A 57671-nucleotide genomic window follows, 5' to 3' on the forward strand; every position below is an offset into this window, starting at 1 on the left:
CATTCCTGGCTTTGTCTTGGCTGGTACAATTATAGCTAAGGGGGGAATAGCCAAATATTTAATTGATTCATTAAGAGCTTGGATTGGTCATATATCTGGCGGATTATCAGTGGTTACGATTGTTGCCTGTGCATTCTTTGCTGCCATAAGCGGGTCAAGTCCTGCAACTGCTGCTGCTATTGGATCCATCATGGTTCCTGCGATGGTTAACGCTGGATATAGTAAGCGATATGCGATGGGATTAGTTGCAGCTTCCGGTACATTGGGCATTCTAATTCCACCAAGTATCCCATTAATTGTATACGGTGTTGTAACAGAACAATCCATTGGGGCGTTGTTTATGGCAGGTGTGATTCCGGGAGTTGGATTAACATTATGTCTTGTTATTTATTCGATTATTTATGCTCGTATTAAAGGCTATGGAAAATTAGAAAAAGCAAGTTGGCGGGAAAGAATTCAAGCATCAAGGAAAGCCATATGGGGTGCTTTTTTACCTGTTTTGATATTAGGATGTATTTATACTGGTACAACTACACCGACTGAAGCATCAATTGTATCAGCCGTATATGCTGTAATTGTTTCACTTCTGATGTATAAAGAGACATCGCTTCAGAAATGGAAGGAAATCATTAATGAAAGTATTGGCATAACAGCCATGATTATGCTAATTATTGCAGGCGCAATGACGTTTTCGCTGTTTATGACACAGGAACAAATTCCACAAGCACTTGCTGCAAAAATGATGGCTTTAGAGTCTTTAGATGTCTTATTATTCTTTGTCTTAACAGCAATCCTATTCTTTATTTTAGGTATGTTCTTAGAGTCTTCTTCTATTATGCTCATCACACTCCCGTTATTATTGCCAATCATGTTATCATTAGGAATTAATCCAATACATTTTGCAATTGTTATGATCATCAATATGGAAATTGCACAAATTACTCCGCCAGTTGGTTTGAACTTATTCGTAATTGGCGGCATAGCAAAATCAAAATTAGGTGAAGTATTTAGGGGCTGTGTTCCGTTCATAGTTCTCATGATCATTTATATGGTTATCGTTATGGCGTGGCCAGAGCTTTCTCTTTGGTTACCAAAACAACAAACGTAATTTATTTTGAGCAAAATAGATAACTATTTTAATCAGTGTGCAGTGGAAGTGAGTGGCTAGAAAAAAGCATTTTCCGTGGAACTTTTGTCAAAAAAAATATCGGTTGAGTATGTTTTAAAAAGGAAACAAGGGGACGGTTCTCGTGCATCATGCAATAATGCACGAGAACCGTCCCTCCGTCTATTTAGGGATTTTTAAGGTTTGTCCTACATAATGGTATTTGATGTTAGAAATAATTCGGTGTGGGTATCGACATACTTTTTCACCAATAATCTCCTATTTACACTCCAATATTCCTACGTTTATTTGATATAATAATTTCGACATTATTTTTAGTTTTCTCCAGATTTTACAAATGTCATTTTATTTAATGTAATAATACTTGAATTCTCACCTATTATTTTTAATAACGTTTCTACGTCAAAGGGAAGAAGGTAACTTATGAAAGACAAGCTAATACATATGAGGGATAAGCTTAATGATATTAGTCGGCGCAATCGTTCTATCCGATTGTTAAAGATTTATAATAAGTGGAGTTTTGATTTAACAGAACTGGACAGGCTTTCTATATTATCAAAGGAAAAAGTTAGTTCTACCATTGTCGAGCAAGTGATTAAACAATCTAAGCGCGAAATCACGTTATTAAAACCGTCATTAGATAATGAAGCTTCTATGGTGATTGCTAAAAAACTTACTGATTTATATAGAAATATTAAGGGAATTGAAGAAGAAACGGGGATACACGACTTCTATTTGGGTTTTCCTTTTATCACTGGAACACTTTCTGACGGAACGTTTTTTCAGGCCCCTTTATTTCTTTATCCGGTAAGATTAGAAAAAAACAATGTTAATTCACAAAAATGGGTCTTAAAATCTGATGAGGGTGAACCTCAGATTAATCGTACATTATTTCTAGCTTTTAAAAAAATGAATAACCTTAACTTTTCAGAAGAATTTTTTGATCAAGCAGCCGAAATGGCAGCAGAATATGACTTCGAAAAATGGCTTTCGTTTTTAAAACAATATGAAATGAATGTTTCGTTTACTTCAAAGGGAATCACCAAACTAAAAGAATATAAAAAAGACGAGGTTCCTCCTGTTGTAAATTTAACTTTATTGGAAAATGCTATCATTGGAAACTTTCCTCAAGGCGGATCGTCTTTGGTAAAGGATTATGAGGAACTTATTGAACTCTCAGAAGATAGTGACTTGTCATTGGCAGGTGATTTGATCGATCCAAAGGATATAGATCATGATAATAAACAAGATGATTTTACCGATGAAGCAGTAAATGATAGTGAAAATCCGGAAATTCTAAACCTTCTTCAAACTGATGGTTCACAAGAAGAAATTTTAAAGGAAGCGCGGTATAAAAAAGGGCTGGTTGTTCATGGACCTCCAGGAACAGGAAAGTCCCAAGTCATTGTAAACCTTGTAACGGATGCTCTTTATCAAGAAAAGAAGGTTTTAATTGTTTGCCAAAAACGTGCAGCATTGGATGTTGTTTTTCAACGGCTTGATAGCTTGGGGCTTAGCCGTTATGTGGCCCTTGTTCATGATGAAAAAAATGATCGAAAAAATCTTTATCCTAAGGTAGGATCAGTTCTTGAACAAAATCAAGTTTATTTTGAAAATGCAGTAAATGAGCTATCTTCTACATCTAAGAAACTATCTGCACAAGAAGAACTTTTAAACAAAATAGCGAATTCATTATACGAGTATCAGGATTTTGGATTAAGATTGTATGATTTATATGGAATAGCTAAACCGGTTGAAGATACCACTCAAATTATCGATTTAACTGAGGTATTGCCTTCCTTAAATAAAGACCTTTTAGAAGATATTTCGGAAAAAGTATATACCTATGCTGAATGGTACGATCGCTTTGGAAAAGAAGATTATCCTTTAAAAGACCGAAAATCATTTGCGGATTTTAATATGAAGGAAAAGCTTCAAGCCATTGAAATGCTGAATGATCTGATTGATAAAGCAAGAAAATCAGTCGAATATCTAAACTCGTTAGACCATAAGAAGATTACTCCCGCTTATACATGGATCATTGAGAATAAACTCGATAAGATTTATCCTGACTTAGATGATGGAAATAAACGAACATTACACGGTCTGAGGTTATGGTGGTGGACGTCAGTCTCAGGTAAAGCAATCATTGAGGAGCTGCTTGATGGCGCCAAATTCAAAGGAACGAGTTCTACAGAATGGATCAAAGTCAAAAAGTCTCTCGTTATTATGCATGAGTTAGCCAAAGTAACGAAAGCCATGGCAGATGAAACGGAGAAATTAAAGAAATACCTTGATGATGCGATGGTGGAAGCTTTTAAAAACAGAATTTCCGAAGGAGATATCCCATTCGGCGAACTGGATAAAATCGTCGAGTATTTCCATCGTGATTTTGACGAACTTCAGCAAATGGATGATTACTGGAAAAAATGTTCTGATTTAGAGAAAAAAGTGATTCAGCTGCTGAAACAGAAAACTTCAATGAATGAGTTGACTCCGCCGGAATATTGGGTCGAATTATTTAAGAACTCAGCTTATGTCCATTGGATTGATCTAACTGAGAAGAAACACCCAGAGGTACAAAAAATATCAACCAATGAGTTTTCAAGGATTCGAGAATCGTTTGCAACCCTAATTCAAGAGAAAAGAAAAGTTGCCACAGAATTTTTAATTCATAAGCAAACCAAAAAGGTTGAAACCGTTCAAACGACCCATTCGAGAAGTATGAGGGAATTGAAGCATCAGGTAAACAAAAAAAGACAGGTTTGGCCGCTTAGGAAGCTTGTTAACGAATTTGCTGGAGAGGGACTGGTTGACATCATGCCGATATGGCTGGCTTCACCAGAAATTGTTTCGTCAATCTTTCCATTAAAAGAGGGGCTTTTCGACATCGTTATTTTTGACGAAGCTTCCCAATGTACAGTAGAGAGTGGTATACCTGCGGTTTATCGTGCCAAACAGGTGATTATAGCGGGAGACGAAAAGCAGCTGCCTCCATTTAATATGTTCCAGTCTTCCTTTATTAATGAGGATGATGAGGAAGAAGAATACGATACTGACGAATCCGTTAGCTTGTTAAATTTGGCAAAGAGACGTTTCCCGGAAAAGCTGCTGCAATGGCACTATCGTTCTAAGTATGAAGAGTTAATCAATTTTTCCAATCATGCCTTCTATAATGGCCATGTTCAAATTGCGCCCAATGTTGTTCCGTTTAAGAAACCACCGGCCATGAAATGGTTAAAAGTTGAGGGAAGATGGATTAACCAATCCAATGAAGTTGAGGCAATTGAAGTGGTAAATATACTGAAAGACATCTTGATTAAACAACAAGGTAAAACTGTAGGAATTATCACCTTCAATGCAAAGCAGCAATCAAAGATACAGGATATAATCGATAAAAAGTTAAATGAAGATAAGGAATTTAACTCGGTATATAATCAAATGATGTCTAAGGACCTTGACGAAAGAGTATTTATTAAAAATATAGAAAACGTTCAAGGGGATGAAAGGGATATTATTCTTTTCTCGATTGGGTATGCAAAAAATGAGGAAGGAAAGATATATAACCGCTTTGGCTTATTGAATTCAAAAGGCGGAGAAAACCGGCTTAACGTTGCTGTCACTCGGGCAAAGGAAGGCATTATCGTTGTTTCAAGTATCGAGCCAGAAGAGTTAAATGTAGCGAACACCTCGCATATGGGTCCAAAGTTACTAAAATCATATTTAAAGTATGTAAGGGCAGTAGCTCAAGCTGAAATGGACCAAATTAAGGCTGTCGTTCAGGAAATAAATGAAAATGTAAATACCCATATTCAAGACAAAGAGCTCCACTTTGATTCTCCGTTTGAAGAGCAGGTGTACAAGCAGTTGAGAAACCTTGGATATGAAGTGACCACTCAAGTTGGAATGTCGGGATACCGGATTGACCTTGGAGTCGTGCATCCGCATGATTCATCCCGTTATATATTAGGAATTGAATGCGATGGGGCGATGTACCATAGTTCGGCCAATGCTAAGGAAAGAGATGTTTACCGTCAGAAATTCCTTGAGAGCAGAGGGTGGACCATTGAACGGATTTGGAGTCGGAATTGGTGGAAGAATCCTTCTGCAGAAATAGAGAGAATTGACCAGAGGATAAAAGAAATCTTGAAAAGGGAAAATGTCCGGGAAAAAGTCTTGAATTAATGTTGAAACAAGATTGCCAGTATAACTTATGCAATTGGTTATACTGGCCATTTTTTGTTTTGTATAATTATTTTCGGGTTTAGCAGAATTAGGTGAATTAGCTCATTTCCGATTTTGTGCAGATTTGGGGTAGGAAATTCACATTTTGTCTACAAATTGGAATTCAGAAGAGGGTTTTCTGAAATTCGTGCCAATTTTAAGAAATAACAGAATTTCCACCTTTTTTAATTATATATCTGTTCATTTTGATCCTTTAATAAATGTTAAAAGGTCATTATTTATCCGCTCTGAATGTGTGATGTATAATCCATGCGGGGCATCTTTATACAAAATAAACCGGTTCTTGGGTAACAACATTGCTGACTTTTGGCCGGAGATTTCTACCGGGATTGATCGATCTTTATCACCGTGGATAATGAGTACAGGTACAGTGATGGACTGCATCTCCTCGCGAAAATCCGTTTCGATGATAACTTTATTACACTCAACCACTGCTTTAAGCGATGTCTGCAACATATCCCACCGAGTCCATTCACCAATTGCGCTGGTATCAGAACGATTGAAGTATGGCAGCTCATTTTGAATTAACCAATTTGGAAAGTCTCGTTTCCACATTTCACGCACCATTTCTGCGACATCCTTTGGTACTCCGTAAGGATTATCCTCTGTTTTCATCAAAAATGGCACAATGGCTGCGACAAGCACAGCACGGTCCACCCGATCGTTGCCATGACGTGTTAGATATCGAATTACTTCACCACCACCCATAGAATGACCTACAAGCGTGACATTTCGAAGATTCAGGTATTCAAGCAGTTCAGCGAGATCGTCAGCCAGGGTGTCGAAGTCGTATCCGTTCCCCGAATCATCTGAACGCCCATGACCGCGTCTGTCATATGCGATACACCTCAAGCCCTGATCTGCTAAAAAAATTCTCTGATAATCCCACATTCTAGAACTTAGTGACCATCCAGAAACAAAAACTACCGGATTGCCTGTTCCCCAATCTTGGTAAAACAGTTGCAAACCTTCTTTGGTTTTGAAAAATGGCATCGCCAATCCCTCACTCATTTTTAGATTTTTTTAAGATCAAAAAAATCAGGACAGTCATTATCTCGTACTTCTAGTAGGAATTAAGAAATCGAAAGCATTCGAAAACTCATGAAAAAAGAAACCTTTTTACGGCAGCCAAGAAGGCTGGTAAATTATCATCATGCACAAAGTGCCCGGCATGATCGATCGTCACCAACTCGCAATTTGGAATAAGTTCAGAAACCTCCTTCAATTTATTTTGGGGAATATGACTAGACCCGCCGCCTATAATAAGAGTCGGCTTGATAATGTCCTTAAGACGGGCCCACCATTCGGGATTAGGGTCATTAAGTTGCCTTAGAATCGAAGGCACAACCAGCCAATCAAACGGAAGGGGACCAGGGGGGTTAGAAGGAATCTCGATTGGCTTATCGGGAAAAGGAGGTGGGGTGTCTACAACAATCAACTTTTCTATCCTTGACGGAAATCTTTCCGAGAAAAGATAGGATACAGTTCCTCCCATGGAATGACCAAGTAGCGTAAATTGTTCTAAATTCATCGCATTCGCAAAATGAAGCAAATCATCGCACATCAACTCAAAGGTGTAAGTTCCAGCTCTTGCACTCCCAGCGTGACCCCGCTGATCTAAAGCTAATACGCGGTATTTTTCTCCTAATGCAACTGCCGCCTGATCCCATGATTCTGCACTTTTTCCCAGTGCATGAAGTGCAACAAGCGGTGCTGCAGAAGGGTCCCCATTCTCTCGATATTGAAAAGTGAGTCCATTCAATTCAATTTGATTTACCCGTGTTTCCATCTCGCTCATCTCCTAAGGGGCTTCGCCATTTGAAACCCGATATTTAATTTCCATACCTACATATTTCAACGAATGTGTGAGTATTGCCTGGAAACTGCATCCAACCTGGCATGATAAAAGAAGGCCTGTAATTTAAGAGTGCTCTGCTATTTTAATGGTTTACATTTTCACTTACGTTTTTATGCGGTACAAAATTCTTGAATGATCTGATTTTTTATTTCTTCAATCGGAAACTCTTTTGGATAGGTAGATATCATCAACATAATACCTTGAAGGACGGATGAAAAATATAACGACCGTTTCCTTGGCTGCTTTACTCCCAGCCTTTCAAATATTTCACATTGTACCTCAAACATTCTTGCGTTCTCTTTAATAATTAATTTACTGTATTTAATCAACTCTTCGTCTGCCTCTGGCTGAGTTTGCAGGTGCAGATAGAATCGATGGACTTCTGGACTTTGATGGATATTATCAATCGCTCCTTCGATAATGTGTTTAAGTTGCTCACTGGGTTTCTCGAGAGCAGTTGCTCCTTCCATTACTTCAATGACTTCCCTGATTCTAGCCTCGACCATTTCAGCCAGCAGTTCTTCTTTTCCTTTATAGTAATTGTATAGTAACCCTTTAGAAATGCCCGCTTGTTTAGCTAAATCGTTTATAGAGGTAGCATAATATCCTTGTTTAATAAATAATTCCATAGCGGCAGCACGAATATTTTGTTTTGAAAGTTGGCGAATACGATCATTCTCTTCAGGTGTTCGCGGCATTTTAATTCCAATCCTCCATAAAAGCAGTGATTTCTTCATATAAATGTTCAAATAAGTAAGTGTCAACATAAGTTCAGCAAAATCTATTTCACTTGAATACCCAGAAACTTTTTACTGTTAATGTCTTAATGAATACACATCAAACCTTCCATTATTTAACATAATTCACAGTATTATTTTATTATTGAATGAACGGTTAGTCAATGATAAGATTTATTTTTTTTGAAAATTTATACAAATTCCTTTTTATCAAAAAAAAACACCTACTCGATACTTGTGAGTAGGTGTGCGATTTACGATGTGTGATTTGCCTATTATGCCCCCCTGAAGAGAACCCGTTTACATGAAGGACGGTCTTTTTTATGCTGTTTTCGTAAATTTGTTGTTTTTGTTCCTATGCGACCGAGCCGGTAATTTTTTCAAGAGTTGGGGGTGCAAAGAAAGGCTCTATACGACCGATCCGGTGATTTTTTCAAAAGTTGGGGTGCAAAGAAAGGCTCTATACGACCGATCCGGTGATTTTTTCAAGAGTTGGGGTGCATAGAAAGGCTCTATGCGACGGAACCGATGATTTTTTCAAGAGTTGGGGTGCATAGAAAGGCTCTATGCGACCGAGTCGGTGATTTTTTCAAGAGTTGAGGTGCATAGAAAGGCTCTATGCGACGGAACCGCTGATTTTTTCAAGAGTTGGGGTGCATAGAAAGGCTCTATGCGACCGAACCGCTAATTTTACCAAGAGTTGGGGTGCATAGAAAGGCTCTATGCGACCGAACCGCTAATTTTACCAAGAGTTGGGGTGCAAAGAAAGGCTCTATGCGACCGAGTCGCTAATTTTACCAAGAGAAGGGGTGCATAGAAAGGTTTTATGCGACTGAACAAGTTATTTTTCCAAGTGTTTGGTCACTTACAGGGAGGCAAAAGTTATTCCGACTTACTTGGAGCAGTTTTTATATTCAGAAAGCAACAATCTATTAGAAAAGCACGTTTTTTTTATCCACCTTATTAGTAAAAGGGAGTATAGTCTATAACAAAAATTATGAAAAATGGCTCTTGTTACATTATGCAGCCTATTATATTGTTAAAACAAATTTAACATGACAATTTACCATTTGCTTTGTTTATAAAGTTTATTCCAATTGTAAGACTATTAAGAGTTGCCAATGTTTTTTTAGGAAGGGAAAAATTATATGCTTTATATGTGGGATATTGAGAAGATCATTACAAAAATATTAAAAGAGCTTAAACTAAAAATAAATGTTGAATTCAGCAATAAAATCACTGCACCAATGAGTTATAACGTATCGACAAATACGATAAAGTTTAACTACATACAAATTAACGGATATAACGCTAAAATTAACTTTAAAGTTAAAGAATCAGATGAAAATTTTACGAAAATTATTCTTTATCATCAGCTAGGATATTATTTAGAATTCAGGAAAAATCCACGAGTTTTAAAGACTCTCTATTATGGCAAAGAAGAAGAAAAGAAACAGCTTTTAGCAGAAGTAGAAGAGAATGCTTGGGAACATGGAAGAACACTCGTACCGGTACATCTATTAAAAGCATACGATCAAGTACGTGAATTGGATAAACTTTTGTTAAAATTGTAATTAAATGAGTCTATTGTCTTACATATTATTAATTTTTAAAGGCCGATAATATACAAGTGTTTTACACCACCTGTATATTATCGGCCTATTTTCATTCAAAACATATACTTTAACCTATTAAGCTGCTTGCTTTTTATTTCTTTTTATTCGTTCTTCTTTTTTATTTGATTTAGGCACTCTAAATAATAATATCAATCCGGCAGTAAACAGAAGAGTCCATACAAGTGCGAATTTATTACCACTAAAATATATACCTAAAATAGGTATCACCAGTAACAAGATGTTTTTTACATAATAATTTATTTTTGGATTTATGACTATTAATAACGAAATAATAACAAGCACTGAAGCTATGATGTTAACACCTAAAAAGGTAAGATTCGTATAATTTACATAGGAGTAATACCCAAATGATCCTACTATTGCAAATAGGGAGAGATAAAACCGTATCAATGGATTTTTATAAAACAGAACCCAAATGGCAATAAAATTAATTCCTGCGCACATTCCAACTACAAATAATGTATGCGGAAAATTACTAATAGGATCTTTCATAAAGTTCAGGATGAATTTGATGTCGAAAAAAACAGCCCCTACAACAAAAATCTTAAAGATTAGTTTTATCCAGAACATTTTTACTGTCTTTTTCTTATTTGAGGAAAAGAACCTAAATATCGACGATACTCCCGCAAAGCCATTATCATCGGCTTTGTTTTTCCCCATAAACAAATTATTATATTCCTTTTTTTCTCGCTCCCTTTTGACAGCTTGCCTCGTCGGGTAATCTCTTTCTATATTTTCTTCTTCGTTCTCTTTTTCTACTTGTTGGTCTGACTGTGAATAATAATCCAATGTAAAATCACCTCAAGTATTTTTTATCATATCATTATATCTTATTTCGATATAATTAGTAATTTCGAAGCTCTTTTTAAGCAGAGGAGCTGAGAATTACTGCAATTGGTTTAAATGGGGGGAGGAGGCTCGCATTAGGATTGGATTTAAAGTCAGGAAACAAAAAAAGTTGAAATGAAATGTAACTGGACATAAAAAAGGGGCACATTAGTTGCTTTCCAAAATAGTTAAAATGCTTCATGAAAGGCATTAAAAAATAGATAAAAGGTACCAAAATGTGGAATATGGTGATGAAATACTTCATGTTATTCTCCACACATGGTAGAATGTTGAGAGTCTCAGTTTTGGGAGAGTGGTTATTTTGAATAAATTTCTAGACAATTCACGGGCAACGCACAGAGCAAAAAGAAAAAAAATCAATATCATTTTAAACGGAGCAATTGTTATCGTCCTTATACTTATTGCATTTGTTTCTTATTCGGTGTTTTCGTCGGGAGATAACAAGTCAGCATCTCAAAAAAGTGTTCAAGCTTCAGACGAAAAACAATCTGTTAAAAATATAAAGAAGGATAAGCCAGCTGAGAAAGAAAGTTCAACAAGTAATCAAAAAAATGACGACTTATCGTCCGAAGATCAAACTCAAAGTGATCAAACGAATAGCGGTCAAACTCAAAAAGATCAAACGAAAAGTGATGCTACAGCAGGCAATGCATCCTCAGCTTCTTCGGATAGCTCACAGGTAAATTCAACAACATCACCTGCACCGGAAACACCGGCACAAACGGATCAGCAGCATGTTACAAACTATGATTCAAGTTCTCAAGATTGGCAGCAGATGCTGCAGACAATCTCTTCTGCTACTGGATTAGATCAAAGCAATATGACTGTATGGTTTTTAGGGAGCGACAAAAGCAACCCGGGCGGTTCAGTCGGGACGATATCAGCAAAACAACAAGGGTCGCCAAAATATCGTGTGTATCTACAATGGAACGGCTCAGGCTATACAGCAACAAAAGTTGAACCAGCTTCATAAAGGAAAATAGGATGTACCTAAGGAACATCCTAAGGCTGTCTAGAAACGCTAGACAGCCTTTTATTTCGCTTGGATTCTTTAATAGTTTAAAGTGCTAATTTGTTTTAATATACGTTAGATTCCAGCAGTTATGCCGGCTTAAAAGACTTCACTACAAAATCACACTTGGAGCAGCAAATCCAATTACAGGATTACTCTGTATCGGCGGCCGAACTTAGTAGGAACACCTGAGCAAATTGCAGATCGGATTTTACAATATGAAGAAGCTGGCTTAGAATTATTGTTGTTGCAAATTTCACCTCAATTAGAGGAAATGGAACACTTTGCAAAGCAGGTTAGGCCATTAGTTGAACAAAAACGTAGTTTAATAATGAACTAAAAAGGGGTCATCAAGATGAGCAAGGTATATGTGATACACGAAAATAGTGAGTGGACCATCCATTTAACAAAAAGGTTAGAGGAGCTTGGTGTTCCTTATGAAGAATGGCATTTAGATGAGGGAACGCTAGACTTATCAACTGAGCCGCCCGAAGGAATCTTCTATAGCCGAATGAGTGCATCTTCTCATACACGAGATCATCGTTTTGCAGCAGAATTTACTGGACAAGTATTGGCTTGGCTTGAAGCACATGGCCGGACGGTGTTAAATGGAACGAGCGCTCTAAAACTAGAAGTTAGCAAGGTTATACAATACTTAGAGTTAAACAAGTATGGTGTGAAGACGCCAAAAACAATTGCAGCGGTTGGAAAACAAAACATTATTAAGGCAGCCAAAAGCTTTGCAGGACAGTCCTTTATTACGAAGCATAACCGTGCCGGTAAAGGTTTAGGTGTTCAATTATTCCATAGTGTTGAAGCTTTAAAAGCTTATGTGGAAGGGCCTGCTTTCGAAGAACCGGTCGATGGCATTACCCTTATTCAAGAATACATTCAATCTCCTGAAAGCTCCATCACCCGTTGTGAGTTTGTAGGAGGAAACTTTGTATATGCCGTTAAGGTTGATACTTCGGAAGGATTTGAACTTTGCCCCGCAGACGCATGCAAAATTGGCGATTTATTCTGCCCGGTAGGAGAAGAGGTAGAAGAGAAGCCTAAGTTTCAAATCATTGAAGGTTTTGAGGACGAAATTTTAGAAAAATATAAAAAGGTTCTAGCTGGTAATAATATTCATGTTGCTGGCATTGAGTTCATCAGAAATGCTGAAGGTGAAATTTTTACTTACGATATCAATACAAACACAAACTATAATTCTGACGCAGAAGCTAAAGCAGAAAAATACGGAATGCTCGAATTGGCTTTATTTTTAAAGAAGACATTAGAAGAAAAATACGTAACAACAGCAACAGCTTAATTTGGTGACGTAACGAAAATTCCCATGGTACCTGATAAGGGCCATAGGGTCAGACCCGTGTTATACGGCAGTTTTCCGAGCGGGGCGGAACGCTTTACTCCAATGAAAAGAGGCGATTCCGGGTTTCCGTTCGCCTCTTTTCTTGTTGTTAATTCACAGTTGCTTTATGGTTATCAACGGCGGCATTTTTCTTGATGAATTTTCTGATGAATTTTCTGATGAATGGAATTACCCAGCGGTCTAAACCGATTCTGCCGGCGTTGTAGCCTGCTGTTAAGATGATGAAGCCCAAAATAATGTCTCTAGGGTTGTGAGATACGGTTCCTGCCAAGAAGAACGCGAAGTTCATAATCAATCCGAAGAATGCTGCTGCTGTTGTCAAGCAGCCCAACAACAATCCCAAACCGATGAGCGTTTCACCCCAAGGAACAACAAAGTTGAAAATATCAACGTTTGGCAGGGCAAAGCCTTTTAAGAAGTCAGCATACCAGCCGAACACAAGCGCTCCGTCCGGTCCTTTAACCGGATTGGCAATGGCTCCTTTTAAATATCCTGCGGCGTCAAATCCTCCGGTTAATTTTCCCAAGCCTGCAGTAAACCAAGAATAGCCAAGATATAAACGAATCACCGTAAGAATGACGGCAGAGATTTTGTTTTCGCGTAAGAATTTGTTAAACATAAGGCTTTCCACCTTTCTTGATTAATTTGTTTCTTTCTACTACCAATATACGGGATAGTTACCATTAACAACATGACAATAGTGATATGTTCATAGTTTGTTCGAAATGTTTTGGCAAATTTTTGAACAAGATGCTCCTCTGCTAAATGATACGATCTATAAACCAGTACAAACCTATTCCGCTGATCACAGTGGAAAAACTATTAACAAACTGCCTTTGCCAGCGGGCTTTTTGCAGATACCAAATGAATGGAATAAAGATGATAAGGACGACAATTTGTCCAAATTCGACCCCTAGATTAAAAGAAAAGAGTGGGAGAACGAAATGGCTTCCTAATTTTCCAATTAATAATTCGGCAAAGCCAAACCCATGTATCAGCCCAAATCCTAAACCGACTAGCCAACGCCATTTGAAGGATTTTGACCAAATGTTTTGGATGGCTACATAAACAATACTCAGGGCAATTAACGGTTCAATGTTGGTACTCGGAATAAAGACAGTTTCTGTTGCTGCCAAGGCTAATGTCAAGCAATGTCCAATCGTAAAAGCTGTTAAGGTTTTTACATAATCCCGAAAGTTTCCTTTTGCCAGGAGCAGTCCAAATAAAAAGAGTAAATGGTCGATTCCTGACCAAATATGTTCCATCCCCATAAGGACGTATTGCCAAAAACCGATTACTTTATTTTGATTGTTACTTGTTTCCACTGTTTCTCCCGTTGTTTTCTCTTTTTTCAAATAGGTATTTCCTTGAAGAACGGTATGATCCTTCGTAAATATATTTTCAATGACTTGATCACCATTATGGATGGTCGCAAAATTTTGATGGTTCATGTCTACTCCGTTGAAAAAAATAAAATAATCAATCTCGTATTCCTGAACCGGCTCCTTAAACACGAACTCTATTTTTATGCGAAACATCGAAAGATTAGAGCGCTTCACAAGCGAAATGTCATTGATGGTTGCCTTACCCTGGAGTCCATTGTTGTTGACAGTAAGATTTTTTAAAACAAACTGCTCAATGGAAGTTTTTGATTGGGCTATTTCGTCTTCTTTCATATAACCGTCCTGATTTGCATCGATGTTCAGAAGCCCGCCAAGGAGATCCGCAAGCAAGTATAAGTCATAGCTGACTTTATTACCTTCAATCTTGACTTCTGAATATCCTATTGATCCTGAATGTGCCTCCGCTCCATTTGGTTGAAGCAGAAAAACGGCCATCATAAAAATCAAACAAATGCTGGCCATAAGTTTGTTATTTTTCTGCATAAACATGTCTCCCTTTTTCTAAAAAGCAATAGATGTTCTGGTACATGTTTAGTCTATTAAACAATCTTTAAACCAGTATGAAGAACATGTTAAGAAAAGAATAAGAATTTTTTGTTTTTACAGAAAAATAACAATTTTTTTAAAATATTAACAATTACTTAAAATCCCCTTATCAATACCTAGGTAAAATGGAATATGGTTGTAATGTAAATGAGAAGAGGGGGAGCCCATGAAAAAGGTAAAAGTACATAGGAAAGTGCGGAAGCTGCTGTTGCTTGCATGTATGTTAGCAATGATTCTATCAAACTTAAGTTTGGCAGCTTCACCGAATAGGATTTATGCAGAGGAACTGGCATCTGACAAACAATCAGTAGATGCTGCTCATTTTGAAATTAGTCAAAGCGAAGCGGCGGATCCGAACCAGTTGGGCGAAAGCCAAGGTAAACCAGGAGATCAAAATCAATCTGGTACTGGTCAATTTGAACAGATTGACCCGAATCAACAAGGTAAAAGTCAGGTAGATTCTAGTTCATTGGATACCATACAAAATCCAAAACTAGATAACAGTCAGCTAATCGAACAAACGGCGGATACCCCGGCTGTTAATGCTGCACCTGAATCCAGCCCGCAGCAGGAAGATCTGCCGAATCCATCAGCGGCAAATCAAATTGATAGTGTGATTCAAGAAGGGGAAGATTTTAATCAATTTCCTCAAATATTGATTACCGAGCTTTCTCCAAATTCTAAAGGGGCAGGAACGGATTATTACGAGTATATTGAACTCTATAACAATACCAATAAACCACTTTCACTAGAGAAATATTCATTTGTTTATAAATATACTGACACAGGAAAGGAATTGCCTTTCCATGTCCCTTCCGTTACGTTGGAACCACAGCAATCGATTGTCTATTGGTTCAATAATGGAAACTATACATTAGCAGACTTTAATGGAAATTTTGGCTCGAATTTAACTGCTGATCAAGTTGTCGAGTTTAAAGATGTGTTCCCCGGTTTTGCAAACGGCGGGTTGCGTGCCCTTGTGATTAAAGACATGGCTGGGACGGAAATTGTATCTGCGAGCTATTTAGGGAATGAAAATGATAACAATGGAGCAGGGATTGAATACAAATATCCGATATCGGGAACTGAGATGGAAAAATACCGTGTCCTCGCTCCACCGACACCTGGAACCATTGAAAGCGTGCAGGTTCCAGTTCAGCCCGTAAATATCGATGAAACTCCTGTGGATATGGAAGCACCTGTCATTACGCATACACCCGTAACCGGGAGTGATGCTTATACACCTATAAAAATTGAAGCAACGGTAACAGACAACATCGCCAAGCCATTTGTCACTCTCTATTATAAAACAATGGGAGAACAAACCTTTACATCGATTTCGATGAATGCAAGTAAGGATGATTCCACTAAATACTCCGCGGAAATCCCGGGTGTAAATATAGAGTCCAATCTTACATACTATATCGAAGCTTCCGACGGGACAAATAGTTCAAAGACGGAAGAAAATCTCATTACGGTGAAGAAACCCAACGTAGATTTTCAAAAGCTTCCCGACTTTTTAGTAACTGAAGTTGTACCGGATTCCACGAATGTTGGATCAGCGGATGGCTATGAATTTATTGAAATCTATAATAATACGGATAAAGATGTAAACTTTAAGGATTACAAGATTCAGTATAGGTACGGCACCGATCCATCAACAGACGTTATTTGGGCATCCATCCCGGATGATGTGGTGGTTCCTTCTCAAAAAACGCTCGTCTTCTGGATTATTAATGAACAAAACACGCAAAAAACAGTTGCTGACTTTAATGCAAACTATGGTTCAAGCTTAGTAGAAAACAAAGATCTCGTTAAGATTTATAGTGCAGGGATGGCTAATGCATCGACAAGAGGCCTCGTTGTGGCAACCAATACGAAAAAGGAAATCGCCGTTGCTTACTATAATGAGGAATCCAATGTCCTTGATACCAAGCCGGACAAAGGGATTTTCTATAAGTACCCGCTTGATGGATCGACGAAAATGGTTAAAATAAGCGCTGGTGTCAAAAATGCCACACCGGGAGCGGTTGAATCATCCCAAGTCCCGGCAAAGCCTGTCCACATAAGTGATGATACGATCAAGCCTGTAATTGAAAACATGACAAAAGAAACAAAAGTGAATCAAAAGGAAAACATTAAAATTGTTGCCGATGCTTCTGATGATAGGGAAGTAAAAACAGTCCGATTATTTTATCGTCCCAACCATCAACAGGAATTCACCCAGGTACTGTTAGTAGAAGATTTCGATGATATGATGTATCATCATACGATCTACTCTCCTGAAATCATTGGGAATCAATACGTGGAATATTACTTTCTTGTTTCAGATGGTGCCAATGAAGTGGCAAGTGAGACGTTTAAAATCAACGTAACAAGTGATCTTGACGATTCAAGCTTGCGACTAAATGTGAATTCGAATGAAATTGTTTCAAAACAAAAGATACTTAAAGGAACATCCAAGACGGAGTCACCGGACAAAGTGAAGTTTTTTATCGATGGAACTGAGGTAGCCGAAGATACCTACCAATCCCTAGAACATGATGCCTATTTCGCTTTTGAAGCAAGCGGTGTGGATCTCTTTTTCCAAAATGGCGTCACCATGGGGGATGACATTATCCGGATTTTTGATGATACCATTACAAATTGGGATACGATCACAGTACCTATTGATGCCGATCGCCTTGGAATTGGAGATAATGTGATTACCATTCGTTCCGGCAATAAGGCATCACCATTTCAATTGGAAGAATCCGAAGAAAATCGTGATGATTTTGATATTAGAAATGTAAGGTTAGTTTTGGCAGATGGTACAATTTTACGAGACCCTGTGAAAAATAATCCTACAAAGGTTTATGATATGGGGGATGACGGAACTTACAGGCCGTTTGAAGATTTTACGTTTACGATTACAGCGGATCATGCATCTTCCAAATCATACAAATGGGATACCACGAAGATTGCCGACGGTGAGCATATTGTAAAAGTGCAAGACTCTGATGGGGAAGTAACCGCCTCAGTAAACGTGGATAATACCGCACCGGTGCTGTCTACCAACCTTGAGGACGGAAAGGATTACAAAGGCAAGTTTACCATCGAAGCCGATGCAGCTGATGCTATTGCCGGGGTGCAAACACTTCAAGTCATGCTGGATGATCAGGAAATTACAGTACCATATGAAACAGCCTCATCCAAGCTGGCTCCTGGAGAACATAAGCTGACTATTACAGCCTTTGATAAAGTAGGAAACAAAGCAGAGAAGCTCATTCGTTTTTCGGTTGTGAATGAAAATCCAAACAAACCTGAGCTTGTTTCACCAACGGACGGGAGTTCTACTCCGGTTAATGGCAATCCTTCTTTAAAGGTTAAAGTAACCGATCCAACGGACGATGATTTGGACGTTACTTTCTATAAAGGGTTTAAATATGATGTCAGCCAGTCCGACCGTGTTAAGGCATTTAAAAATGCAGCAGATACGGAACCGCCAAAAACAATGGTTCCAGCGGGCGAGCAAGCCTTTACGGCAGATGATATTTCGCTCGTTTCGAGGCAGGATCAGCAATATTTAGTGACGGACTCAGCAACGCAATTTCCATATCAGCGGTTTGAGGTAAATGTGGATGCTTCTATTGACGAAACGGACCTTGTCGAACTGGAATGGAAAGGAAAGTCGTTGCTGGGCAGAAAGGTAGCCATGTATGCATGGAATCATAAGCTTGGCGATTGGACGACGATTCAATATAAAATCGCCGGGGATGAAGACTTTGAATTGAAAGGCAATGTGGCGGTCAGCGATTTTGTTAAGGATCATAAGATTAATGTGTTAATCCAGGACGAAATTCCAGCGTCACCAGACCAGTATGATTATACATTTGTATGGATGTCAGACACACAATATTATGCACAAAGCTATCCGCATATTTATGAACGAATGACAAATTGGATTGCCGAGAAGCAGGATGAGATGAAAATCAAATATGTCTTCCATACCGGTGATATTGTTGACAAAGCCCACATGGAAGACGAATGGCAAAATGCCGACCGGTCTATGAAAGTGCTTGATGACAATCATATTCCGTATGGTGTCTTGGCGGGAAATCATGATGTCGATCATAAGACAGGTGATTATACCCAATATTATAAATGGTTTGGCGAGGACCGATTTAAGGACAAGCCGTACTATGGTGAATCGTATAAAAATAACCGCGGCCACTATGATTTAATCTCTGCTAATGGAAATGACTATATCATGCTGTACATGGGCTGGGGAGTGGAAGATGAAGATATTCAATGGATGAGTGATGTCTTGAAACAGTATCCACATCGTAAAGCAATCCTGAGCTTCCATGAATATCTGCTTGTTTCAGGCAACCGCAGTCCATTAGGTAGTCGGATTTATAATCAACTCGTGCTGCCAAATGAAAATGTTATCGCCGTCCTTAGCGGTCATTATCATGATTCGGAAACATTGGTTGATGCCATCGACGATAATGGCGATGGCATACCGGACCGCCAAGTATATCAAATGCTTGGAGACTACCAGGGCGGACCTGAGGGCGGCCAAGGATACATGAAGCTGCTTCATTTTGACCAAAAAAATAATAAAATAATGGTCAATACGTATTCACCGTATTTAGACAATTATAATTTCTATGATCCAACTCAATTCCCCGAAAAGGATGAGCGAAATTTAGAGGTAGACCTGCAGCCGCAGCTAAAACGCGTTGCTACTGACTATTTTACAGTCAATGTGTATACCGATACTGAAATCGGCAAGGTTGAAAATATCCCGAGCAGCTCGATTGTCCAAACCGAGTGGAAAGGATTAACGGAAAATCAGTCCTATTCTTGGTATGCCGTGGCAGAAGATGGCTATACCGGAAAAGCTGTTTCAGATATCTGGACCTTTACAAAAGGAAAGGATGAAAGTGCCGCACCGGCAGAACCATCCGTTCCAGGAGATAATCCGGGAGATGATCAGGGAAATATTCCAGGAGGTAACGATGGCACTTCCCCTGTTACATCTAAGCCAGATGACTTAGGAAAAGGAAAAAGTCCAGCAGCAAAGGACCCTGACAAGAAACCGGCAGCACATGGCAGTCAGTTGCCTTCAACAGCTACCAATACTTTTAACATCATTCTTATCGGAATTTTGATCATCACCATTGGTGGTATAACCTGGTTAGTCAGAAGAAAAACAAATGAAGTTTAATTTAGAGAAGTAAAAGGCGATGCGGGAGTCCGCATCGCCTTTTGTCTTGTTGTTATAGGATAAACTCTTATCTAGTCATACATTATGGAAGGGAAGACTCGAAATACTTTCTTTTATGTATATCCAACATACTATGAAGCCGATGGTAAGAGATTAGCGGTTTATGTATATAAGAATGTTAACATCTGCCGACCAATGAAAATGGGTAGCAAAAAGTTAACATCCGCACAACGATTAGGTATCCTTTTACTTTAAATAAAAAGGATGTTCTGTTAACCAATAATTATACAATAAAAAACAATATTAATTTATTGTAAGACGATAAATCATGTGCTAAAATCATGTTATTATTAAATAAGTGAGGTGTTTTAAATGAATGGTGAACGAGGTTCAACCACTTTCTTAAAGGTAATTATTTTTCTGGCTGGAATTGCAGTGCTTGCTTTATGTATATTTTTAGTGCCCCGTTTGGCGAATTTTGCAGCAGCATTGTATCCAAATATTGCCCCAATGAAATATCTCATTTTCATCGTGATGTATGGAGCGGCTGTGCCTTATTACTTTGCTCTCTATCAGGCTTTCACCCTTTTACGGTACATTGACGTGAACACAGCGTTCTCGGAAATATCTGTAAAGGCGTTAAAGAACATAAAGTGGTGTGCGATTACAATCAGTGGTTTGTATGTATTAGGTATGCCACTCTTTCATTTTATAGCGAAGAAAGTTGACCCTCCTATTGGATTAGTGGGACTCATCATCATTTTTGCATCGTTGGTTATCGCCGTTTTTGCTGCTATCCTCCAACGGCTTCTACAAGAAGCGATTAACATAAAATCAGAAAATGATTTGACGGTCTGAGGTGGAGGATATGGCAATTATTATTAATATTGATGTGATGTTAGCAAAACGAAAAATGAGCGTAACCGAGCTTTCGGAGAGGGTTGGAATTACTATGGCGAATCTTTCTATTCTGAAGAATGGGAAAGCAAAAGCGGTTCGGTTTTCAACATTAGAAGCGATATGTAAGGCTTTGGATTGTCAGCCAGGTGATATTTTGGAGTACAAAAGCGACGAAGACACTCAATAAAAACAGACAACAAATTGATTTAACGGGAGTCAATGGAGAATTTAAGGGATAGTCATTAAGCTATCCTTTCTTTGCGTTTATTCATTTTATAATATTTTTAAAAACTTATCGAAATATCAGCAATTATCAATAGGCCGAAGAATACGCAAGTTTTTATTCATTCTTGCATATTTTCGGCTTTTTACATTCAAAAGTATAAGACATAAATACCGTATATTAATTCCAATTACATATTAGCGAACAGACAAGGACGTGAGTTCAGTTTGTGATTAACTCCCTCAATCTCTTACGCGCACCTTCCCGCCATTGCTTCACTGCTGATACAGTAACACCTTCCTTATCAGCAATTTCTCTGATTGATAGGTCGGAATGGATGGTGTACAGAAGCCATTTCCGTTGATTCGGTGTCAGCCTTTGCGCGTAGGTTAATAGAATCTCTTTTTCTGAAGATAGGTCTTGCTGGCAATCGGCAACCATTACCCAGAATTCTTCGGCTGGACAAATACTTATTTCCTTAAACTTCGCCATTTTATTGAGTTCCGTAAGCAGGCTGCCTCTAATAAACGTATAAGCATAGTTAGTAAAATTCCCTTTTTCCGGATTGAATCTTTGGCTTGCCTCCCAAAGAGCAATAAGGCCCTGCTGGTAAAACTCCTCCAGGTCTGTATAAAGACGAAGAGAGTGGATGATCTTGTGGATCATCGGCTTATATTGTTCTGCTAACTGTTCGAAGCTTTCCAACGGTGTACCCTTTCAGGAAAGCGCGCATTTCCATTGTATTCCCGGGTATCTCTACCATAGCGGGAATTCTCTAATTCAGCGAATCGACTCATTTCTAATTTGGTGCTGAATTAGCCCCCGAAAACTGCAAATTATCCTCTCTTATTTCCAATTTGGAGCTGATTTTTGAAAGTTTCGACCGATTGTATAGAAAATGAGGCATGGGACGGTTCGAGACCGCTGAAAATCACATCCTAAGAAGAAGCTGGAGCGCTATTTTCTTTGGCTTACAGGATGAATAAGAAGGCCTTATTTTTACCGATGCGCAACTTTTCTTGTGCTCACGGGCAGAATAGCAGGCTTATTTTTACCAGTGAGGCACTTTAGTAGCGCTCACTGGCAGAATAGCTGGCCTAATTTTTACCGGTGCGCAACTTTTTTTGTGCTCACGGGCAGAATAGTAGGCTTATTTTTACCGGTGAGGCACTTTTGTAGCGCTCACGGGCAGAATAGAAGGTATTATTTTTACCGGTTTGCAACTTTTTTTGTGCTCACGGGCAGAATAGTAGGCTTATTTTTACCGGTGAGGCACTATTGTAGCGCTCACGGGCAGAATAGAAGGTATAATTTTTACCGGTTTGCAACCTTTTTTGTGCTCACGGGCAGAATAGGGCGGCTTATTGCTTCTCAGTAGTCTCGGACGGTTCTCATGCCTCGATATTGGTTTTTGGAAGTCCAAAAGATTGGTTACCTTATACAAATCTGCCGTCATTTCCGATTGGATGCTGCAAAAAAAATTAATAATGACTCTTAAAAAAAATATTGACGGCATAATAAATATTATTTATTATAATATTCAGATAAGTAATATTTAATATTTCTTGTTTCAGGCATACCCTTTAAAAAGGCAGGTGTTTAATTACAATTTTAATAGCACCGACACGGTTTATTTTACAAAATAACCTCCAAACCAATTTCATATTATGTATTCTATTTTGAAGGTGAAAAGCCATGCTAGGGGAGGAGGAGGTTTCAAAATGAAAAATAGAAGTGATCAGTTAGTCCATGAGCTTGGAAAGAAAATCGTAACAGGGGAATTCGCTCAAAGTGAGATATTACCAAAGGTAGAAGATATAAGTGAAAGATATGAGGTAAGTCGAACCGTAGTTCGTGAAGCCTTTAAAGGATTATCAACACTTGGGCTTGTGAGATCCAACCAAAAAGCTGGGACGATTGTCCTTCCCCGTTCTGATTGGCAATGGTGGAATCTTGATGTATTAACTTGGGTCGTAGAGGACGAGAATAATACCGACTTTTTAGTGCATTTGACAGAAGTGAGATTGGGCCTTGAACCGACGGCCGCAGCATTGGCGGCTAAACGGGCAACTGATCAAGACATGATGAAAATAACTGATGCTTTTGAGCGTCTGGAGCAATCAATTGGGGATGAAAAGGCCTGGGCAAGTGCGGATTATGATTTTCATGAAAGAATCCTGCAGGCTTCCTACAACGATCTCATTATTAACACAGTTAAAACACTTCGAAAAGCACTAGTTAAAAGCCGCGAAAAAACGATACAGGCTGCCAAGGATTTTCCGGAATCACCTTATGATACGCCAACAAAAGAAGTGCTGGATAGACACCGTGCTATCTACGATGCCGTCATGGCAAGGGATGAAGAGTTGGCCCGACAAAAAATGACGGAATTAATCTTACGTGTGAAAAGTATTTTAGAAAAAATATATGGGTTTTAAAGCTAACTTTTTACTAAAAAATAGATCGACTTAGAGAGGAGCAAAAAAATGGGATTACAAGTTGTAAGATTCGAAAAGGATGGTAAAGAGAATTGGGGAGTTGTTTCAAACAATCAAATTCTTGCCCTGAAAAATTCTTATAGCTCATTAGCACAATTTTTAGAAGAAGGTGTAGAAGAGGCTAGACAAGTAAAAGAAAGTGGAACTGGTGAGACTGTTTCATTAGATGAAGTGACGGTCCTAAGCCCGGTAACACAGCCGGCAAGAATTGTCTGCCAAGGTGCAAATTATTCTTCTCACCGTGCTGAAGCTGGCTTGGAAGCAACGCGCCCGCCGTTTAACCTGATTTTTGGCAAGGCAGATAGCTCACTTTGTGGAGCGTATTCGGAAATTATCCGACCATCACATGTGCAGCTATTAGACTATGAAATTGAATTAGGATTAGTTTTAGGAACTGAGATTTCCCAAGCCGTAGAAGTGACAGATGAAACCCTTCATCAATATGTTGGGGGTCTTGTCATTATGAATGATGTATCTGCAAGGGATGTCCAGCTTTGCGAAGGTCAATGGTTAAAAGGGAAAAGCTACCGAACATTTGGACCTACAGGGCCGTACCTATACTTATTAGACAAAGATGAAATCGCTCTCATTCATGACCTTGAATTAAAATGTTTTGTCAATGATGAGCTGCGCCAATCGGCCAACACGAACCAACTGCTTTTCAAACCAGCAGAGACACTTACTGAACTATCAGAAATTATGAATCTATCAAAAGGAGATTTAATTATTACCGGTACAACAGGGGGTGTCGCCTTAAATCTCTCTCCAGATGTACTTGGTCAAATTTCAAGCCTAGCACTGCCATACCAACAGAAATTAGATTTACTTGTGGAAAGCCAAATAAACAATGGTAAATATCTTGAAGATGGTGACGTGATTCGCTGCCAAATCAGAAGTGCAGATGGAACCATCGACCTTGGTGAGCAAGTAAACAAAGTAGTACCAAGTAAAGTTGCCATTTCCTAATTTACTTATCACATATTGCTGGGAATTACATAAGTCGTTCTAATCATCCTGATCCCAGCTTTCCTTTATTTTAACCCAATTTGCACTACATTTTGAAAAGCATCATAAGTGTTATTATTCATGGTTGATTTTCGTGTAGGTATGAAAATTTAGGCGAAGAATTTACGGCTATTGTATAAAGAGGAAGCTTAAAAAGCAGAGATAAGCGAAGATATTTCGATTAACTGCTCTAAATAACACAAAATCCAAAGATTTAGATGACATAACCGGAAAAACTTCCTTTATTTTTAAGGAAATAAGAGTATTTCCCAAAATACACGGAATTCTTCCGTTTATTTTTCAAACTCAGTAAAATCAACATTCAGTTATAACAGAGCCTAGTTGTTTTAAATGTATCCGCTTACACGAAGGGTTCATCCAATTATTAATAGTTGAAAAGGGGTTTGGTAGATGAATCAAGAAATTCATGATGTTGCTATTGTCGGTTATGGTCCTGTATCAAAGCTATTAGCCACCTTGCTCGGACAAAAAGGATGGAAGGTTGGCATATATGAAAGATTTTCTCACGAATATCCGTTGCCGAGAGCCGTTCATTTTGATGATGAAATTGCTCGGATTCTACAATCGGTTATTCCTTCAAGTGAAATTGAGAGAATCACAGAGGTTGCCAACGATTTATACACCTGGTGTAATGCTGAGCGGAAAACTCTTTTAGAATTGAACTTTTCTGAATTTGGGGTTTCGGGATGGCCGGGTCATTTATTCTTTAATCAGCCGGAGCTCGAAGGGTTATTGGACAAAGCCTGCCGCCAACAGGCAACAGTAGACGTGAATATGGGAAAAGAAGCTGTTGCATTAAATGAATTTGATGACCATGTAGAGTTAGTTGTAAAGGATTTGCAGGGAGTAGAAACCAAAGTCCATGCCAAATATGTGGTTGGCTGTGATGGGGCTAATAGTTTTGTCCGAAGAAATATGGAACATACGATCACAGATCTTGGATTTGTAGCAGATTGGCTTGTGGTTGATATCATTCCTCAGACCGAGAGGGAATGGAAACCAATGAATTTACAACTATGTGACCCAGCTCGTCCCACTACAGTTGTTTCAGGTGGTCCAGGAAGAAGGCGCTGGGAATTCATGGCCCTTCCAGGAGAAACAAAGGAAGATCTAAATAAGGAAGAAGTGGCATGGAAGTTATTGGAGCCGTGGGATATTACTCCTGCGAATGCTGTTTTGGAACGGCAAGCGATTTATACATTTAAAGCCTTATGGGTGGATGAATGGAGAAAAGGCAGACTGGTATTGGCTGGCGATGCTGTCCACTTAACTCCGCCATTCATGGGTCAAGGGATGTGTGCAGGACTTCGTGATGCCAAGAATTTATCTTGGAAGCTTGATTTGGTCTTAAGTGGAAAAGTGGATAACAACTTCCTCGATATGTATACGAAAGAACGGAAACCACATAATCGTGATGTGGTTGAAGCAGCCTTGTTTTTAGGAAAAGTGATTTGTGTAACCGATCCAGAGGCTGCTGCACAAAGGGATGAGGCATTCTTTACCGGCAAGGTGCCGCCTATGCCAGAATTTCCATTTTTGACTGATGGCATTCTAGGGGAACCAGGGGATTACACGGGAAAACTATCTTTTCAGAGTCAGGTAAACTATCAGGGCAAGACTGGATTGTTTGATGATGTTGTTGGAAATGGGTGGATGATTATGAGTCCAGTCGGTGACCCTAGGAACGTTTTACAGGAGGAACAGATCACCTTCCTTGAGAACATAGGTGCAAAATTTATAACAGTTTCTGAAGCCTACGATACACAAATAGAATCAGCTAATCAGGTACTAGATATTGAAGGAAAATACAAACAGTATTTTCATACAACTGGCTTAGAGGCTGTTGTGGTCCGCCCTGATTATTATATGTTTGGGGGCGCTGTAAAATTGGCTGAATTATCCTTAGTAGTTGAAGATTTAATCAAACAAATGGGACAGTTCATGAATAAGGCAGCTGTTAGATAACCATACACTTCTAAGACAGCTGCCGAATGATCATAAAGGACGGGCATCCTTTATGATTCGTTTCTGATTTGTTTGGGGCAAACCAGAAACAGTTGGTAGACTTGGGAAAGTCTAGAAGTACATTATACAATATTTTATTAAAAAAATATTAATTTAGGATTATCAATTTTTAAAAAATAAACCTAATGGGGGAATCCGCAATGTCAACCGTAAAAATATTTCGTTTAGTGTACTTGGATTTTTTTGCAAAAAACAGTCAAACCATGGTCGAGTATTATACCAATACAATGGGATATCGGATTACAGAGGAGAAGGACGGAGTTACCTATTTAAGTAACGGTTTCGACCATCATAATATTGTGATCACGCCAGCAGAAGAAAAAGCGGTTCGCAGATATGGCTACCAATTAGATGGGAAACTCACTTTAGAAGAAGTACAGGAGCAATTACATTCAAAAGGTATTGCTTCTAGCTTGAAAATAGACGCCAAACCGGGTGTTTCAAGATTAGTAGAATTACAGGATCCAGCCGGTAATGTCATTGAATTATTTACAGAGATGGAGCAATCAGCTGTTGGTTTTGGTTCTTCAGGCATTGTTCCCCTTAAATTAGGGCATGTGGCATTTTATGCGAAGAACTTTCAGGAGACCATTGAATTTTACCGGGATGCATTAGGCTTCTCATTTACTGACCAAATTGGAGTAGGCTTCGCTAATTTCTTAACATGCAACACGGATCATCATGTATTAAATGTTGTTGCTTCCGATGAGACACGTTTACACCATATTGCTTTCCAATTAAAGGATGCAAGTCATCAGTATGTAAGCTCAGATTTATTGGCCAGGCAGGGGCGTCCAACTCTTTGGGGTCCTTCCCGCCATACTGCAGGACATAATATTGCGACTTATCATCATGATCCGGAAGAAAATGTTGTGGAGTTGTATATTGATATGGATGTGTTTATTCCAGAGCTTGGGATCTTTGAGCCTCGTCCATGGCATGAGGTACTTCCGCTTAAACCAAAGATTTGGGAAGCTTTGAGTGCTTGGGGAACAGAGTTTGAATTGGATTTGGCTAAAGTATAAAAAGTTTCTTTAAGGGGATCCAACTTTATGGTACAAGAAATCATGTTGATTGAAGTGAAACCGGGAACGGAGCAGGAATTTGAGAACGCTTTTAAAAGGGCGGCCGTTATCGTCTCGTCTGCAAAGGGTTGCTTAGGAAATGAACTACACCGATGCATGGAGCAAGAAAATAAATATTTGGTTTTAATTAAATGGGAATCAGTAGATGACCATGTAACAGGGTTTAAAAATTCAATAGATTATCAGGAAATGAAGTCTATAATTGGCCCTTATTATTTACACGTTCCACATGCAGGGCACTATGAAAAAATAAAATTACTATAATATTGGTTATTTACATGAATTTTTATTAACGCAGGGGACATAGGTCAAGATAAGATGACTATTTCGTCCCCCTTTTTTTTCTAAATGAAATTGCAGGATTCTACATATAGAAAGAAGAAATAAAAGAAAAAATGAATGCACAGGAGGAGAAACCATGACAACTTATATAGTTGATGGAGCAAGAACAGCTTTTGGGACGTATGGAGGCTCATTAAAGGATATTAGTGATCTTGAATTAGGCGTGGCGGCAACTAAAGGGGCACTTGAAAGAAGTGGTATACCTGCTTCCGATGTGGATGAAATTGTATTTGGAAATGTTGTCCAGACCGGAGCACATTCCGCCTATCTGGCCAGACATATTGGGTTAAAAAGCGGCTTAACGGAGTCATCATCTGCCCTTACCTTGAATCGGTTATGCGGTTCAGGATTACAGGCTATGGTAACAGGGGCAACGTCTATTGAATTAGGGGAAGCAAAGGTCATTGTGGCTGGTGGCACCGAGAATATGAGTTTAGCTCCGCAAATCTTAAAAGGAACGCGGTTCGGCTCCCCTAGTAAGGCACCAGTGGTGGTGGACATGCTTTGGGAAACGTTAATTGATCAATATGTCGGCTGCGGGATGGGGATGACCGCAGAGAATCTATCAGAAAAGTATAAGATTTCACGAGAAGAACAGGATCGGTTTGCGGTTACCTCGCAGCAAAAGGCTGGAAAAGCAAGAGATGAAGGGCGCTTCGCAGAAGAAGTAGTTCCTTTTATCATCCATGATAAAAAAGGAAAAGAAACAATTATTAAAGTGGATGAACATATTAGAGATTGTGTCAGTTTAGAAGGTTTAACAAAATTAAAACCGGCTTTTAAGAAAGACGGTACAGTAACGCCGGGTAATGCCAGTGGAATTAACGATGGTGCTGCAGCGGTCGTATTAGCTTCAGAAGACTACGTCATTGAAAATAGTTTAAATCCGTTAGCGAAAATTGTTTCCTGGGCAGTAGCAGGAGTTGATCCAAAAATCATGGGGATTGGACCTGTACCAGCAAGCAAAAGGGCATTAGAAAAAGCAGGCTTAACCTTGGCTGACATTGATTTATTTGAATTGAATGAGGCCTTTGCGGCGCAATCATTAGCCGTCATAAAGGAATTGGGAATTAACCAGGAAAAAGTAAATGTTAACGGGGGAGCGATCGCTTTGGGACACCCTCTTGGTGCAAGTGGTGCGAGAATTACCTATTCTTTAGCGCTTGAACTGAAGAAAAGGAATTTAAAATATGGCTTAGCTGCCCTTTGCATTGGCGGCGGTCAAGGAATTGCCATGATTATTGAGAGGGTCTGATTTTGAAAAAACAATTAAACTATTAGGTTTAGGGAGGAATCGATTTGGAAAATAAAGTTGTTAGTTTATCCGTTGAAAACCATGTTGGAATTGTCACGTTAAACCGTCCGGAAGTAGGAAATGCACTGGATTTGCAAATGGCCAAGGAATTAATGTATGCAGCGATTGTTTGTTCCGAGCGTGATGATATTAGAGTAGTGGTGATCACTGGAGCGGGTAATAAGTTTTCAGTTGGCGGTGATTTAAAAAGTTTCGCAAAGGAAGGGGACGAAATAAGTTCTCATCTGAAATCTGTAACTGCATACTTACATCAAGCGATTTCCTTTTTTGCAAGAATGAATAAACCGTTCATTGGGGCGGTTAATGGAGTAGCAGCAGGCGCAGGAATGAGTCTTGCCTGCGCATGTGATTTAGTCTATGCATCGGAGAAATCTAAATTCGTGATGGCTTATAACCGAATTGGATTAACACCTGATGGATCAGGCAGCTATTTTTTACCTCGTCTTGTCGGGATGCGTCGTGCACTTGAGTTAATGTATACGAATCGACAGTTAACTGCAGTAGAGGCATGTGACTGGGGAATTGTCAACCAAGTCGTTCCTGATGACCAATTATGGAAGGTTGTCCTAGGCGTTGCAGAAAGCTTGGCAAAAGGACCGATGAATGCATACGGCGAAACGAAAAAATTATTCTATCATTCGCTCCAAGAAACATTAGAATCACAAATGAGCAAGGAATCCTTGCTGCTCGCTTCAAGAGCAAACAGTGAAGAGGGAAAAGAAGGGATCGCTGCCTTTCTTGAAAAGCGGGAAGCTGATTTTTTAAAGGGGTAGGATTGGACTCCTAGTAAGATAGTGAATTTTTTATAGGAAATTACATTGATTCATAGTTTGATCTTTAATTGGAGGGATCGGATTGGAAACGGAAATGCTGAAAGGGAAGTTGCTTTGGGAGCCCTCCCAACAAACGATAAATCAGTCGAATATAAAGAAATTTATGATGTGGCTGGAGGAAAATCGAGGGCTGAAATTTGAAGATTACAATCAATTGTGGGATTGGTCTGTAACAGAAATTGAAAATTTTTGGACAGCTATTTGGGAGTTTTTTAATATAAAATCAGAAACAGATTACACTTCTGTTTTATCCGGAAATAAAATGCCAAACGTAAAATGGTTTGAGGGAGCCACTTTAAACTATGCAGAGCATGTATTCAGGAATGAAGATCCAGAAAAAGCTGCTGTCATTCATCAATCCGAGATTCGTCCAGTTCAGGAAGTTACCTGGGCTGAACTAAGAAAGAAAACAGCTGCAATAGCTACATATTTAAAGTCATTAGGGGTCAAAAGTGGGGATCGGGTCGTAGGCTATGCACCCAACATTCCTGAAACGTTAACTTCATTTCTGGCATGTGCTAGTATTGGGGCTGTTTGGTCGAGCTGTGCACCTGAATTTGGCATTCAAAGTGTCATTGACCGGTTTAAGCAAATTGAACCAACGGTCATGATTGCTGTTGATGGCTATCAGTATGGGGGTAAGAGATATGACCGGTTGGAGCTTGTCAAAAAGATACAAGCTGACCTTCCATCACTAAAAAAGACAATTCTAGTTCCCTATCTAGAAACGCAACCGGAAATATCCGAGTTGAATAATACAGTCCTTTGGGAGCAGGTTATTTCTGATAATGATGATGCCATTTTAACATTCGAGCCGGTGCCTTTTAATCATCCACTCTGGATCCTATATTCATCAGGTACGACCGGAAAACCTAAAGGGATTGTACAAGGTCAGGGGGGAATCCTGCTTGAGCATCTAAAATTCCTCGGTCTTCAAGTGGATCTTAAGAAGGGCGATCGTTTTTTTTGGTACACCACAACAGGCTGGATGATGTGGAACGTAACCGTTAGCGGGTTACTGACAGGCGCGGCCATTGTTTTGTATGATGGAAATCCAAGCTACCCAAATGATGAAACATTGTGGAGCCTTGCCGAATCTACAAAAATGACAACCTTTGGCACCAGTGCCAGCTTTTTAATGGCCAGTTTGAAAGCAGGAATTAAACCAAAAGAACAATTTGACCTTTCTCATTTAAGAAGCATAGGCTCTACAGGTTCACCACTGCCTGAAAGCGGATTTGACTGGGTTTATGAGTATGTAAAAGAAGATATATGGCTGACTTCTACTAGCGGTGGAACAGATATTTGTTCCGGGTTTGTGGGGGGAAGCCCGACCCTGCCTGTTTATTCCGGGGAAATTCAAGCTCGTGTTTTGGGATCAGCTGTGAAGGCATTTAATGATGCGGGAGAAGGAGTGATCAATGAAATCGGTGAACTTGTGGTAACCGAACCGATGCCGTCCATGCCCATTTATTTTTGGAATGATAAGAATGGAGTACGCTATAAAGAGAGTTACTTTGATGTTTACCCTGATATTTGGAGACATGGGGATTTTATCGAGATTACCGATAGAGGATCGGCGATCATTTACGGCCGCTCAGATGCGACGATTAACCGTGGAGGTATTCGAATGGGTACAAGTGAAATATATAGTGCTCTTGAAAGTATTCCAGAAGTAATCGATAGTTTAATTGTAGATATTCCAATAAGCGCCGAACAATCATACATGCCTTTATTTATCGTTTTAAAGGAAGGCTTCAGCATTACAGATGAATTGAAAACTAGAATTAATCAATCCATTCGGCAAAACTGTTCTCCAAGGCACGTACCGAATGAAATTTTTCCTGTAAATGAACTGCCGAAAACACTGAACGGCAAGAAAATAGAGGTGCCGATTAAAAAAATATTAATGGGTGTACCTATTGAGCAAGCTGTTAACTTGGGTTCCCTGAACAATCCAGAAACGTTGGATTACTTTGTTGAATTTAAAAGATTGTTAGAATCTAGATAAGGAAGCACAGGGACGGTTCTTCTGCCTCAAAAACTGAGGCAAGGGGTACCGTCTTGTTTTTTAACTTCATCTGCTGAAAACCTAGATTCTTTTATACAAATAAAAGCTTTAAAAATTTTTAGCCACTTATTGTGAATTATAAAGAGGGGGATTGTCGGCAAATTAGAGGGCAGCATTCCAGTAATTAAGAAATATGAAAAGACTAGCTCCGATTTTTAAGCTAGTCTTTCTTTATCGCATTTCCTTGATATTATTAACGTGGTTCTAGGAACTGGATTCATCATAGGAACTGGATTCAACATAGGAACTGGACTCATCATAGGAACTCGATTCATAATGGGAACTGGACTCATCATGGTCTTCTTTACATCCACATTGTTCGTATTCCTCTTGACAGCATTGAGTAAACGAATCATCCGGACACATTTCTGGAATCGGAATGCACGGGTCGAAATTCGGATTTTGGAGTACTTCATACGGACGCATCATTTCGTGATCCTCGTGTTCAAGGATATGACAATGCCAAGGATAGATTCCAGTAAATGGTCCAAAGCGGGCAATAATACGAGTGACTTCTTCAGGATTGGCACGAACGATATCTTTCCAACCTCTTTCATTAGGATCTGGCTCACGTGCAGGACCTACAATAGCGATATTTCCATTTTCATCTACTGTAATGGGTTCACGATTAAGGATTTGGAATTGGACGAGGTGCAAGTGAATGGGATGTGTGTCACCCGTCAGGTTGTACAGCTCCCATACTTCCACTGTACCATTATAAGGGGTTTCAGTAATCGGTAATTCATTCCACTCCATACCGTTCAGTAAAAGCTTCAAGCGGGCAGGAAATTCTGGATCATCAATTTCCATTAAGAAGTTCTGTCTAACCGTCACACCATTTGGTTCGAGTCTCTCTAAGCAGCTTAATTTTTTAGGAATTTGACTTTTATCTGATTTTGAGCGTTTTTTACGAACTCGAAATTCCATAATTTGCGGAAGGGGAGGGCTATCAGGGGAGCCATTAGGGAATGGTGCTGGTGCGTCGTTTGTTAAGATGATTTTTTGACCTCGATGTTTTGAAAAATCCACAATAACATCTGCACGTTCCCCTGGAGCAAGTAATAGCCCTGTGGCATTGGAAACTTTAACAGGTTTCTCTAGAAAGCCGCCATCCGTTCCTATTTGAATAAAATCTTGGCCGGAGCTTAGCCGTAATCGGTAAAACCGGGCATTAGAGCCGTTCAAGATACGGAAACGGTATTTTCGTGGTTCCACTTCAAGATAGGGCCATACTTTTCCATTAACTAAAGCAGTATTACCGAAAAACTCAGGAACGACAGATGGATTGGGTAATGCACTTTCATCAAATGGTGGAGGTGGCTCCGGAGCTGGAAAAATTGGTGGAGGCGGCTGTTGTGCTGGAGGTGGTTGATGGCCTGGCTGCGATGGATAGAAAAGCTCACCATTAGGATAGAATGACCGATCCTGGATCACTAACGGTATTTCATATTTTCCACGTGGGAGATTCAGTTTCTCCTCTTTTTTATCTCGAATCAGATAAAAGCCGGCAAGCCCTGCATAAACATTTAATCTGGTAATCCCAATTGCATGGTCGTGATACCAGAGCGTTGTGGGACGCTGACAATTAGGATAGTAGTAAACTTCATGCAAGAATTTAGTGCCAAAATTCTTGAAATTTCGCGTAAACCAGGCTTCTGGATATCCGTCGTTTTCCGGTCGTACACGTCCACCGTGTAAATGTACAACCGTTCTAACAGACGGTTCGCTGGGTTCTGCACCATGAACCGTTCTATCCACGGGCAGAAGATGTTCAAAAGGCAATTCGTTTTCCCACTTGACAAAAATAGGCTGATTCCTGAGAACTTCAAATGTAGGACCAGGATACATTCCGTTATAACCCCAAACTGTAGTAGGCGGTAAGTCTCTGTGTAACTTTTGTCTAACTTGCTTCATCGTTACCTCATAGAAGGGGATACCGTCTCGATAACCAACAGGTTGTATCACGGAAGGCAGAGGCAAAGCATCAACAAACTTCGTTAAAAACGACAATATTTAGCTGCTCCTTTCAAAAACAGATTCAATGTTTATCCTATGCATGTACAATAAATCTGTTTGGATATTCGTATATACTTTAAACAGCTTATTTAATGATGAGGCATGGGGACGGTTCTTTTGCTTCACTTTTTGTCTGCTTGTACGAGAGGAAATTTGGTTAATTTATAACATGAGTCAGCTTTTAGATCATGAGAACCGTCACCGCGCACCAGAAAATTGTTGGAATGGATATTAAATGGGTTTAACCGTAACCATTCTGTCATTTAACCGAAAAAAATAATCCACCCTTGAGGTGGATTATTACGCCTATTAGGTATCATCAGTCCGTCGTTAAAACTGCTGCCTGTTCATAACAACCTAAATGCTCATTCCAAATAAAATAACCATCTCCCAATTCTACACTAGATGGATAGGAAACATCGTTGTTATCATCTTGAGCTTTGTTTTTCGCTTCCTGGTTTAGAAATTCCATCAACTCCGCTTGATTTATCAATCGGCATACATGATGTAGGGCAATCGATTGTTCATTTGCTAACTTATATTCTTTTACAATCGCAGTCTTGAAAGGGGCATTAAAATGTAACATGATTTTTAGATCGCTAAAATAAAGAACACCGAATATACTTTTCAGCTTTAGTGAGCCAACATTAAATTCTCTTTCAGATACCCAATCTTTACAGCCAGTTAACGGATTATAAATAAAATAAAGTTTTTCATACATGCAATATTCTCCATTCCTATGAAACATTTTAAATGATTTAATGGAGTTCATGATTAACTAAAATCAACACTCCAAAACAATCGACTCATGTTTCTCCATACCATTATTTTTGGTTTAACTAAACCTTTAAGCTGTTTATCTATTACTTCTAAGGTATTTTATTTTGTAGATACCATGCGCAACATAGATGACTAATTCTACTATATTAAACATGATCGCTTTTCTCATTACTCTAATTGTTAACCAAGTTCACTAATTATATTTTAATTAAAATAAATCATAATGTCAACTTAGTTGACATTATGGGGTGGATTTTTAAAGGCATCGTTCTAAACTCGAAATTATGTTAGAGGAAAAAGGTTTAGAATGTCTACTGAAAAAGATTTAGACAGTATTGTTTAAAAACTATCGCTGGCGTTTCTTATTCAAGGAACAAAGTTTAGTGTAATAAAATGTATAATGAAAAAGGAAGAATTTAAGAAATCAGTGAACCTGGGGGAACGAAATATGAGTGGAATTGCAAAAACTCCTGAACCACCTTATTACGCAGTAATTTTTGCATCACAGCGAACTGAGGGTGACAGAGGTTACGGAAAAATGGCGGACAAAATGGTAGAGTTAGCTTCTCAGCAGAAGGGATTCTTAGGGGTAGAAAGTGCTCTTGATGGGGAGTTAGGAATTACAGTTTCATATTGGGACTCTTTAGAATCCATAAAAGTTTGGAAGGAAAATTCAACCCATAGAATGGTACAAGAAAAGGGAAAAACAGAATGGTATAAAAATTTTTCTCTTAGGGTTTGTAAAGTATAAAGACATAAATTTTTTGAAATGTAATTAATTATTTTACATATTAGAGAAAAGTGGGTTTGTTAATGTAAGAGAACCACCAATAATGGCAATCAATTATGTTAATATGCCAGATAAACAATACATTATTCGGGATTGCTGCCCCAATTTTTGGATAGGTTGTGAAATAAAGTACTGAAGCTATCAAGGGCAATAGGGTGAAGATTGGGTATGCTGCGGCAATCCCTTTTTTGTTTGTTAAGAAGGGAACTAGAGAAGAAATATTAGTACATTTTAATGATATAAATGAATATTAGTTTTTAACTTAGTTAAAAGAATTAAAACCAGAAATACTAAACACTACTACAATTTTGACTGTAGTTTTTTCCATTAATAAAAATAAAATGTAAGGTGATGATATAGAAGTATTAAAAATAAAAGGAGAGATTCTTATGAGTCAAATTGATGTAAATCAACTAAATCAAGCAAAAGCAAATGTAACACTCACCCAGGAATTATTAACAAAAGCAATTGAAAAGGCAAATTCCGATCCTATACTCTCCCAGGAGGCGATTAAACAGGCATCAAATGAAATTTCATCTGCTTTAACCGCCGTAACACAAGTACAAAAGTCAACTCAAGTCCAATTGCCAGAGTAATTAAAAAGTTTTTACCTAATACAATTGAATAAAAAAGCTGCAAATCCCTAAGACAATGTCAGGGGATTTTATTGTGGGGAATAGTTGCTGGTTGTTCTTATACCAATGTGGTTAGTTGAATAAAATTTGTAAATTGTTACGTTTTTAAAACAAATGGACATAGATTTTAGTCAGGATAAAAGATAATGATGTAGAATCTAACTAGTTCATCCGAAGAATTTATATTAATGTGTTCAGTATGTGCATTAAATTTTATCTTCTCATCAGTGTTTAAACCTCTCACATAAAGCCCTGAATTTTCCTCGCTTAGCAGGATATTGAGGGCTTTATCATGTCCGTAAAGACTCAAATGATGTTTTATTCTTAGGATTGAACGAATATTCTCCAAGAAAGTTTATATGTTACTTCTATTTTTTCGCTTATTCTCCATATTTCAGCTTTGGTGTTTTTCATGCCAAATCGACCGAACCAACCGAATAATTTCCATACTTCCCTTCAGTGCCATAAGTACCGTCATCATCTTCAGCCATAGGAATACGTCTGGCTGAAAGATGGTTGCTATATGCCATACCGGTACCACTTGAGTCATACTCAACAATAGGATCATAAACAGACCTGCAAAATTCAGTACAATTCTTGCTATAACTTTGATAGATATTTTAGTATGGTTAGAATTGTCAGGACTCCATGGCCCAAGGCAGCGCTTCGCAGTTCTAGCTGTCGTATATAATAGCCATGCGCTGAGTATGAATAGTAATCCATTTATAAGCATGTATTTCTGTGAAATGCTTAGACCTGATTCTCCAATCGGCTGTTCATTCAGCAAATTTATGACCCCGGAGGCAATGTGGGTAGTCGTAATAACATGTGTATCGGGCCATTCGGCATCGATTGCGTCAAGGACGTTAGCGAATACAATAACTCCTAGTTGTTGTTCCGGAACTATAAAAGTTTGGGCTTGGAAGCCTAATGAGCCGCCGGGCGAACCGATAACCCGTAAACCGTTAATATCATCTGACGACCATCCCATGGCGTACGTTCCCGGAACAGGTTCGGTCTGCATTAGACGTATGCTTTCCGAAGTGAGCACGGTATCTTCTTCAAATCGGCCTCCATTCATCTGGGCAATCAAGTAATGGCTCATGTCCTTCGCGCTGGTATACATGTAGCCCGCCGGCGAATCCCCTCCAATATAAACAAAGGGGCCATCGTAGGCAACGTTGTATCCAAATATCCGACGGTAGGGCGTAGCCAGTCCGTGTGCAGCCGCTTCTTCGAGCGTAACGTAGCTGTCTTGCATAGACAGGGGCTCGAAAATATGTTCCTTTACATAGTCTCCATAGGACTGGCCGGATACTCGTTGCACAATATAGCCAAGAAGTACATAATTTGCGTTCGAATAAGTGTAGGGATGTTCGGTTTGCTTGGTTTGCTTTAAAAACTTTTCAGCATAAGATAAAGCGTTTTTCTCTATGGCATCTTGATATTGATTGTTGACACTTGACAACGTGTTGCTAAAAGTTGAGATTTGGGTGAACCCGCTTGTTTGATTAAGCAACTGACGTACACTAATAAACTCTGCCCCTTTAAAATTGGTGGGGAGATAGCGCTGTATAGGCGCATCTAAGTCAATTTTTCCTGATTCGGTAAGTTGCAGAACGGCAATAGCGGTAATCGACTTGCCAATCGAACCTAATCCGAAAGGTGTTTCAGGTGTTACAGGGCGACCCGATGAATCTGCTTGACCATATCCCTTAAGGTAAAGAATGCGATTACCCTGTACAATCCCGAGAGCCAGCCCCGGAAGACGTTGTCGTTTCATTTCACGGGCAATATAAGCATCTATTTCGGAGTAGACTGAAGTTCCAGATCGCTCTTCTTGCATGCTTCCATCACTTCGAGCTGAACTGAATAGGGGGAAGATGAACAGGCCAAAAAGGATTATGGCTACTATACTAAATTTCATTTTCATTCCATCCCAATTTATTATTCTGTAAACTATCCACGAATTGTTCCAACCCACTTGATTAACTCTAAAGAGATTTCCCTGGCAGCCGTTTCACCTGATCATGTTTCAACTGATGTTTGTGAGTAGCAACAGCTGACCTTTGAAGCAGTTTCACGGATGATAATGATGCCACGAAGATCATCGTAAAGATTCCGACCGTAGCTTCCGCCTCAGCAATGCTTTTTGTATGCCAGACCACCCCCATTGCGTCAGTGACCAGTGTATTGCTGCTTTCGGACAGATAGGCCAAAACAAATCCCAACCCAGTCACGGCATACATGATGATAGCCTGAGCGTAGAAAGACCTTGGAAAAGCCTCTTCCTCCTTGTTGCTGTCAGTTCTGCGCAAACGAAGGAAGAGGGCAAACAATTGGAAGATTACATACACAGTGAAGTACCACCCCAAGAAGTTGGTGAGTGGCACCCCGAAGTAGCCGCCGCCTTGCTCCCAGATCCAGAAATGATTGATTGTCGAGGCTGTTGGATCAAAGCCCAAATCCCAGGCTACCATGGCGAAGGAAGCAATAAACGGAACTGCGAACGTGGTGAACGCACTGGATGTGCGATTAATATCACCAATCAGTACCGTGCCAAGCACCCAGGCGAGGTAGCCGATGGCGCAGTAGCTAGGGCCGATAAGCAGAGGCACCAGAAAGAGCTTGGGGCCAATCACGTCGGTGTAATAGTAGTGACCAAAAGGAAAGCCAGTCATAACACTGGTGTTTTCTAAGAGATTACTGACGACCAGACAAATGACAATAAAAGTGAGAATGCCGCTCCATTTGTAGCTCATGGCCCCGTGGAGCAGCCCAAAAACGATTGTAATCAAAACCACGAACGGTATGGGAATGTGGAGAGGAAACACTTGATTCGCCAGTTTAACCACTGTATAAACCACAACCAGAATCCAAAGAACATAGGTCGATGCGTTTTTCATGAAATAGCGAATATTGCCAGTCAAGGGAGATTCTCCTTCCTGTTTAACGTGCATGGTGCATGTTTATGGTTTAAATGTTACGGATGTACAGGTGCTTTGAATTCAGCTAAATCAAAAATTCTTTGCTGTCTGTGGTTACTGTCTTGGAATAAGAATAAAGAGAACGAGGATACAGGATATTCCATATAGAGCTTATACATACAATTAAAGGTCCGGTCAGCTGGTGTGACGGGAGCGGGCCAAAGTCAGCCCTGCGAGGACCATGCTGGTCAACCCCATCACTATGGCAATGATGGCCCCGACTCGCCCGTCACCGGTGCCGGGACCACCAGGGAATATGGTCACGTGCACCCCAGCGTACGCTGTGACAATTAACCCCGCCACCATTGCCACGATGGCCCCACGTCGCCCGCTGCCGGTACCGAAACGACCGTTGGACCGAGCCAGTGAAAGCCCAGCGAGGATTGCGCTGATCAGCCCCACCACTGCGTCCATCGTGGCCCAGAGTCGCCCGGGGGTAAATCCGTATCCGACATTACTGTTTGCCACTTCAGCAGAGGCCAGTGTCGGCACAAGTAGAAATGCACAAAGTATTACGAATGAAACTAGCTTCATTTTCATTTGATAATTCCTCCTAATTGGTGTTTTTGCAAACTGAATATTGCTATTTCTCTCGTTTCACAGTCAGTTTAAACAATGAATGTCGAGAACTTATGCAGATCTTCCTCTTTTTCTGTGGATTTCTTCCAGAACATGTTAAATCACGGTATAATTTTCGGTAAGTGGTGTACTCCAGCACTGGAAGCAGACTAAATTGGAAAGAGGTGATTGGAATGGAAACGAAATTGTTGCTTGTGGAGGACGAACCGGGCATGCTTGACGAAATGTACACCTTTCTGCAAAGTGAAGGTTTTCGGGTATTGACCGCCTGTACTGGCAAGGAAGCGCTCACGATTGCCCGGTCTGAACGGCCTGAAATCATCGTGCTTGATTGGATGCTCCCTGAAAAAAGCGGCATCGAGGTATGCCGCGAAATTAGGTATACATCAAATTGCGGTATTATTATGGTCACGGCCCGATCGGATGAATCGGATAAAATCGTCGGACTGGAAATTGGGGCAGACGATTATTTGACGAAGCCGTTCAGCCTACGTGAGCTTGCATCGCGCATTCGTGCATTGCTTCGCCGCTTGCGCGGACCTGAAGACAGGTTGATGTTCTTGGAAAGAGACAACCTGATCATTTCCGAGGCCAAATGTCAGGTATTCAAGGACAGCCAGGAGATCCAACTGACACCAACGGAATTCAAAATTTTGTACACATTGGCCGCGAGACCCGGAATGGTTTTCAGCCGCCTTCAATTATTAAAAACCGCACTCTCGGACGAATATATGGGATATGAAAGGACGATGGATTCCCATATCCGGAATCTTCGCCGTAAGCTGGGAGATGATCCGGCCAATCCTCGTTATATTCAAACGGTATACGGTTTCGGTTACCGGTTCGGTGAACAATCATGACGTTGACGGTACGCCAAAAAATATTTGTCTGCATGGGAGTGCTCGTTGTTATCCTGGGCGGCTTTCATATCCTTACCAATCACTTTTACATTGATTTTTTGTTCGAGCAATTTCGTAAGGAAGAAATGGGAGCATCTTATTTGAACGCAGCGCCCGGGGAACAAATCGAGATCTTGAAGACTTACATTTTAGGTATGATGCAGCAATTTTGGCTTGGAAAATGGGTATTATTTGTAGCAACCGGGCTGTTATTCAGTTTATGGATTTCGGGGGTGCTGACAATCCCGCTTAGAAAGCTCGTTGCTGCTATCGAACGCGTTGCAGAGGGGGATCTGGACGTGAACGTTCCTGTACAATCAAAAGACGAATACGGTAAAGTAATCCAGACATTCAACGACATGACACTTCGCCTCCGGGAAGCTGAGGATGCCCGCAGGCGGTTAGTAGCTGATATCGCACATGAGCTTCGAACTCCGCTGTCTATCATGCAGCTAAAATTAGAAAATGCTCAACAAACAGGTCAATACGTCTCTCCGGAAATGCTGCTTAGACTCCATGACGAAGTGATCCGCTTAGGCCTGCTTGTAGAAGATCTTCATGTCTTGTCGTTGGCTGAGGCGGGCCGGTTGGCATTGGAATGCAAGCTGCTAGATCTGTCGGCAAGACTTGAACAAGTCGTTGAAGATGTGAAAATGGAGGCTGAGGAGAACGGACTGGAATTGCGCTTCTATTCGAACACGAGGCCGGTAACGGTGATGGCCGACGCGAGACGGATTACGCAGGTGTTCATTAATTTGTTGACAAATGCAATCCGCTACACGCCGGAAGGAGGAAAGATTTCGGTTGTAATTGAAGATAAGGTCTTGGATCGGAATGAAGTCTATACATGTGTCTCAGTGATAGATACCGGCATCGGAATTCCAGCCGAAGAGCTGGACCACCTATTCGATCGATTTTATCGCGTAGAAAAAGCTCGTTCGCGGCATACAGGCGGAACGGGGCTCGGATTATCGATCGCTCATCATTTTGTCAGAGCCCACGGCGGGTTCATCCGCGTCGTGAGTGAGCCTGATCAAGGTACGACATTTACTGTTTATTTGCCTTTGGGTAAATATAGTAAAAAGGGCTCTTTTTAAACAAATTTATTCAAGTCTATTTGAGATGGGTATTTTTTTATCCCTTAATAGCTTCGATCGATACAACTGGTATTGAAAATTGGTAAGTAAAATGGAGGATATTAAAATGAAATATGACTTCATTATTGCAGGAGGAGGGATAGCTGGATTAACTACAGCAATTTTATTACAAAAAGAAGGATTTCGGGTTAAAGTTCTTGAACGTACCAAAGAATTAAAAGAGGTTGGGGCAGGGCTGGGTCTAGGAGCTAACGCTTGGAAAGGACTTGCCCGTTTGGAGATGGGAATACCATAGAAGGAGATGCGCTCATAGCAGCTGACGGTATCCATTCCACCGTATCCACTTAGCTCTTACTGCACTAACAGGGGCAGAATAGTTGAATAAGAAAATTTATCAATAAGTGAAACTTATTAAATGTGATAAAATAATAGCAATTAACTTATGGAATGAATTCAGGTAGCATAGAATTTAATAAAAGGTTTACTAATAAGAGGGGGGATTTTGTTGAAGACAGGAATAAGGTTTAGAATGGCGACTGAAAAAGATTTAGACAGTATTGTTGCAATGCTTGCTGATGATGTTTTGGGAAGTAAACGTGAGTGTTATGAGCATCCACTTCCTAATAGTTACATAAAAGCATTTGAGGCTATTACATCTGACCCTAATAACGAGTTAGTAGTGGCTTGTGACGGTGATGAAGTGATTGGGGTACAACAAATTACTTTTACACCTTATATAACACATCAAGGTGGATGGAGAGCTACTATCGAAGGAGTGAGAACATCAGCTTCTGTAAGAGGTAAGGGTGTAGGTACTGAACTTATAAAATGGGCAATTCAGCGTGCAGAAGCACGTGGTTGTCATTTAGTACAATTGACAACTGATAAAAAAAGACCAGATGCGTTAAGGTTTTATGAACGGTTAGGTTTTAAAGCAACACATGAAGGTTTAAAACTGAAGCTTTAAAAATTGGTGGCGTCTTCCAAACACCCCAATAGCCACTTTATGTAAGGTAAAAGATGTATTCTATTTCATTCCATTGTTTCCTCACTTTATCAACACTTGTCTTTCAAAGAGATACTTGAACTTGTAAATACTGCATCTACTGTAAAAAGAGGATCCAATTGAATGATTATCGCCACAGATATGTACGAGTAATGACATAACTACTTGATGAAATTTTCTTATTGACAAATTCTGTAAAACACCTCATTCTAATAATGAGTAAGTCACTCACTCATCGACTAAAAGGAAAGAGGGCGTGTTCGAATGGGCCAATTTTATTTCCTGCGAGAGATCGTATTGAGGAAGAGAAATCAGAGAAAGAATGCCAAAGATCTTCAAATTAGTACAACTAACAGCATCGTAGAAGGCTGTTATGTGAAAATTGGCGGTATCGATCAGTGGATTACAATTCGTGGCGAGAATCGGAACAACCCTGTTTTGTTATTGATTCACGGTGGTCCGGCTTCGACCTATTCCATCTTCAGTCCGTTGTTGCGTTCATGGGAGAAACACTTCATTGTAGTTCAGTGGGATCAGCGTGGAGCAGGAAAGACTTTTGGCAAGAACGGTAAAGAGGGCAGCGGAGCCATAACGTTCGACCGTCTCGCGGAGGATGGGATTGAAGTAGCAGAATACTTGCGTGATAAATTCGGTCATCAGAAGGTCATTCTGATTGGAAGTTCTGTTGGCAGTCTGATTGGTATCATGATGGCAAAGGTTCGGCCAGAACTTTTTTACGCCTATGTCGGCACAGATCAGAATGCCCCGGATTCACAAAATCTTGTGTATACATTATCAGTCAACGCTTTCCGTGGTGCAGGTATTACGAGGGGTGTTCAGCTGCTTGAAAAAATGGGAGCTGATCAATCCCAATGGAGCCGTAAAGATTTTGACAAGAAGAATCGACTTATCGTTAAAACGATTAAGGATGTCCCCAATATGATTACAGACTTAATTTTGCCCTCCATGCTCTCTTCTCCGGAACATAAAATACGTGATATGATGGATATTTTTAAAGGTATGAGTTATTCCCTTGACCATTTATTTAATGAATTAATAAACTTTGATTTTAAAAAGTACAGTAAATTTGAGGTGCCGGTTTTTATTTTTCACGGAGATCATGATATTATCACGCCAACTGAACTGGCGAGAGCATATTACGATGACATTGAAGCCCCTCAAAAGGAGTTTGTTCTAATCAAAAACGCTGGACATCTTGCGTGTTTTGCCCGGCCAAATCAGTTTCTTGATGAATTGATCAAGAGAGTGCGTCCACTGGTCCCATCGACTATCCACTAATGGTAAAAGTAAAAATTCTCTAGATGAATATATAATGAATATGACATTTATAGATCCGGAGGTTGGAAGGGTGTCTCCATTAAACAGACAGCAGCAGCTTGATCAAATCCGTGACGAACGCAGGGAACAAATAAAACAAGCGGCGCTTAAAATGTTTGCACGCAGAGGATATACAGGCACGAAAACGAGCATGATTGCGAAGGAAGCAAGTATTAGTGAAGGTTTAATTTACCGCTATTTTAATTCTAAAGAGGAACTTTTCATCACTCTTGTCCAAGAATTGATGGAAGAAGCAAGAAGTGAACTCGAGAATGTTGGGTATTTACCGGGAACACCTTTTGAACAAATTAGAACATTAACGAAACACATGCTTGATGAGGACAATATGCACGCCTTTATGTTAATGGAACGTGCCCGCACGGCTGAGGATGTTCCCGAAAAGGTCACACAGATCTTTGAAGGAGTTTCAACAAATGTTCTGATTGAACCAATAATTCCTATCTTTGTTAAAGGTCAGGAATCGGGTGAATTTTCGCCAGGCGAACCTCGAAGGATGTTGTCATGGTATTTTACCATCATCAACAGTCTTCTTACCCAAGACGAGATTGATGAAGAGTATGGGTTGCCAGATGTGGATGTGTTAATACGTATATTGACAAATTAATTTCCAAAGAAGATTTCGATATTTAATAACTTCTTTTTTAATAATCTGGAGTATTTACGAAATAACTAAAGCCTAACTTCTCCTTAAAATATCGAGAAATTAGGCTTTTTAAATTTGATTTTCATAACATTGAAATGAAACGTGGGGACGGTTCTACTGCCTCAAAAATCCTATGAATGGGTACTGTCTTCTTGTTTACTTTCATAAAAAAGTTATTTACTCCACACACTTATTTTTAAATTCAAGTTTATGTCGTTTGATGTCTACGTTATAATTAAAGTATGTTTTCAAAATTTTTGTGAGATTGTCAGAAATGTTCTTTAAGCTAAAACATAGTTGTAAAGGACGAGCCAAACCTTTGGCTAATAAATATTAACGAAAATATACTAATTTGAGGGGATGAAAGCATTGTCAATAGAATTGCTATCGAAAAACACAGCGGATGTTTTTAATGCAATTGTTAGGGAGCCCAATTGGGATAAAACGGAGCTGCTAGAAGGAATCAAAAAGATTATACTACAAGCAAGAGACAGTGTGGGTTCTCCTGAAGAGTACTTAGAGTCATTATTGGTAAATGTTACCCTTCAATCTGCCTATACTAATACTGCCATATCTTTTTTAACGGAGTGCATTGAAGAAGAGCAGTTTCTTTCGCATGAAAGCTTCCAATCGATCATGGCAAATGTTCCTAACCAAGTGAAAGATTCTAATTTCATAGGTGAAAACATGCCTAGGTTTAAGGAGTTAGTCTATAAAGGCTCAACTAGTGAAGAACATATAGCCTATGCGGAAAGTGTTTACTTCCATACCAAGCTAGTCAACGATTTATTGATTGGGTTTATCGGGATATTTCTGGAACCGGATAATAGGAATTATATGGACAATTACTTGGAATATTCTTCCAAAGTAGTCGTTGATGCCGTTATGCACTATTGCCAAACTTATTCCAATCATATTCTAGAAGAGATAAACGCGATGAATTCGACTCAATAGAAAGCTCCTGGTTCGCAAATCTATACATTAGAATACATATATATAGGTTTTCAAGTAATCCGCTCCTCCAAACACAATGTCTTGGTTGAGCCAGTGAAAAATCCGCACGAGTGAGTAATAAGCAGACAGTAAACTTAATATGTCATTACTATCATATCAAACTGTTTTGCTTGCACTTCTGTAAATATATTTCTTCTCCTTGGACAAACTTATTTTGTCAGATTTAATCAAGGAGGAATGAAATATGGTAAACGATATCAAGCAGGAAATGGAACGGATTTGGGCTGAAACGTGTGGTTCATGGGAAAATTGTACGGAGCAAAACATCCAGTCTTTCTTAGAACAATGTGGTGAAAAGAGCATAGACCCACAATATTGTATGAGTTGGGTTGAGCAACATCGCAACGAAATTCCAAATTGGTCAGCTGTTTCGAAAGTGTCTCTTGATTGGGTAAATGAACATACTTCAACAGGTTCGCCGATAAACGGACAGGAACCTCGGTAACAAGGAGAGTAATACTCTCCTTGTTTTATTGCGTGCCCAGCAAGCCGTTAATTGCTAATTGGTGAAAGTCCAATCTGAGTAAGTACCAAGACGCTCAGTAGCTGACAGGCAACTGGTGAAGAAACTCTAAGGTTGAAGCCCTGTGACAAAGTAACTCTCTAGCAGAGTGCGAGCAAACTAACAGGTTGTAACATTAAGTGAATCCTGCCGTCTCGTCAAAGGAACCCACCGTCGGTGGCTAAAGAGAAGTCGAGCCTTGAGTATATGGGCGAAGACCATGGAAGGTGTGAAGAACTTGGGAAAGCAGCACCAAGGAATCTCTCGGGGTAAGGGGAGCGACATGTTAGGAAAGTAATTAACGGAACTGGGGATACCCTCCTCGTCACTTTCATACGAAAGTAAAGCAGAAACCTATAAGTGTAAACGAAGTGGTGAATGGATGAGAGGGAGTCGGAGGGGGTCATAGTACCAATGATGACAATGACAACATAACATTGTCTAGGGAAGGACGGCAAAAGCCAATACCCTACTTCGTTCATATGTTGGAAGGAGGTAAGAGTCAGTGAATGCCAAGAAAATGGCTAACTACACCAATAAAGTAAAAGCTCAAGAACTCTGGAAGACGTTATATCTTTGTGCCAAGGAAAACACTAGCCGTAGATTTCATGCTTTATATGACAAAATTTATCGTCCTGATATCCTATGGGAAGCCTGGCAACGTGTGAAACGAAAGAAAGGCAGTGGGGGCGTAGATGGACAATCGATTGTAAATATCGTCGAGGAATACGGAGAGAAGAAGTTCTTGAACGAACTCTACCTAGAGTTGAAAGAGAACAGATATCATCCCAATCCAGTCCTAAGAACCTACATACCAAAGGATGACGGGAAGAAACGTCCATTAGGAATCCCAACCATTAAAGATAGAGTTGCACAAATGGCTACTAAGATGGTTATTGAACCTATTTTTGAGGCTGACTTTCATGATTGCTCATTTGGTTTTCGTCCTAAACGTAATGCTCATCAAGCCATGGCAAAGATACGAAAAGCGAGTAAGAAATGTTTTTGGGTAGTAGACGTCGATATCCAAGGATATTTTGATAACATCAACCAAGATAAATTGATGAAATTGGTCGAACAACGTATCAGTGACCGCAGAGTTCTAAAGCTAATTCGTAAGTGGCTGAAGGCGGGCATCATGGAAGAAGGTAAGATTAGAAATCCGATTTCTGGAACACCGCAAGGTGGTGTTATCTCCCCGCTGTTAGCGAATATCTATTTAAACACAATGGATAAAATTTGGGAGAAGCGATTTAATCATTTAGGTGAACTGGTCAGGTATGCGGATGACTTCGTCATCATGTGCAACACTAAACAACATGCACTTAAAAGCATTAAAGTTATTCAAGCAATAATGGGAAAACTGGACCTTTCAATTAATCGAGATAAATCAAGATTGGTTCATCTTTGGGATGATATAGAGGGTTTTGACTTCTTAGGATTTCATAATAGGAAGTTTCCAATCCGTCGGAAAGGCGGTTACACATTATTTGTGATGTCACACATCCCGAAAAAGAACGCAATGAAGAAAATGCGTGCAAAAATTAAGGCATACACTGAGCCAAGGGCAAAATTGTACATGGATATTCATGACTTGGTGATCGGATTAAACAAGAAACTACAAGGTTTCAAAAATTACTATCTCATATCACTTAATGCAAAGAAATGGCTTAATCGGATTGATTGGTATGTGTTAGAACGCCTAACATTATTCTATAACAAGAAAAGAAATAGTCGTATGAAACATGGGAATTTAATAGACGTACGAAAAGAAATTGGTCATTTATTAGTGAAATTGGCTAGTTAGTCTCCGTAAAGCCAAAGAAAGAAGAACGTCGGAAAGCCGTATGAGGGAAAACTTCACGTACGGTTTGATGAGGAGGAACTGAAAGTAAAAGAGATAGCCGAAAGGCTATCCCTCTGAAATCAGTTTCTTACTCTACTTGTAAGTTAATCTCGTTCTTGTTATTTCCATTATTTTGAAACTTTCAAGTGAGTTTTATATAATTACCATAATAAACCAAATTAATTTATTAATTATAAATGATATTTCTTCCAAAAATAAGAATAATGAAATGAGGGATTATGAATGGGGGGCTAAAGCAGTTGGCCGATATGGCAAAAGAATGAAGGCGGATGTTGTACAAAAAGGACTCCCTGGTTATGCGTGTATAAAAATATAAGATGAAAGGGGTAGAATGTATGAGTGACAAATCATGGAGGGTAGACACTTATCAAGAAGGACCATATAAAATAAGCGTTCGGAAAAATTTAGAAAATGATCGAGTGGACGAGGGGGATATACCTGATAACGAACTTCCGGAACGTATCAATCTTAAAAATAAAGAGTAAGTAAATCGTTTTTAATTATCAATTATAGGAATATCTTATAATCAGATATTCCTTTTTATTTGCAATTAAAAAGTATTTGAGATCCGCGCCAGATTTTCCTATACCCGACCTCATAAAGAAAAAAAGGTATAGATGCTCTTGTGGAAGTTTTGGTATTCAATAATCGAGGACCCTTTTTTGCTATTAATTTTGATTGCATATTATAAATGGATTTGTAAAATTGAAAAAGTTAATTTCAAATAAACGGTGATTGTTTTTAAGGACACTGGGCTGAAAGGAAAGGAAAAAAGTTCTCTTCTTTAAGTAACAGGCTCTTATGTTAAAGTTGGGATGGCTGCGGCTAACTCGGTTTTTTATGTGCTTACGAGTCTAGTAAAGAAGGAACTAGCTTTTATAGTAGGAACATCCTTTTAAAAAGAAAATCAACTATAGTATAATTTAATATATATAATTAGGAGGTAGATAAAAATGGAAAAGGTAACACCATTTTTAATGTTTCAAGAAAGCAACGCAGAAGAAGCGATGAATTTTTATACATCTATCATTGAGGATTCTCAAATTACAAGCATAGCTAGATATGGGGCTAATGAAGCTGGTCCAGAAGGCACCGTCAAGCAGGCTACTTTTACCTTGAAAGGCCAAGAATTTATGTGTATTGACAGTTTTGTCAAACATCAATTCTCCTTTACACCTTCTTTCTCAATCTTTATTACTTGTAATACTGAAGAAGAGCTTGACTTTCTTTATGAGAAACTTATTGAAGGTGGACAAGCACTTATGCCTTTAAACAATTATGGGTTCAGTAAAAAGTTTGGTTGGGTAAATGACCGTTTCGGCGTTTCGTGGCAATTAACTCTTCCTTTATGAAACATTGTAGTTTAAACAAACGGGTTCTTTTGTTAAAAATACTCAATTATCAATTGACCGAAAAATATGCAAGTCTTTATTTAATTCTTGCATATTTTCGGCTTTTTTTATTCAAAAAATATTAAGACATTGATTGCTATCAATGCGTTTGTAACTAAATAGTCGCTTGTTTTTTTGCGAAGTCGAAACCGTTTGTATTACTAATCATCATCTTGGTCACCTTAACATGTAAATCTAGTCCACAAAATGAGCGAGTTCTTGGTCATCAACCCCTTCACCAATTATTTTTAAATTATTTAGATCACTTTGAGAATAATCACATGTCTGGCTAAAGTCTAAGCTGTCAAATTTGATAAAAAAAATTTGAAGCCGAAATAACGGGCTTTTTTGACGAAAAGTTTTATTGACAAATGACACTATTCGGTAATACTATATACTAGTAGTGAGTGACACTGAATACCTGTGTTACAGAGTACTGAAAAAAATATAAATGGAGGTAAAAAATTGGAAAATATCACAGAAATGCTGAAAGGGGTGCTTGAGGGGTGTGTGCTTGAAATCATCAGCCGTGGCGAAACTTACGGCTATGAAATCACACAACAGCTGCGAGAACTTGGCTTCACTGATGTAGTTGAAGGCACAGTTTATACAATTACAATAAGGCTTGAGAAACACAATCTGGTGGACATCGAAAAAAAGCCATCCACTATGGGACCACCGAGAAAATTTTACACACTTAACGCAGCAGGTCGAGAGCAGCTTGAAATTTTTTGGAAAAAATGGGATTTCGTTTCAAGCAAAATTAACGAACTGAAAACTAAAATAAAATTAAAAGGAGAATTAATATGAGTATTTTTGAAAAAATTATCGGAAGTCTGGATGACAAGCGGGAATGGAAGGCGATGGAGGCGCGTGCGAAGGCACTTCCAAGTGAGTACTGCAATGCTTACAAAGCTATCCAAAAATATATGTGGACTGCTGGTGGTGGTCCTACCAACTGGAAGGACAGCAGCCGTATCTTTGGCGGCATTCTCGACCTCTTCGAGGAAGGTGCAGCGGAAGGCAAGAAAGTCACTGACCTTACAGGCGAGGATGTGGCTGCTTTCTGCGACGACCTAGTGAAGGATGAGCAAACTTGGAAAGACAAGTATCGCAAGAAGTTAAACGATACGATTGGTCGAGGCTAACGGCGAAATCCTAGTGGATTTTCGCCTAGCATCGAAAATAACGACGCAAACAAGTCACTGGGGAGGACTTGGCTTCCTTCGCCGACGAAATGGTGGCTAACGCTAAAACCTATGTTAACAAGTATCTTGAAGATTTGAATCAGAGTATCATGAAGCGATTGGAAAAAAGTAAATTCAATAGATAATTCCTACTGAATAGCTGGTTGCAAATGTAATGTGTCACCTTCACTATTCAGTTATATTTTTAACCTGGTAGTAAGTAATACTTATTATCAGTCAGACTGAGTAGAGGAGTATAGGCAATCTAGCGCCTTACTGCGCTTTTTATAAGGAGGAAAAAAGTATGAGCAATGCAGCGATTTCCGTAACGAGGGCTTTCATACAAGATCTAGTTGCTGTTACGGCAGTCTAGTCTAAAAAGGGTATTTTAAACCATACTCGTTCAAATTTCGATAAGTGATAGCAGCTGGTGGTATCGGTGATGGGGGAATAAATGGAACGACGGTTGGTTTATACCATGGATTGTAGTGATGCAAAAATATGTAGTAAACCATTATCATTCTCTCATTTAAAGTTACAGTAAATTATAAGTGTTCATCTAAATATGATTGGATGGATGCTTAATTTATCAAATAACCAATATTTATATAAAAAGGGGTATACAACCAACCGTGCAGTATAGTTCACATTAATAAAAACAACAACTACCTTCACAAGGTTGTCATTTCGGTTTTTATTGAATTGTGTCGCCAAGGTAAAAGCTGTGCTTCCACCACAGTGTAAAAATAACCTGTACAGGATATTGCTGCGAATCAATGCGGCATTTTGTTATTCATAACGGAAGGGTGATTAGGAGAAATTGAACCCAAAGATTGTTAAGCACAGGATATTTCGAATTATTTATGGGATAAAAAAAGACGTTGGTCAATTTCTAACCAACATCCTTTTTCATCATTAAAAACAGATGGACTTCTTGTTAGATATTTTAGTCTTAAATTAAACCAGATTTCATCTAATCATTCTTGGTCCTGAATAAATTTAACAGAATTTAAACCAATCATTTGTGCCGGTATGGTAGTGTTGCCATCTGGTAAAATGGGGGAGATAGAAAGATCGGCGACTTTCAGGTTCTTAGTGCCAAAAACATTTAGATATCCATCTACAACGCCGTCACGAATACTTCTGCCCATCTTGCATTGACCTCCAAAGTGAAAGATATTGCGATATGAAGCCCTAACGTAACTTTCTAATTTTTTACGTTGTTCTTCCTTATTGCTTATCTCAAAGATTTTTTCAGGTGGGTATACCACTTTGTAAATGCCTTCAGGGTCGATTTTACGTGCTTTCTTCATAATGTGATATGACTGAATATATTGATCAACCATGAAAGCCAGGTCATCAGGGTCTCCAAGCGGATTAAGGTCGATGGAAGGATAAGCTTCAGGATCGCTGTGTGCAGCCAATATAGTACCCCTGCTTTTTGGGTTTAGGTCAAAAAGTCCAATGCTCATAATATTGCTCTTCTTTTTAGGATCAAAAGCCCAGTTATTAGCCAGTACATCTTGAGTAGGGAGAAACGTTGGTGTTGGGGATCCATATATTTGTAGGCGTCGGCCTTCACTTCTGCCGTCTCCTTTAAAAGCACCCAGTGGAAATGGATTGTCTGGGTCTGCAGTCATAAGATCTAAAATCAACTCAGTTTTAACTTCTACTCCCATTCCCGTCGTAAAATGGGCTTGAAAGTTATGCCCCACATTGGGGCTGTTTATAAGTGTTTTAATACCTGCTTTAGCCAGATCATCAGGGCTCCCTATTCCAGAACGTTGTAATATAACAGACGAAAAATTGCCTGCACTAACAATAATCCCCTTTTTAGCATATACTCTATTTGATATACCGTTTCGGACAAATTCAACACCTACGGCAATTTGAATTCCTCCATCCTCTTCAAATAGAATTTTATTCACGGTTGTTTTAGCCAAAATAACTAAATTTCTGCGGCCAACCCCATCTTCATCTGGATGGAACTCATTTCCTTGTGTGACAATTTGTCTATTTAAATATCCAGTGGCAGTGGATGAACGAACGAATTGTCCATTCACTTCCTTATTTAAAAATTGTGATTTAAAAAATGTACAATCCCTTATACCAGTATTGTAATCCTCGACAATGGGAATATTTAATACATCTGATGCAGCTTTTGCTAGCGTATAGGTAAGCCCATCCTCGGGAATGTTTTGCTGTCTGACAAAAATAGGGCCTTTTCTTCCGCGTTCTTCGGGTTCCTGCGTCTTTCCTGTATAAGTTTCATTTTTTATGAATAAAGAACTGACATTATTATAACTCCATTGAGATCCAACCATTTGTGCCCATTCATCATAAAGTTCACTGCTTCCCCGTACAGCATACATGGCATTATGCTCGGAGCTTCCTCCGATTGTTCTTCCGCTTGATATTCTAAGCTGCTGATTCCCAATACTTGGCTCTGCATTTGTAAGCATATTAAAGGAATGCCTATTATCAGAAGCCAATATTCCTGATACTGCCCCAGAAGGACTGCTAAGTTCTTTAACCATATTTGTTCCTGGTTCCAGGACAATTACAGAGTTTGTTATATCATCCGATAATTTCTTTGCAATTACCCCACCAGCAGTTCCCGCACCTATTACAATATAATCGAAGGTATTTTTTGCGGACATTTCATCATTCCTCTCCAAAGCCTATTAACTTTGACAAAAGTCTTATTTTAAATGTATTACAAACATCACCTATATGTGAGTGTCCATATTAGTTCGTACCTCTGAGTTTTTGGTAGCCGTTTTACTTTTTAGGGACAATTGTAATTAATATTAGTTGCTTCTTTTAAAGGAAATAGTATGTATTTGTAGATGTGCGGCAAGTTATTTTTTTGTATTAACGGGAAATCTTTATGCAATTTCACCTCAAATGTTTAACAGTCATAAAGCTCAATTGGGAAATATATCCTAGCTTACTTTAGCTGGTATATTAGGTGAGGCGTGGGAGTTAATTCAATTTTCTCACGGTAATTCTCTTCTTCGCCATGCAGGGTTGCATTTAGCTGAAACTAGTACAGCTAGGTGGAAAGACCAAATTTTGATTTCTAAGCGTGGACGATCTAGACTAAGGAGATTCCTTTACTTATCGACTATGAGCCTTGTGATGAATAATCCAGAATTTCAAGTTTTACATTCTCATAACGTCAAAGTCAAAAAAATGAAGAAAATGAAATTAATTATGAAGTAAATTGGCAAGATGGCAAGAATTTTTGTAGATATTTCGAAACGAAATGAGTCCTATTGCTCTGATAAAATTTAACCACTAACACCATTGGCATCTTAATAACTTATAGAATCTGAGATTCGTTCCCATTTAGGATATAACAAATTGTTTATATCGTTGGCTTATTCGTAGGATTTCATATATGTACGGAGTACCAGGTTTCTTCCATTCAAGGCACTGACCCATCAGGTTAGCATAACTGGCCTCCCCCCCTTGGAATAGGCATGACGAAGGAATGTAAGGGCAAAAGACCCGTTGAGACATGGGAGAGAAAGCCTCTAGGGGCGGCGTGGAGCATGTACATTAAATGGTAAATATGGAGTAGAAGTTCACTCCTTTTGTTTACTATGCCTTTACGAAGTCATAATGATCTGAAATCATTTCTTTTATCCGTTAAACCTATTTAAAGGGATATGATATCCTGCGAATAAGCAAGTATTCGGACGATTAACAACAAGTACATCTTTTATGTGATTATTATTTGCAATTATCATCTATCAAAAAAAGCCTCCAAACTCGAGGCTTTTATTTCTGACTTGATTTCATTTTATCTATAGTCTCATTTGTAGACCATGAGGCACTGGCAATCATACGAAAATTTATTTTTGCAGCCATATCTCCATCTAAATTATTTATTTTTGCTGCTGCTGTTGCGTCGTGAACCACTGACACTTCAAAGCCTTGTTCAATTAGTTCACGCATATGGGATTCAACGCAAAGATTCCCAGACATACCTGCAAGAATGACGCGGGTAATTCTTTGTTTTCGCAGTTGCAAAACCAAATCATTGGCTTCGGGTCCATAAATTTTGTGAGGACTTGTGATTACAGTTTGGCCATCTTCAATATATGGCTTATATCTATCAAGAAAGTCAGCACCAGAGCCTTTAAAGCCTTCAAGCGATAATGGACCTTTTCGTTGATACATTTTAAGTTCGTGCATTGAATGTTCCATAGCTCCCCCAAACACCCATTTTAAATCATATGGATAATAGTAATGAGGGGACACAAACACTTTGAAATTATTTTCCTTTGCTGTTTTGAATAATAAATCAATGTTTTCAATCGTATGATTTTTAGCAACACTGTCTTTGACTAAATTCCATGCCACACCTTTTGGACTTAAAAAGTCATTTTGAGGATCTGTAATCACCAAAGCAGTATTCTTTGGAGAGACCTTCATACCAGGTGTTGGAAGAGGTTTGATTTGTGCTGCAACTACGTTTTGATTAAAACAATAAAGATTAAGATTGACAATAAATGAAAACAGAAAAAAACATTGTAGAATTTTTCTCATTAAGATTCTCCTTCAATAAAGTTCTTTACGCCTATTTTGTGATTATTAATCTGGTGAAATTCATGTGAGAAAAAGTTCTTCATCTTGAATAAAGTTTTCGTTTGGAAATTTAAAACAAAAATAATAAAAAAAGATATGAGTAAATGAGGGGGCTTAGCGGAAGATTGTGAAGAAAATATACTTAAAAGGGTGCAAGAGTTAAAGATCTAGACAGTCATTTTGGCAGCTTTTCTTGTTTCACTAACGGGAGGTAAGTGTTAGTTAGAGGTTAGGATAAGGAAATAAATTTGTGGAAAACTATGGTGAACAATTTGTTTTAAATTAAGGTGGCTTTACATGAACAACTATACAAAAAATACACAGTAGGTTATATCCAAGCCTTAAAAGGCCATTCAAATGCTTGTCCAGTCGGGGTAGCAACAACCGGATCCCGATTTACAAAAGGCTCTTGTAATGGATGAGAAAAAGGATCGTACGGCCAATATTTAATTTATATGCGAAAAGGGCTGTTCCGTCTGGCTGCAGCAGCTGGATTAGATTCACCAGTGCATTTTAAACCTGAACATATCGTTTACAAAGACGAAAGAAATCATGTTTATTCATTAGAAGTAGTGTATCAATCCATTGTAAAGGGTGTTTAATAGTGAAGGCAGCTGAATTATTAGTTAAGTGTTTAGAGAAAGAGGGCGTAGAATATATCTTTGGGATACCAGGTGAGGAAAATATCGATCTTATGGATGCTCTACTGGATTCAACGATTAACTTTATCGTAACCCGACATGAAACGAGTGCTGCTTTTATGGCAGGGACCTACGGAAGGTTAACGGGAAAACCTGGTGTGTGCTTAGCAACATTAGGGCCAGGCGCAACAAACCTTTTAACAGGTGTCGCAAATGCCAACATGGATTTGAATCCAACTGTTGCAATAACAGGCCAAGCTAGTTTAGACCGGCAGCATAAAATTAGTCATCAATATTATGATTTAATTCATATCTATGAACCTGTAACAAAATGGAATGCACAAATAAAAAAGGGAGAAATCATACCTGAGGCAGTTCGTAAGGCATTTCAAGTATCGACTCAGGATAAACCAGGGGCTGTCCACATCGATCTCCCTAATGATGTTGCTGGAATGGAAGTTCAGGGAACTCCATTAAAGGGAACAGTCCATACTTTAACTGAAGCAGGGGATCAGGTAATTAAAGAGGCAGCCCAACTTATTGAACAAGCTGAGCACCCTATCATTTTAGCTGGTAACGGAATAACGAGAGGAAATGCTGCTGAACAATTAAGGGCTCTAGTGGAAAAGGCCAATATTCCTGTCGTCCATACTTTCATGGGAAAAGGAGCTCTTCCCTGGACCCATGACTTAAGTTTATTTACAGCAGGCATTGGCGGGAATGATTACATTACTTGTGGATTTAATCACTCCGATTTAATTATCGCGATTGGTTTTGATATTTCAGAATATGCTCCATCTAAATGGAATCCTAATGGTACCACCTCCATTTTACACATTGATACAGAAGAAGCAGAGACCGATCAAAATTATCCAGTAAAACTAAATGTAGTAGGAGATATCAAACGGAATTTAGATAAGATACATATGGTTCTTTCCCAAAAAGAAAGGAATAATACATGGGTATTGAACGTTAGGAATAAGGCACTCGCTGAGCTGCAGCAATTTCGTGATGATACAAGCTTCCCGCTCAAACCTCAGAAAATTATTTCCGATCTAAGAGCTGTTTTAAAAGAAGAGGATATTGTGGTTTCTGATGTGGGGGCACATAAAGTATGGATAGGGAGAATGTTCCATACCTATCAACCGAATACCTGTCTAATTTCTAATGGCTTGGCATCAATGGGGATCGCGGTCCCTGGAGCGATAGGAGCGAAACTTGCCCAGCCGAATCGAACCGTTGTCGCTGTTTGCGGGGATGGATCTTTTCAAATGACCGGCGCTGAGTTAGAAACAGCTAAACGGCTGAATCTCCCAATTATTGTTTTATTATGGAGAGATGAAGGGTATGGCTTAATCGAATGGCAT

Annotated in this window: 46 protein-coding genes and 4 pseudogenes (2 of these 50 cut by a window edge); 36 read left to right on the plus strand and 14 right to left on the minus strand. The window is 39.2% G+C overall.

Annotated features, from left to right (window positions below; all coding sequences use genetic code 11):
* Both KHA99_RS21425 and KHA99_RS21430 read left to right on the plus strand, forming a co-directional pair.
* Positions 1–1108: the 3' portion of a TRAP transporter large permease gene (locus tag KHA99_RS21425; protein ID WP_213119506.1), read on the plus strand. 173 nt of this gene lie to the left of the window's left edge; the window shows 1108 of its 1281 coding nt (coding positions 174–1281); its start codon lies off the left edge, out of view; the stop codon is at positions 1106–1108.
* Between the two features lie 441 nt (positions 1109–1549).
* A complete protein-coding gene (locus KHA99_RS21430; protein WP_213119507.1) occupies positions 1550–5311 on the plus strand; it encodes a PDDEXK-like endonuclease domain-containing protein in 3762 nt (1253 codons plus the stop codon).
* Between the two features lie 240 nt (positions 5312–5551).
* Here KHA99_RS21430 and KHA99_RS21435 read toward each other — a convergent pair whose 3' ends face one another.
* The 3 genes from KHA99_RS21435 to KHA99_RS21445 form a co-directional block, all read right to left on the minus strand.
* Positions 5552–6382, minus strand: a complete 831-nt coding sequence (locus KHA99_RS21435; RefSeq protein WP_307852125.1) for an alpha/beta fold hydrolase — start codon at positions 6380–6382, stop codon at positions 5552–5554.
* 88 nt (positions 6383–6470) lie between these two features.
* The gene (locus KHA99_RS21440; RefSeq protein WP_213119509.1) at positions 6471–7160 is read right to left on the minus strand and encodes an alpha/beta fold hydrolase; all 690 of its coding nucleotides are present in this window, start codon (positions 7158–7160) and stop codon (positions 6471–6473) included.
* 179 nt (positions 7161–7339) lie between these two features.
* Complete coding sequence (locus tag KHA99_RS21445; RefSeq protein WP_213119510.1) at positions 7340–7927, minus strand: TetR/AcrR family transcriptional regulator; 588 nt, start codon at positions 7925–7927, stop codon at positions 7340–7342.
* Between the two features lie 1187 nt (positions 7928–9114).
* Between KHA99_RS21445 and KHA99_RS21450 the strand changes: the two genes are divergently transcribed.
* Positions 9115–9540: a hypothetical protein gene (locus KHA99_RS21450; RefSeq protein ID WP_213119511.1), complete on the plus strand. Its 426-nt coding sequence runs from the start codon at positions 9115–9117 to the stop codon at positions 9538–9540.
* 117 nt (positions 9541–9657) lie between these two features.
* Here the strand turns inward: KHA99_RS21450 and KHA99_RS21455 are convergent, their stop codons facing one another.
* The gene (locus KHA99_RS21455; RefSeq protein ID WP_213119512.1) at positions 9658–10392 is read right to left on the minus strand and encodes a hypothetical protein; all 735 of its coding nucleotides are present in this window, start codon (positions 10390–10392) and stop codon (positions 9658–9660) included.
* A gap of 361 nt (positions 10393–10753) precedes the next feature.
* Between KHA99_RS21455 and KHA99_RS21460 the strand changes: the two genes are divergently transcribed.
* From KHA99_RS21460 to KHA99_RS21465, 3 genes and pseudogenes are all read left to right on the plus strand, one after another.
* A complete protein-coding gene (locus KHA99_RS21460; protein WP_213119513.1) occupies positions 10754–11425 on the plus strand; it encodes a YrrS family protein in 672 nt (223 codons plus the stop codon).
* A gap of 117 nt (positions 11426–11542) precedes the next feature.
* Positions 11543–11804: pseudogene (locus KHA99_RS30965) on the plus strand (LLM class flavin-dependent oxidoreductase); the annotation flags it as partial.
* Positions 11805–11819: 15 nt separating this feature from the next.
* Positions 11820–12776 carry an ATP-grasp domain-containing protein gene (locus KHA99_RS21465; RefSeq protein ID WP_213119514.1) on the plus strand — a complete coding sequence of 319 codons (957 nt, stop codon included), beginning with the start codon at positions 11820–11822 and terminating at the stop codon, positions 12774–12776.
* A 148-nt stretch (positions 12777–12924) separates the two neighbouring features.
* Here KHA99_RS21465 and KHA99_RS21470 read toward each other — a convergent pair whose 3' ends face one another.
* Together KHA99_RS21470 and KHA99_RS21475 are read right to left on the minus strand one after the other, a co-directional pair.
* Complete coding sequence (locus tag KHA99_RS21470; protein ID WP_213119515.1) at positions 12925–13455, minus strand: DoxX family membrane protein; 531 nt, start codon at positions 13453–13455, stop codon at positions 12925–12927.
* Between the two features lie 142 nt (positions 13456–13597).
* Positions 13598–14722 (minus strand): HupE/UreJ family protein, encoded by a 1125-nt coding sequence (locus KHA99_RS21475; protein WP_213119516.1) that lies wholly within the window; start codon positions 14720–14722, stop codon positions 13598–13600.
* A 229-nt stretch (positions 14723–14951) separates the two neighbouring features.
* Between KHA99_RS21475 and KHA99_RS21480 the strand changes: the two genes are divergently transcribed.
* From KHA99_RS21480 to KHA99_RS21490, 3 genes are all read left to right on the plus strand, one after another.
* On the plus strand, positions 14952–19997 hold the full coding sequence (locus KHA99_RS21480; protein WP_213119517.1) for a lamin tail domain-containing metallophosphoesterase family protein: 5046 nt from the start codon (positions 14952–14954) through the stop codon (positions 19995–19997).
* A 372-nt stretch (positions 19998–20369) separates the two neighbouring features.
* Positions 20370–20855 carry a DUF2975 domain-containing protein gene (locus KHA99_RS21485; RefSeq protein ID WP_213119518.1) on the plus strand — a complete coding sequence of 162 codons (486 nt, stop codon included), beginning with the start codon at positions 20370–20372 and terminating at the stop codon, positions 20853–20855.
* Positions 20856–20865: 10 nt separating this feature from the next.
* Positions 20866–21084 carry a helix-turn-helix domain-containing protein gene (locus tag KHA99_RS21490; protein ID WP_064551977.1) on the plus strand — a complete coding sequence of 73 codons (219 nt, stop codon included), beginning with the start codon at positions 20866–20868 and terminating at the stop codon, positions 21082–21084.
* 258 nt (positions 21085–21342) lie between these two features.
* Here KHA99_RS21490 and KHA99_RS21495 read toward each other — a convergent pair whose 3' ends face one another.
* Complete coding sequence (locus KHA99_RS21495) at positions 21343–21825, minus strand: sigma-70 family RNA polymerase sigma factor (RefSeq protein WP_213119519.1); 483 nt, start codon at positions 21823–21825, stop codon at positions 21343–21345.
* Positions 21826–22841: 1016 nt separating this feature from the next.
* Between KHA99_RS21495 and KHA99_RS21500 the strand changes: the two genes are divergently transcribed.
* The 8 genes from KHA99_RS21500 to KHA99_RS21535 all read left to right on the plus strand — a co-directional run bounded on the left by KHA99_RS21500 (position 22842) and on the right by KHA99_RS21535 (position 32255).
* A complete protein-coding gene (locus KHA99_RS21500) occupies positions 22842–23558 on the plus strand; it encodes a FadR/GntR family transcriptional regulator (RefSeq protein WP_213119520.1) in 717 nt (238 codons plus the stop codon).
* Between the two features lie 48 nt (positions 23559–23606).
* Complete coding sequence (locus tag KHA99_RS21505) at positions 23607–24584, plus strand: fumarylacetoacetate hydrolase family protein (RefSeq protein WP_213119521.1); 978 nt, start codon at positions 23607–23609, stop codon at positions 24582–24584.
* A 450-nt stretch (positions 24585–25034) separates the two neighbouring features.
* Positions 25035–26609, plus strand: coding sequence for a bifunctional 3-(3-hydroxy-phenyl)propionate/3-hydroxycinnamic acid hydroxylase MhpA (gene mhpA, locus KHA99_RS21510; RefSeq protein ID WP_213119522.1), 1575 nt, complete (start codon positions 25035–25037; stop codon positions 26607–26609).
* Positions 26610–26809: 200 nt separating this feature from the next.
* Positions 26810–27694 carry a VOC family protein gene (locus KHA99_RS21515; RefSeq protein ID WP_213119523.1) on the plus strand — a complete coding sequence of 295 codons (885 nt, stop codon included), beginning with the start codon at positions 26810–26812 and terminating at the stop codon, positions 27692–27694.
* A gap of 27 nt (positions 27695–27721) precedes the next feature.
* Positions 27722–28018, plus strand: a complete 297-nt coding sequence (locus KHA99_RS21520) for an antibiotic biosynthesis monooxygenase family protein (protein WP_213119524.1) — start codon at positions 27722–27724, stop codon at positions 28016–28018.
* Positions 28019–28172: 154 nt separating this feature from the next.
* Positions 28173–29351: an acetyl-CoA C-acetyltransferase gene (locus KHA99_RS21525; RefSeq protein WP_213119525.1), complete on the plus strand. Its 1179-nt coding sequence runs from the start codon at positions 28173–28175 to the stop codon at positions 29349–29351.
* Between the two features lie 44 nt (positions 29352–29395).
* A complete protein-coding gene (locus tag KHA99_RS21530) occupies positions 29396–30184 on the plus strand; it encodes an enoyl-CoA hydratase/isomerase family protein (protein WP_213119526.1) in 789 nt (262 codons plus the stop codon).
* 94 nt (positions 30185–30278) lie between these two features.
* On the plus strand, positions 30279–32255 hold the full coding sequence (locus tag KHA99_RS21535) for an acetoacetate--CoA ligase (protein WP_213119790.1): 1977 nt from the start codon (positions 30279–30281) through the stop codon (positions 32253–32255).
* A gap of 264 nt (positions 32256–32519) precedes the next feature.
* Here KHA99_RS21535 and KHA99_RS21540 read toward each other — a convergent pair whose 3' ends face one another.
* Both KHA99_RS21540 and KHA99_RS21545 read right to left on the minus strand, forming a co-directional pair.
* Complete coding sequence (locus tag KHA99_RS21540; RefSeq protein ID WP_213119527.1) at positions 32520–34325, minus strand: multicopper oxidase family protein; 1806 nt, start codon at positions 34323–34325, stop codon at positions 32520–32522.
* Between the two features lie 325 nt (positions 34326–34650).
* Entirely contained in the window at positions 34651–35052 is a 402-nt protein-coding gene (locus tag KHA99_RS21545; RefSeq protein ID WP_213119528.1) for a hypothetical protein, read from the minus strand.
* Positions 35053–35559: 507 nt separating this feature from the next.
* Between KHA99_RS21545 and KHA99_RS21550 the strand changes: the two genes are divergently transcribed.
* Positions 35560–35862 (plus strand): antibiotic biosynthesis monooxygenase family protein, encoded by a 303-nt coding sequence (locus tag KHA99_RS21550; protein ID WP_213119529.1) that lies wholly within the window; start codon positions 35560–35562, stop codon positions 35860–35862.
* A 428-nt stretch (positions 35863–36290) separates the two neighbouring features.
* Entirely contained in the window at positions 36291–36497 is a 207-nt protein-coding gene (locus KHA99_RS21555) for a hypothetical protein (protein WP_213119530.1), read from the plus strand.
* Between the two features lie 433 nt (positions 36498–36930).
* On the opposite strand, the gene KHA99_RS21560 is transcribed toward KHA99_RS21555, so the two are convergent.
* The 3 genes from KHA99_RS21560 to KHA99_RS21570 all read right to left on the minus strand — a co-directional run bounded on the left by KHA99_RS21560 (position 36931) and on the right by KHA99_RS21570 (position 40063).
* Positions 36931–38463 carry a serine hydrolase domain-containing protein gene (locus tag KHA99_RS21560; RefSeq protein WP_213119531.1) on the minus strand — a complete coding sequence of 511 codons (1533 nt, stop codon included), beginning with the start codon at positions 38461–38463 and terminating at the stop codon, positions 36931–36933.
* 67 nt (positions 38464–38530) lie between these two features.
* Positions 38531–39466, minus strand: coding sequence for a carotenoid biosynthesis protein (locus tag KHA99_RS21565; RefSeq protein WP_213119532.1), 936 nt, complete (start codon positions 39464–39466; stop codon positions 38531–38533).
* A gap of 192 nt (positions 39467–39658) precedes the next feature.
* Complete coding sequence (locus tag KHA99_RS21570; RefSeq protein ID WP_213119533.1) at positions 39659–40063, minus strand: DUF6223 family protein; 405 nt, start codon at positions 40061–40063, stop codon at positions 39659–39661.
* A 212-nt stretch (positions 40064–40275) separates the two neighbouring features.
* Here KHA99_RS21570 and KHA99_RS21575 point away from each other — a divergent pair, with 212 nt between their 5' ends.
* The 14 genes and pseudogenes from KHA99_RS21575 to KHA99_RS21640 form a co-directional block, all read left to right on the plus strand.
* The gene (locus KHA99_RS21575; protein WP_213119791.1) at positions 40276–40962 is read left to right on the plus strand and encodes a response regulator; all 687 of its coding nucleotides are present in this window, start codon (positions 40276–40278) and stop codon (positions 40960–40962) included.
* Positions 40959–42098: a sensor histidine kinase gene (locus KHA99_RS21580; protein WP_213119534.1), complete on the plus strand. Its 1140-nt coding sequence runs from the start codon at positions 40959–40961 to the stop codon at positions 42096–42098. Before KHA99_RS21575 ends, KHA99_RS21580 begins: the two co-directional genes overlap by 4 nt.
* A gap of 106 nt (positions 42099–42204) precedes the next feature.
* The gene (locus KHA99_RS21585; protein WP_213119535.1) at positions 42205–42393 is read left to right on the plus strand and encodes an FAD-dependent oxidoreductase; all 189 of its coding nucleotides are present in this window, start codon (positions 42205–42207) and stop codon (positions 42391–42393) included.
* Positions 42394–42627: 234 nt separating this feature from the next.
* Positions 42628–43065 (plus strand): GNAT family N-acetyltransferase, encoded by a 438-nt coding sequence (locus tag KHA99_RS21590; RefSeq protein WP_372447630.1) that lies wholly within the window; start codon positions 42628–42630, stop codon positions 43063–43065.
* A gap of 303 nt (positions 43066–43368) precedes the next feature.
* A complete protein-coding gene (locus KHA99_RS21595) occupies positions 43369–44403 on the plus strand; it encodes an alpha/beta fold hydrolase (protein ID WP_213119537.1) in 1035 nt (344 codons plus the stop codon).
* Between the two features lie 70 nt (positions 44404–44473).
* Positions 44474–45067 (plus strand): TetR/AcrR family transcriptional regulator, encoded by a 594-nt coding sequence (locus KHA99_RS21600; protein WP_213119538.1) that lies wholly within the window; start codon positions 44474–44476, stop codon positions 45065–45067.
* A gap of 408 nt (positions 45068–45475) precedes the next feature.
* Complete coding sequence (locus tag KHA99_RS21605) at positions 45476–46060, plus strand: hypothetical protein (RefSeq protein WP_213119539.1); 585 nt, start codon at positions 45476–45478, stop codon at positions 46058–46060.
* 244 nt (positions 46061–46304) lie between these two features.
* On the plus strand, positions 46305–46565 hold the full coding sequence (locus tag KHA99_RS21610; RefSeq protein WP_213119540.1) for a hypothetical protein: 261 nt from the start codon (positions 46305–46307) through the stop codon (positions 46563–46565).
* Between the two features lie 562 nt (positions 46566–47127).
* A complete protein-coding gene (gene ltrA, locus KHA99_RS21615; RefSeq protein WP_213116059.1) occupies positions 47128–48429 on the plus strand; it encodes a group II intron reverse transcriptase/maturase in 1302 nt (433 codons plus the stop codon).
* Positions 48430–48824: 395 nt separating this feature from the next.
* Positions 48825–48974 (plus strand): hypothetical protein, encoded by a 150-nt coding sequence (locus KHA99_RS21620; protein ID WP_213119541.1) that lies wholly within the window; start codon positions 48825–48827, stop codon positions 48972–48974.
* A gap of 468 nt (positions 48975–49442) precedes the next feature.
* On the plus strand, positions 49443–49841 hold the full coding sequence (locus KHA99_RS21625) for a VOC family protein (RefSeq protein WP_213119542.1): 399 nt from the start codon (positions 49443–49445) through the stop codon (positions 49839–49841).
* Positions 49842–50345: 504 nt separating this feature from the next.
* Positions 50346–50690, plus strand: coding sequence for a PadR family transcriptional regulator (locus KHA99_RS21630; RefSeq protein WP_213119543.1), 345 nt, complete (start codon positions 50346–50348; stop codon positions 50688–50690).
* Entirely contained in the window at positions 50687–51028 is a 342-nt protein-coding gene (locus KHA99_RS21635) for a DUF1048 domain-containing protein (RefSeq protein WP_213119544.1), read from the plus strand. Before KHA99_RS21630 ends, KHA99_RS21635 begins: the two co-directional genes overlap by 4 nt.
* Before the next feature lie 53 nt (positions 51029–51081).
* A pseudogene (locus tag KHA99_RS21640) lies at positions 51082–51213 on the plus strand (DUF1048 domain-containing protein); the annotation flags it as partial.
* Positions 51214–52044: 831 nt separating this feature from the next.
* Here the strand turns inward: KHA99_RS21640 and KHA99_RS21645 are convergent.
* Positions 52045–53727: a GMC family oxidoreductase gene (locus KHA99_RS21645; RefSeq protein ID WP_213119546.1), complete on the minus strand. Its 1683-nt coding sequence runs from the start codon at positions 53725–53727 to the stop codon at positions 52045–52047.
* 289 nt (positions 53728–54016) lie between these two features.
* Here KHA99_RS21645 and KHA99_RS21650 point away from each other — a divergent pair.
* Positions 54017–54364 (plus strand): annotated as a pseudogene (locus KHA99_RS21650) (transposase); the annotation flags it as partial.
* Positions 54365–54853: 489 nt separating this feature from the next.
* Here KHA99_RS21650 and KHA99_RS21655 read toward each other — a convergent pair.
* Complete coding sequence (locus tag KHA99_RS21655; protein ID WP_249366808.1) at positions 54854–55624, minus strand: cysteine hydrolase family protein; 771 nt, start codon at positions 55622–55624, stop codon at positions 54854–54856.
* Between the two features lie 359 nt (positions 55625–55983).
* Between KHA99_RS21655 and KHA99_RS30970 the strand changes: the two are divergent.
* Positions 55984–56265: pseudogene (locus KHA99_RS30970) on the plus strand (glutamate synthase-related protein); the annotation flags it as partial.
* A gap of 2 nt (positions 56266–56267) precedes the next feature.
* Positions 56268–57671, plus strand: partial view of an acetolactate synthase large subunit gene (locus KHA99_RS21660; protein WP_213119547.1) — the 5' portion only. The gene runs 228 nt beyond the window's last position; only the first 1404 of its 1632 coding nucleotides appear in the window; the start codon lies at positions 56268–56270; its stop codon lies beyond the right edge, outside the window.

Origin of the sequence: Neobacillus rhizophilus (assembly GCF_018343535.1) — a bacterium.
GTDB lineage: Bacteria > Bacillota > Bacilli > Bacillales > Cytobacillaceae > Neobacillus > Neobacillus rhizophilus.

Bases quoted from the DNA above. Each gene is read 5' to 3' on its own strand.
- KHA99_RS21430 (WP_213119507.1), top strand. From the start codon at position 1,550: ATGAAAGACAAGCTAATACATATGAGGGATAAGCTTAATGATATTAGT.
- KHA99_RS21435 (WP_307852125.1), bottom strand. From the start codon at position 6,382: ATGAGTGAGGGATTGGCGATGCCATTTTTCAAAACCAAAGAAGGTTTG.
- KHA99_RS21440 (WP_213119509.1), bottom strand. From the start codon at position 7,160: ATGGAAACACGGGTAAATCAAATTGAATTGAATGGACTCACTTTTCAA.
- KHA99_RS21445 (WP_213119510.1), bottom strand. From the start codon at position 7,927: ATGCCGCGAACACCTGAAGAGAATGATCGTATTCGCCAACTTTCAAAA.
- KHA99_RS21450 (WP_213119511.1), top strand. From the start codon at position 9,115: ATGCTTTATATGTGGGATATTGAGAAGATCATTACAAAAATATTAAAA.
- KHA99_RS21465 (WP_213119514.1), top strand. From the start codon at position 11,820: ATGAGCAAGGTATATGTGATACACGAAAATAGTGAGTGGACCATCCAT.
- KHA99_RS21470 (WP_213119515.1), bottom strand. From the start codon at position 13,455: ATGTTTAACAAATTCTTACGCGAAAACAAAATCTCTGCCGTCATTCTT.
- KHA99_RS21475 (WP_213119516.1), bottom strand. From the start codon at position 14,722: ATGCAGAAAAATAACAAACTTATGGCCAGCATTTGTTTGATTTTTATG.
- KHA99_RS21480 (WP_213119517.1), top strand. From the start codon at position 14,952: ATGAAAAAGGTAAAAGTACATAGGAAAGTGCGGAAGCTGCTGTTGCTT.
- KHA99_RS21485 (WP_213119518.1), top strand. From the start codon at position 20,370: ATGAATGGTGAACGAGGTTCAACCACTTTCTTAAAGGTAATTATTTTT.
- KHA99_RS21490 (WP_064551977.1), top strand. From the start codon at position 20,866: ATGGCAATTATTATTAATATTGATGTGATGTTAGCAAAACGAAAAATG.
- KHA99_RS21500 (WP_213119520.1), top strand. From the start codon at position 22,842: ATGAAAAATAGAAGTGATCAGTTAGTCCATGAGCTTGGAAAGAAAATC.
- KHA99_RS21505 (WP_213119521.1), top strand. From the start codon at position 23,607: ATGGGATTACAAGTTGTAAGATTCGAAAAGGATGGTAAAGAGAATTGG.
- mhpA (WP_213119522.1), top strand. From the start codon at position 25,035: ATGAATCAAGAAATTCATGATGTTGCTATTGTCGGTTATGGTCCTGTA.
- KHA99_RS21515 (WP_213119523.1), top strand. From the start codon at position 26,810: ATGTCAACCGTAAAAATATTTCGTTTAGTGTACTTGGATTTTTTTGCA.
- KHA99_RS21520 (WP_213119524.1), top strand. From the start codon at position 27,722: ATGGTACAAGAAATCATGTTGATTGAAGTGAAACCGGGAACGGAGCAG.
- KHA99_RS21525 (WP_213119525.1), top strand. From the start codon at position 28,173: ATGACAACTTATATAGTTGATGGAGCAAGAACAGCTTTTGGGACGTAT.
- KHA99_RS21535 (WP_213119790.1), top strand. From the start codon at position 30,279: ATGCTGAAAGGGAAGTTGCTTTGGGAGCCCTCCCAACAAACGATAAAT.
- KHA99_RS21545 (WP_213119528.1), bottom strand. From the start codon at position 35,052: ATGTATGAAAAACTTTATTTTATTTATAATCCGTTAACTGGCTGTAAA.
- KHA99_RS21550 (WP_213119529.1), top strand. From the start codon at position 35,560: ATGAGTGGAATTGCAAAAACTCCTGAACCACCTTATTACGCAGTAATT.
- KHA99_RS21555 (WP_213119530.1), top strand. From the start codon at position 36,291: ATGAGTCAAATTGATGTAAATCAACTAAATCAAGCAAAAGCAAATGTA.
- KHA99_RS21560 (WP_213119531.1), bottom strand. From the start codon at position 38,463: ATGAAATTTAGTATAGTAGCCATAATCCTTTTTGGCCTGTTCATCTTC.
- KHA99_RS21570 (WP_213119533.1), bottom strand. From the start codon at position 40,063: ATGAAAATGAAGCTAGTTTCATTCGTAATACTTTGTGCATTTCTACTT.
- KHA99_RS21575 (WP_213119791.1), top strand. From the start codon at position 40,276: ATGGAAACGAAATTGTTGCTTGTGGAGGACGAACCGGGCATGCTTGAC.
- KHA99_RS21580 (WP_213119534.1), top strand. From the start codon at position 40,959: ATGACGTTGACGGTACGCCAAAAAATATTTGTCTGCATGGGAGTGCTC.
- KHA99_RS21585 (WP_213119535.1), top strand. From the start codon at position 42,205: ATGAAATATGACTTCATTATTGCAGGAGGAGGGATAGCTGGATTAACT.
- KHA99_RS21590 (WP_372447630.1), top strand. From the start codon at position 42,628: ATGGCGACTGAAAAAGATTTAGACAGTATTGTTGCAATGCTTGCTGAT.
- KHA99_RS21595 (WP_213119537.1), top strand. From the start codon at position 43,369: ATGGGCCAATTTTATTTCCTGCGAGAGATCGTATTGAGGAAGAGAAAT.
- KHA99_RS21610 (WP_213119540.1), top strand. From the start codon at position 46,305: ATGGTAAACGATATCAAGCAGGAAATGGAACGGATTTGGGCTGAAACG.
- KHA99_RS21620 (WP_213119541.1), top strand. From the start codon at position 48,825: ATGAGTGACAAATCATGGAGGGTAGACACTTATCAAGAAGGACCATAT.
- KHA99_RS21625 (WP_213119542.1), top strand. From the start codon at position 49,443: ATGGAAAAGGTAACACCATTTTTAATGTTTCAAGAAAGCAACGCAGAA.
- KHA99_RS21635 (WP_213119544.1), top strand. From the start codon at position 50,687: ATGAGTATTTTTGAAAAAATTATCGGAAGTCTGGATGACAAGCGGGAA.
- KHA99_RS21645 (WP_213119546.1), bottom strand. From the start codon at position 53,727: ATGTCCGCAAAAAATACCTTCGATTATATTGTAATAGGTGCGGGAACT.
- KHA99_RS21655 (WP_249366808.1), bottom strand. From the start codon at position 55,624: ATGAGAAAAATTCTACAATGTTTTTTTCTGTTTTCATTTATTGTCAAT.